This window comes from Nonomuraea sp. NPDC003727, from assembly GCF_053586935.1.
Window position 1 is genome coordinate 392,580 of the sequence record NZ_JBSFNE010000008.1, and the last position, 54,386, is coordinate 446,965.

The following is a 54,386-nucleotide window of genomic DNA, read 5'->3' on the forward strand; positions in this document are numbered from 1 at the left end:
AGGGACGTTCGGCCCCGGCAAGGACGACAAGCTGCCCGGCCTCGTGGTGCTGCTCTCCACGACGACCGGCTTCTCGGGACCGGGCACGAACCTGGCCAACCTGTTCAACGTCACCGGCGTGGCCGGGCGGGACGAGGCCGGCAGCGCGGTGAAGCTGTGGGATTCCTGGCTGGTCGGCAAGCCGCTGTTCGGAAAGGACGTCCGTAGCGTGCTCACGGTCGCGGTCGTGGCCGACCTGAACCGCAACGGCGTGCTCGACGACGCACCCGACACGGTGAAGGATCTCACCGGCGACGGCCGCATCGACGCCGAGGACCTGCGCGAGCTCGGCGTGATGTCGAACATCGCCGAGGTGCCGTTCCGCATCACCGGCTCGGCGGCCTGAGAGGCCCGGTAGCGCATCCCGCCGGCACCCGTGCGCCCTTCCCGGACACACCGCCCGGGTTGCCGGCCGGCCTGAGCAGTGGCCATCACTGTCTGAAACGCCTTTGCCGGCAGGCTCGGCCTGCTGTGATCATGCCGGTCATGAGTTGCGTCTTCTGCCGCATCGTCGCCGGCACCGAGCCGTCGCAGACCATCCACCAGGACGAGCACGCCATCGCCTTCCTCGACATCGCCCAGGCCACCAGGGGGCACACCCTGGTCGTCCCAAGAGCGCACCACCGAGACCTGGGGGAGATCCCAGCGGAGACGGCGGCACACGTCATGCGGACCGCGGTCGAGGTGTCCCGACGGATCGTCGGCGCCCTCGGGGCTCCTGGCGTGAATCTCTGGCACGCCAGCGGCGAGACGGCCTGGCAGGGCGTCTTCCACTTCCACCTCCACGTGGTGCCCCGCTTCGAGCCCACCGATCTCACGCCGCCCTGGACGGAGGTCGAGCACCCGGTCGAGTCCCTCAAGGGACTGGCCGAGGAGATCAGAGCCTGGCGCTGAAGGCGAGCGCCAGGACGGGCTCCGAACACTCCGGGCAGCCGGGGGACCCGATAACGCTGACCGGCCGGGAAACTCAGATCATGCGTCGTAGCGCGGTCTCCACGGCATCGATCAGCGGATCACCCTTGGTCCGTGGGTGCCGTGCGAGACCCAGTTCGACGTCCGGCAGGGCGGGCAGGGCGTCCGCGTCGTGGCAGGCCATGGCCGGTTCGAGGTTCGCGGGCATGAGCGCCGCGACGCCGAGCCCGGCCCGTAGCGCGGCGAGCACACCGACCAGGCTGTTGCTTTCGAACGCCACCCGCCAGGGCCGGTCGGCGCGTTCCAGCGTTTCCAGCACCGACGTACGCCAGGAGCACGTGTTCGAGAACAGCACCACCGGCAGCGGATCGTCAGCCACGTCCACCCCCTGGCCGATCGCCCAGACCAGCGGGCGGCGCACCGTCCAGCGCGGCGGCCCGGGAAGGTCCGGCACCTCGTCGAGCACGAGTTGGACGCGGCCGGTGTCGTAGGCCTCCCGCATCGCGGCATTGGAACAGCTGAGCACCTCCAGCGTCGCGCCGGGGTGCAGCCGGGCCAGGTCGGCGAGGGCCTGCGGAAGCTGGGACGCGGCGAGGTCCTCGAGCAACCCGACGCCGCAGCGGCCGGTCAGCGCGCGCCCGGTTTCGGTGAGCGCCTGTGCGGAGAGCGAGAGGATGCGTTCGGCGTACGGCAGGAGCTCCTCACCGGCCCGGGTGGGCGAGACGCCCGATGGCGACCGGTAGAGCAGCGGACGGCCGACGGTGCTCTCGAGCTTGCGCAACTGCTGGCTGAGCGCGGGCTGGGTGTGTCCGAGCGCGGTCGCGGCGCGGCTGATGCTGCCCGCCCGCACGGCGGTGACGAACGACCGCAGCAACGTGATCTCAAGATCTCGGGCCATAAGCATTGATTATGCCAGCCCCAACGAATTAGTCACTTCCTATGGCATAACGGATGACCTAGCGTCGCGCAGGTGACCAGATACCGACAGGTACTCGCCGTGCCAGGGATGGCGTCGCTGCTGGGCGTTTCGCTGCTCGCCCGTGCCGCGATCACGGCTGACGTGATGGCGCTGACCATGTATGTCGTGCTGGGCCTGGGCATGAGCTACGCGGCAGCGGGTGGCGTCGCGGCGGCTCTGACCGCCGGGGTGGCGCTGGGCGGGCCGCTGCTCGGCCGCATGATCGACTGGCGCGGCCTGCGTACCGTGCTGCTGGCCACCGTCGCGCTGCAGGCCGTGTTCTGGCTGAGCGTGCCGCTCCTGCCGTACGGGATCCTGCTGGGCGCCGCCTTCGCGGCGGGTCTGCTGATGGTGCCGGCCCAGCCGGTGACCAGGCAGGCGATCGCCGCGATGACGACGGCGGGACAGCGCCGGGCCGCGTTCGCGCTGGAATCGGTACAGGGCGAGCTGTCCTACATTGTGGGCCCGGCGGTGGTGATCCTGTGTGCGGCGACCATGTCCCCCGGTGTGGTGGCGTGGGGGGTCGGCGCCGCGATCGTGGCCGGCGGAGCCGGGATCGCCCTGCTCAACCCGCCGCTGCGGGCCGAGGACGAGGCGGATGCCGGCGCGGCCGGACGGCCCCCACGCCGGGAGTGGCTGGGCGCCGGCATGATCGCCGTACTGACGATGGCGTTCGGCACCACGACGCTGCTCAGCGGCGTCGACCTCGCCATCGTCGCCACGCTCGAAGAGGCAGGCCAGGTGTCCTGGGCCGCCGTGGTCATAGCCGTGTTCGGCGTGGCCTCCGTCGCCGGCGGGCTGATCTACGGCGCGCTGTCCCGGCCGCTGCCCACGTGGCTGCTGCTCGGCCTGCTCGGGCTCGTGACGATTCCCGCCGGGCTCGCCCACGACTGGCCCTGGTTGTGCGTGGCCGTTGTCGGCGCCGGGCTGCTCACCGCGCCGACCCTTTCCACGGTGGCCGACGCGGTGAGCCGGCTGGCCCCGGCCAGCGTGCGGGGCGAGGCGACAGGTCTGCAATCCTCGGCGGCGAGCGCGGGTTTCGCGCTCGGATCCCCGCTCGTGGGGGTGGCGATCGACGTCTCCGTGCCGGCGGGCGGCTTCGCGGCGGCCGGGCTGGCCGGTCTCGCCGCCGCGCTGACCGGATACCTGCTGTCCCGCCGCGCGCCCGCCCGAACGCGGTCTCCGCTCAGCGATCCCGGCCTCGCCGGGGAACCGGACCTTGAGCCGTGCGCAGCCGGCGCCCGGCCTGGCGCATGAGGTACGAGCCCGCGCCTACGGCCGCGCCGCTCCGGTGACGAGTCCGTGCGGCCGCGGGCGCGCGCAACTCGCCCACGCCCCTGGAGCCTGGTCGCGGCCTAGCTCATGTTCGCGGGCCCGGTGACGACGAAGGACCGAGCGCAGCGGTGAAGGCCGCGAGCCACCTGTCGACGGGCCCGAGAGTGATCATGCCGCTGCCCGCGCCCGCCAGTTGACCGGCGGCAGGCAACAGCCGAGTGCGCGCCTGGGCGAGCACGACCTGATCGCCCACCTCCAGGGCGACCGCGCCCTGCAGGCAGCACAGCGCCTCGTACATCAGGTCCGCGGGCGGCTCGGGCAGCGCCCGCAGGGCTGCCCGGGCATCGGCGCGATGCCCGCCGCGCAGCAAGGCGAAGGGCTCGGCCCAGGGGCGGTAGGGGCCCCAGTCGGTTTCCAGGTCCCCCTGCTCGGCCGCCTCGAGCGCGGACCGGGTGCCGTCCACCAGACGCAGGCACAACAGCGCCAAGGGCAGCAGGCCCTGCTCCACCCCAGGCATCCCGGCGCCCTCCAGCCGCGTGGCGGCGACCCGGTAAGCGGCCTCCGCCTGCGCGGGCTGCCCGACAGCAGCCAACCTCAGCGCGCGATACCAGTCGGTAAAGCAACCCACCAGCGGCCGTTCGTAGCGCTCCGCCAGGCGGTCCGCTGCGGCGGCGTGTGCGTCCGCCGCCCGGAAGTCGCCGAGCGCACTGCGGGCCTGCAACCGGATCAGGTGCCCGAGCACCTCGAAGGTCACCAGACCGTGCCGGGTGGCCAGCGCGAGGAGCTCCGCGCCGACGGTGTCGCGCCGCGGCGCCAGGCCCGCCCGGGTGCACGACTGCATGTACACCCCGTTGAGAGCGAACGCGAGCAGCGCCGGGTCGTCCAGGCGGCGGGCGATCTCCTCCGCCTCGCGTGCGGCCTGCGGTCCGCGCTCTGAGCGGGTGCCGCGCATCTCCAGCGCGATCGTGGCCAGCAGGCGGCAGCGTGCCGTGTCATACGACGGATCGCCGGGCAAGGCGGCCAGCGTGCGCTCGGCGGTGGCCACGATCCGCTCCGCCTGCTGCGCGTCGTCGCTGCGGGTCCAGATGGCGGGCACGTCGAAGGCGCCGATCACCCGGGCGGTCAGCTCGGGGTCACCGAACTCCGCCGCCGCCATGACCGCCGCCAGCCGGTGCTCCCGCGCCGCCCGAAGACCGCCGCCTCCGGTCATGGCGAGGTTCCGGAGCAGGCCGACCGTCGATTCCAGCCGGGTCCGAGCCCCGGCCGCGACCGTACGGTGGTACGTCGCCGTGGCCTGCTCCCACAGCCGGGCCGCCGCAGGCACCGGGCCGGGCGCAGCGTCCAGGAGTGGATCCTGGGCCAGGATGTCCGCCTCCAGACGGCGCAGCCGCGGGCCCGGGTCCAACCCCAGCTGATCGGCCAGAATCGTACGGGCCCTGCGCAGCACGCTCAACGCGTCGCCCTGGCGGCCCATGCGGTACAGCGCCAGCGCCAGCAGCCGCCACGCATCCTCGCGCCAAGGGTGCTCGACGAGGTGCGCGTCCAGGTCAGGCACCGCCTCGGCGGCCAGTCCGAGGTCCAACCGGGCCTGCGCCTGCAGTTCCACCGCCTGCAGCCGCAATTCGGCCAGGCGGGAGCGCTCACCGCCGACCCATTCCTCCTGCGCGAACTCGGCGTAGGCAGGTCCTCGCCACCATCCCATCGCCTCCTTCACCTGCTCCAGCGCCTGGGCAGGCGGCGACGACGCCGCGGCGCCGACCGCCGCCGCGAACCGCCAGGCATCGACGCCGTCCGGCGCCGCGCGCAGCGCGTACCCGGGCCCCTCCGTGACGAGCAACCGGGCGGGGGCCCGCGGCGGCCGGTCCGGCTCCAGAGCGCGGCGCAGGTCTGCGACGAAGGTCTGCACGGCGCCGGCCGCACCTTTCGGGGGCTCGTCCCACAGGTCTTCCACCAGGCGGGCGAGGGGCACCACGCGGCGGCGGGCGATGATCAGCCGCGCGAGCACCGCGCGGTGCCGCGGGCCCTTCAACGCCACGGCGGCACCGCCGCCGTCCCAGGCCACCACCGGGCCGAGCACCCCGAACGTGACCCGCTCCATCCCCTCACCTCCCCAGCGCACTTCCGGCCCTCACGGTACGCGCTGACCGGATGCTGATTCGCGGGCGGCACGCTCGATGATGTCCGCCGACCGGCGGGCGCCCTTCGAGTGAACAAGAACGGCTCACCATGGCACCGACCATTCCCGACTTCGACTACCACCGCGTCCCCGTCGCCGACGGTGTCGCCCTCCACACGGCCGTCGGCGGCACCGGCAGCCCGATCGTGCTGCTGCACGGCTTCCCGCAAACCCACCTGATGTGGCGGCACGTCGCAGCCGACCTCGCGGCCGACCACACCGTCATCTGCCCCGACCTGCGCGGCTACGGCGCCAGCGACAAGCCCGCCGGGACGGCTGACGGCACCGCGTACGCCAAGCGCGCCATGGCCGCCGACATCGTCGCCCTGGCCCGCGCCCTCGGCCACGACCGCTTCGCGCTGGCCGGACACGACCGCGGCGCCCTGGTCGCCTTCCGCGCCGGCCTCGACCACCCCGCGGCGATCACTCACCTGGCCTGCCTGGACGTCCTGCCCACCCTGGACATGTGGCAGGTCATGCACGGCACCACCGCCGCCATCGGCTTCCACCTCTACCTCATGGCCCAGCCTCCGGGCCTTCCCGAACAAATGATCTCCGCGGCTCCTGACGCCTTCTTCGGCCACTTCCTCGACATCTGGCACCAGAACCCCCAGACCATCCCCACCGACATCCGCGCCGCCTACCTGGACGCCTGCCGGAACGCGGTGCCCTCGATCGTGGCCGACTACCGCGCCTCCGCCACCATCGACGTCGAGCACGACCAGGCCGACAAGGACGCCGGCAGCCGCCTGCGCATGCCGGTCACCGTCCTCCAGCAGGACTGGGGCGCCGTCCTGGGCTTCGACGCGGCCACGCTGTGGCGCGCCTGGGCGCCCGACCTCCATCACAGCACCGTCAGCTGCGGCCACTTCATGGCCGAGGAAACCCCCGCAGACATCAGCAGAGCTCTGCGGGACCTGCTCACCCGCTGACCCCGCGGCCTGCCGCAGCCCGGTCGCGGTGCTCACAGGTCAGGAGAGACACGAGCCCGGCCGAGACAGCGCGTCAGCCCCGAGGTCGAGCGGGGCCTCGGCCGCGAGCCCGGCAGCTATGCCGCGTGGGCACGCGCAACGCCGCGACCTTCCGGTGCGCCGGCTCGGCGGACGCCGGGTCGCTCCTGCGCCGGCCGCTCCGGCCAGGGCCGGGCGGACTGCGGCGGGGCGGGCTTCTGCCGCCTTCAGGAGCTGGGGGCGTCGTCGCCGTAGAGGAGCGAGGTCCAGGCTTTGGTGAGGGTGTCCACCAGGACCTGTTCGTCGTCGAACGGCGGGACGCCGCTCGCCGCGAGGTAGTAGAGCCGTTCGCCCAGCCAGGTCAGCGACGCCGCGACCGCGCGGACGTCCACGTCGCCGAGCCGTTCGAGAGCCCGCGGGTCGGCTTGGATGCGGGCCGCGGCGGCGTCGGTGAACAGGTCCATCTGCGCCAGCCACAGCGCGCGCAGGTCAGCGTCGGAGCCCCAGCTTTCCACGATCGCCATGAGGACACCCGCATTGTCGCGCCACAGCCTGGCGCCGTCACTCACGCCTGATCGCAGCGCGGCCACCGGCTCCTGCTCGTGGCCGATCCACGGCTGCGCGGCCTGCTGCCCCTGGGCGACGGCCTCCCGTACGAGCTCGCCGAGCACGGCCTGCTTGCTCGGGAAGTAGAAGTAGAAGCTCGCTCGGGAGACCTCGGCCGCGGTGAGGATGTCGGCCACGCTCAGGGTGTCGAAGCGGTGCCGTTCCAGCAGGTCACGGGTGGCGGTCAGGATCCGCGCGCGCAGGTCGGCGGAGGCGGGCGCGGCGTCGGATCGACGGGGTGAACGCGGGCGTGACATGCGCCTCATCCTACGCACGGAGTGTCCGGACACACTGTATGGACGTATTGTCCATACAGTGTGTATGGTCTTGCCATGACACACGTCGCGATTCACCTCGTCGTCACCGACGCGGACCACGCCGCCGCCTGGTACACCGAGGCGCTGGGCGCCAGGGAGACCAGTCGGCTCACGCTCCCCGACGGCACCACGCTGACCGTCGAACTCCGCCTCGGCGACACCACCCTGGCCGTGGCGGGCGAGATGCCCGGCAGGGGCATGCGCGCCCCCATCGGGCTCGGCGCCACCTCCGCAGCCCTGCACGTCCCGGTCGCCGACGTCGACGCGGCGTGGGAGCGGGCGATGGCAGCGGGCGCGGAGGTCTTCGAGCCGGTGCACGACGCCTTCTGGGGCGACAGGACCGGCCAGCTGTTGGACCCCTACGGCCACCGATGGGCACTGAACCAGCACGTCAGGGACGTACCGGCCGACGAGATCGCCCGCAGGGCGGCGGAGCTGCTCACCGGCGCGTGACACTGGGGTTGGCGCCTGGCCGACCACCTTCGCCGGACCGGATCCCAGCCGGTCCGGGCCGCCGCGGTCTGCCGGCGGGCTAGGAGAGGCGTGTCGCCGCGTCGAGGACGAAGGCGGCGGCTACCGCTGCCCGATCGCCGCCGCCGCGTAGCTGTTCGAGAGCCGCGACCGCCCGGTCACGGCCTACGTCACCGGCAAGCAGCTCGACCGCGATCCGGTACCGCACCCCCCGATCGCCTTCAACGGCGAGCCGCGCCAGCAGCGCCTCCGCCGATGCGCCCAGCGCGGCCCGCGCGCGAACCCGGAGATCGTTATCCTGAAGCGCATCATTGAACACCCCGGCGAACATCCCCGGTGCCCGCAGCTGAGCGAGCGCTTCGAGGGCGACCATCCGGACGGGCGTCCGAGCCGATTCGGGCAGATCGTCATGGTCGCGATCATCGAACTCGCCCGGATCCTGCACGAGAGGCACCACGACCGCCGCGTCGCCGGAGTCCCCGTGCGTCACGAACCACCGCAGGGCCTCGGCTCGCATACCGGGATCGGCCGCCGACAGATCCGCGAGCATCTCCGCCCTCACCCGTCCATGATCCCTCCAACAGTGCAGGCACTCCGACCGCCGCCAGGCTTCTCGGCGTCGGTCAGCGTCCGTCACCCCTTCAGACCGGTGTGGGCCAGGCCCGCATGATGAAGGTGGCGAGCACGCCTGTGGCACGCCCTGCAGCACCGCCAGGAAGAGCTCCATGTTGAGCCCGACGTTCTTGAAGACCTGGACCACGATCACCGGTGGCGCCGAGGGGCAGGCATGGCTTGCCGGTCTTCTCCTGTACGGCTGACGCGATCTTGACGGCCTCCTCCCAGGCCCGTCCCTTCGCCGCACGCTCTGTCCGGCCTGTTCGTGCAGGTCGGCGTTGAAGAAGACACCGAACGGCTGGTCGGGGTGCAGGTGAGGAGCCCGGGTCGGTGCGGCTCAGTCCGGGAGCGGCCGTCGCGTGGCCGCCGGCCCGAAGAGGCGATCGAGGTGGTAGTCGATGATCGCGACGGCGGCCTCGTGGCTGCGCTGCCGGCCCAGGACGCTGGCGGTCAGGCCATTGGCGAGAGCCAGAAGGGTGGCGACCTCGGTGCGCGGGTCGCGATCGGAGGCGACGTCCCCGGCCTGCTGCGCGGCGGTCAACCGTACGGTGAGGAAGTCTTCCAGTGCGTTGGGCAAGGTGAGCCCGACCGCGGCGAGCGCCGGGTCAGTGAGGGCGGCGGTGTAGTAGGCGGTCCAGGCCATAGAGTCCAGCTTGCTCTGCTCGTCGAAGGGCAGGATCGCGCCAAGGACGGCGGCGAAAACGCCGCGTGGTGTCAGCTCGCCCGCGGCGGCGCCGGCCCGCTGCTTGACCCGGCGGTCCATGCGGGCACCCAGCTCGGTGAGGCCGGACTCGAGCAGGGCCAGCTTGTTCGTGAAGTAGTACTGGACGACGCGCAGCGAGACCCCGGCCTCGGCGGCGATCTCACGCATCGACACCGCCTGCAGGCCGCGGGTGCTGGCGATGCGCAGCAGCGCCTCGGTCAACTGGCGCCGCCGCTCATCATGATCCACCTGTCGGGGCATGCCCGTTTCCTACCTGTTGTCCGTGCTGTGCTTCGGCGTTGCGGTCCCGGGCCGCGCCTGGCCGGGAAAGGCGAGGATCCGCTCGGCGACCAGGTCCGGAGCTTCGACGGGCAGCGAATGTCCGGTGCCGGGCACGATCTCCACGCGCCAGGACGGCGCGATGTCGGCCAGCCGCGCGGCCAGCGCCTGCGCGTCGAGCAGCGCGCTGCGGGCGCCCAGCAGCACCTGCACGGGCACGGACACCTCGCGTATCTGCTCGTCGGTGTAGGCGGGCGGGATGGGCACACGCCGGCGGAAGGACCAGCCGGCCCGCATCAGCTCCACCAGCCCATCCTCGCGCAGCACCCCGTTGTCCGCTACGCCGGCCATGCGGTGTCGCAGCGTCCGGGGAAGCATGGAGGCGATGGCGCCGGCAAGGGCCCACCGGATGAACCGCCTGGGCAACGGCGCGAAGCCGCCCGGGTCCACCAGCGTCAGCGCCGCGACCCGGCCGCCCCCGCCGAGTTGCTGTTCCACTGCGGCCCAGCCGCCGGCAGAGAAACCCGCCACGTGTGCGCGCTCGGCTCCGACTGCGGCCAGTACGTCGGTGATCCAGCCACCGACCTCGGCACCGGTCGCGAGCGGCTGCGTCTGAACCGAGCGGCCGGGCTCGCCGAGCGGGTCGACGGCAAGGACCGGGCGCGTGCGCGCCAGCGGCTCGATGTAGCGGTACCAGGCCAGCGCGTTCCCGCCGGCACCGGCCAGGAGGACCACGGGATCCCCCTCGGCGGGCCCGGCCCGGTGGATCCGCACGATGCCGGCGCGGGTCTCCACGTCGATGGCGTCCACCGGCACCGGCCACAGCTCGCCGAGCACTCGGTCATAGACGGCGTAGTACCTGTCACGGGCAGAGTCGCTGGTGAAGGCTGACGGCCGGTCGGGTGTGCGCATGGCTGACCTCATCCCCTTCGAATGGATACAGTCGTATCCTAACGGTGCCACCCCATCCCGCGGCAATCACGAAATCCACCGAACCCGTCCCGACCTGTGGCGCATTTTTCGCGCTGGTCAGGCCGTCAACTCAGCGATGTCCACGTGAACCGGCCCTTCAACCCGGTCCAGTCCGTACAGCTCAGCCTCGAGACCTCACATGAGACGGAATAGAGGAAGCGCCAGAGACCCGCCGGTGCAGGGGGCCCGGCCGGATCTGATGACTTCGCAGGCGACCGTAGGCCGAACAGCGGCAACGACTTACTCCGGATCGCGAGGGGTCAGGACGCTCGATGAACCGGTCGATGCGATCCGGACGACCCACCGCTCGGGCCGGTGTCGACGCAGGATGTCAGGACGAAGCGCCCGTCGTCGGCGAGTATGCGGCAGAGGCGGGCTACGGAAGGGTTTCGGCCTTTGTTCTTGCCGCTGGGATGACGAGCTTGCGGGCGATCTCGGGCCCTGGGACGCCGCAGGCGCGCAGAGTGCAGGCGTAGGCGATCACGTCGTCGTCGAACACCTCGAGGCGGCCGCAGGCCATCAGCGCCACCACCACCGACCCCGCCGGGGCAGTATCGCGTGCGTCTCAGAGTTCCATCATGAACCGTCGGCAGATGTGGACACGAGCGAACTGCTCACGCATCGACTGCTCCTCCTGCAGCTTTGCGTGCAGAAAGAGCGCGATAGGCCGAAGACCTGGTCGGCGGTTGCCGATGGCGCGATCAGGCTCCTCTGCGTCGGTGTAGTAGTTGGCGTAGACGTGCAGGTAATGCTCGCTCTCGGAGAAGCCGTTGGCGCGATACCAACGCAATGTGCCGGGATCGTCCCTGGTCCAGGCATCGAGCGTCGATACGTTGAGCGCGGCGACCCGGCGGAGAGCTTCCCCCAGGAGCGCGCGGCCGATACCTCGGTACTGGTGGTCGGGATGAACTGCGACGGTGTCGATGGTGGCCAGTTCGCCGTCGACAGTGACGTCCAGCATCCCGAGCACGACGTCACTTCCTGCGACTGCGATCAACTCGAAGCCCGGAGCGGGGATGTGGGGCTTGCTCTTTTCAACGGCGTCGAAGTAGGCGGTGCCCAGAAAGGCGAGCACTCGGCAGCGGAGCCAAGAAGCCTCATCCGCTGGTCGATATTCGCGTATGACATAGCTCAAGACGGTGATCCCTAATGAGTGTGGAGATGTCCGATCGGTCAAGGTCGCGGCATTGAGAGATCACGGCGATGATTGTGCATGACGAGGCTGGTGGCGGCAATCAGGTTTGATTGCTCGCTGCTCCAGGCGCACCAGAGACACATGCTCGCCGTCGGAGGTGCCGCACTGGGGGCCGACGCGGGGCTGTCGTTCATGGTCGAACCGCTCGGAGGTCTCGTACGCCGCCAACGCGGTTCTTATGGTGGATGTGCTGGTGCTGCTGCTCTGGGCCTGGCGGCAAACGCTCGAGGCCTTTCCCCGGCAGGGCGGTCCCTGGCCTCGGGTGGTCAAGGGCCAGGCGAATGGGTTCCTTGGCCGATCACCTGGTAGCGGTGCGGGGGTTGAGTTGACGGAACCGAAGAACGCCTGGATCGGCGGCTTTTGCCCTAGCCTGAGATCATGGACGTGGAGTGGGGGCCGCTCACCACGCGCGACGCCCCGGCCTGGGCTGAGTTCGCCACCGCGGTCGAAGCGGTGGACAGGACGGGCAGCCCGGTCACCGTGGAGCAGATGGCAGAGCGTCTGGCCAACCCGCTGCTTGACCTGCCGGAGGGTACGCTCGCCGCCAGGCAGGGCGGCCGGATCGTCGCGCTTGGGCTGGTCCCGGTCAGGCAGGCGGCGGATCCCGTCCACGTGATGGATCTATGGGGCGGCGGCGTGCATCCCGGCCATCGCAGGCGCGGATACGGCCGGCGGATCATCGACTGGTCGCTCAGAACGGCACCCGTCCTGCACGAAAGATGCCATCCCGGGAAACCACTCCACCTTCACCTGCACGTCGATGACGGCAACCATGACCTGGCCAAACTCGCTGGCGAGGCAGGATTCGAAGCCGCCCGCGTCTTCCAAGGCAAGCGGCGCGATCTAGCCGTGCCGATCCCACCGCCCCGGGTTCCCGATGCGGTCACGATTGTCACCTGGACACCGGGGCTGGACGAGCAGGCGCGCGAGGTGCGCAACGCCGCCTTCCATGACCACTGGGGCAGCACGCCGCATACACCTGAGAGCTGGAAGCGCCTCATCACCGGCACAGCAGCTTTCCGCCCTGAATCCTCGTTCCTGGCGACGGCGGACGGCAAGGCGGTGGGCTGCTTGCTGACCCATTGCCGCGAGGTCGACATCGTGGCCACCGGCGTACGGGAGGCTTGGGTCCAGATCATCGCGACTATCGGGGAGTGGCGCGGCAGGGGCATAGCGAGCGCACTGATCGCACATGCCCTCGCCTCGTTCAAGGCGCAGGGGTACGCGACGGCGGGGCTGAGCGTCGACGCCGCCAACGAAACCGGCGCGGTCGCGATCTATGAGCGCGCCGGTTTCACCACCTTCAAGGCTGTCACCACCTATGTTCACGCTTTCTGATTGGCCGTCCCACGGCTTCCCCGAAGCGTCGGTCAACCGACAACAAGACCTGCTCTGGAGCGCCGAGGCGCGGCGGCTGGACGGTACCTACAACGCGCTCCCCCACCAGGCGCTGCGCGACTGTCTGGTAGCCCCGATCCCCCTGACGCCGCCACGCGGCACCTGGCCGCGGGCAAGGCGGCGGCCGAGGCGAGCGGTCAGGCCCACCAGCGCGTGTGTGTGAACCTGCGGACCCTCACCGAGGTCGGCCTACGGCTACCACCGGGTGCCGCCCCCGCACCGGCTGTGGATCTGGGAAACCGACCTGGAACAGGTAGGCAAGGACCTATCCATCAAATCCTGAGCCGTATCGGCAGCCTTGCCGTGGGGCGCATCGACGGGTCGCGGCCATCGCCACCCGGCTCCCGCTGTAGCTCGTGGGTGCCCTTTCCCTCGGCCGTCTCAGGACCAGGTGACCGGCAGCGATTGCACGCCGAAGATGAGCATCTCGTTGCGTACCGGCACCTGCTCGGCCGGCACCGCCAGGCGCAGATCCGGCAGACGGGAGATCAGTTCGCCCAGCCCTATCCGCATCTCGATCCGGGCCAGCTGCTGACCCAGGCACTGGTGAACCCCATGCCCGAAGGCCAGGTGCGGAGTACGGGAGCGGCGCAGGTCGAGCGCGTCGGGAGCGGGCCAGTGCCGCGGATCCCGGTTGACCGCGGGCGTGGCGATCACGACGGTCGCGCCGGCCGGGATGTCCACACCACCCAGCGTCACCGGCTCCGTGGTGACCCGGCTGACCCCAAGCTGGATGATCGACAGGAACCGCAGCAGTTCCTCCACCGCGTTGTCGATCAGGCCTGGATCGGCACGCAGCGCCGCGAGCTGGTCGGGATGCTCCAGCAGCGCGAACATCCCCAGACCCAGCATGTTCGCCGTGGTCTCATGGCCCGCGTTGAGCAGGACGAGTGCGACATCTACCAGCTGCGCGTCCGTCAGGGGCGGATCGGTGTCGTGGATGAGCCCTGACAGCAGGTCGTCGGCGGGGTTCGAGCGCTTGCCGGACACCAGCCGCCGCATGAACGCAGACAGCCCGGCGCGCGCCATGACCGCCTCCTGCGGGGTCGAGTTCGCGCTCAGCCCGACCGCCGTACGTTCCTGGAACTCCGCGCGGTCGGCGTAGTCCACGCCCAGCAACTCGCAGATGAGCAGCGACGGCAGCGGCAACGCGAACGCCGGCACCAGATCGGCCTTGGTGCCCGCCGCCTTCATCGCCTCGATGTGCTCGACCGCGATCTCCGTCACTCGCGACTCCAGTTCCCGGATCCGCCGCACCGTGAACTGACCCGTCAGCAGCCGCCGCAACCTGGTGTGCTCCGGCGGGTCCATGAAGACGAAGAGCCCGTCCTCCCGCTCCGCCGTCCCGGCCGTCTTGTGTGGCTGCGGCGACGTCGCGTCCCGATGGCGCACCTTGTCGGCGCTGAAACGCGCGTCCGACAACACCGTACGGGCCTCCTCGAACCCCGTCACCAGCCACGCCCGCGCGCCATTGAGCAGATCCAGCGGCCGGACCGCGCCCTCTCCCCGCAGCCCCGGCGGCGGATCGAACGGGTTACGCCCCCGCTCCACCATGTCCATCGGCAGGATCCGCCGCATCGTCGTGGTGCTCACGCCTGGAGACTTCCCGGTCAAGCTGTTGTCGGCCATCAGCACGTCCTGTTCTAGAAGGGCCTTAGAGTACACAGCTGCATCTAATGGTGGACACCGTAAGTCAGCGCGATAAGATACGCAAGTGGATCCTAAGTGGGGCGGATCGCGGGGCGATCGACGCGCAGGCGGCGGCGCATCCTGTCGACACGGCCTCGAACCCCACGACGCCGCATGGGACGTGCTGGTCGAGCAGGGATGTCACGGCTCCGCCTACGAAGCGGTCGCCGCCCGCGCCGGCACGAGTCGTCCCATGCTCTACCGGCGCTGGCCGCAGTGCGACGACCTGCTGCCACCTGCTGCCGGACGGCGCCGCCGACCGCCTTCATGACGCCTACCAGCCGGCCCTGGACGCCGCCACCCTGCGCCGCGCACGCGAATGGGCGGTACGCCGCGCCCTCGGCGGCATCCATATCGGAGAAGCCGGCGTCCGCGGCCTCCCAGGCGGCAAGGCCACGTGGGGCCCACCCGCCCACGCGGCACTGCGACGCCTCATCGCAACGGCCCATCGCTGCTCAACCGCCTCGGCCGAGCCGGGCGGGCTGTGCTCAGCAGCCCCGCCCGCAACCAGGTCGACTGTGCCTCCATCAGACCGCTCCAGCTGCCCGTCTGCCGGGCGAGTCGATCTCCTCGCCGGGTGGTGCGGAGTCGTCGCGAAGTTCTTGCTGTTCATGACACGAGCGAGCTTTGGTGGGGGGACTTCCCGAAGCTGCTCCTGCTCGCGGCGCAAGTAGTCGAAGAAGTAGCCCCCTCTCGCGGGTATTCGACCAGGATGCTCTCCCGATCAGCGAGTTCTTCGGCGCCAGCGGCATCGTCCCGGTCGGCCAGTCCGGCTCTCGAGGGGCCGCCCGCGCTCAAGCGGACGGCCCGTCCCTTGCGTCATCTGGGCCAGATCGGGGTGATCCACGTCGTCGGAAATAGGGAACCGCGCGGGGATGGCTTTCAGAGAGCAGAGGCGATTGCGTCGGCCAGGCCCTCCCAGGCGTGGCCCCGGGAGCCGTCGGGCCCGTACGAGCCGGCGACCGCCGTAGACGTGTGGGCGTAGCTGGTGTCACCGTCGCGGACCTGCACCACCTCCTCAGCGGGCCCGGGTTCACCGTGGTGTCAGTGGATGGCGGGGGTCAGTGCCGTGCGCTGGTCTGTCAGCTCCGGCTCGACGGTGCTGCGCTCGTCCGGTGGCGCGCGCGCCGGTGCACCTGGCCGGCCCTTCGGGGCTGCTGTGCACCCGTGTCCTGCCCGCGCCGGCCCCACTGGTCGCCGAGTGTGTACGGCTGCGCGTCGCGACCGGGCTGACCGAACCGCTCATCGAGGAGCTACGGCTTCGACGGTCAGGCGAGGATCTCTGCGGTGGCGGTCAGGACCGCGCAGCCGAGGATGTGGCTGGCGACGGTGATGCCGAGGCAGTCAGGGGTGGACGCGGGCTGTTTGCGTTGTCGGCGGATGCGGCCGGCGTCCGACTGGCGAGCTGATCTCGTTCTCCAGGAGAAGCGGTGGACTATTCGTCGTCGGGGCCTGCTGGCTCGGTACCCGCCGCGATCTGCAGTGGTGCGGCGGCCCCGCCGGTGATCTCGTGAGCGTGATTGAGCGTGTAGTCAAGCTGCCTGGCCAGGCGCGGGAGGCTCGCCGGAGGTAGATATGCATCAGCGCCGGCGTTGAGCAGGCGTCGGACCGGACCGTGGTAATTGACTCCGAGCTCGTGATCCTCGATTTCGGTGACGATGACGCGAGCTTCCGGGAACATCGATCGGAGCGCTCCGATCAACTGCGGGCTGCCTGGCGGTACCAGCAGCACGTCGGTTGTCTTGGGAGCTGCGTGCATGTCGAGCACGACGTAGTCCGCGCCGAGTTGGGTCGACAGCGCCACCCGAGCCGCGGCCGACAGCTCCATCGCGGTGGCCACGACCGTCACACTGTCGTAGTCGATCGGTGCTTGATCATCGGCCTCGTCTGGCGCATCGCGATCGACGATGGCGCCTTGCACCACGTCGATGGTGCTGGAGATCGTCGCGATCGACGCGCCGTCACGCGTGACCACCAGTTCCTCACCAGGCTCGAGGGCGTCGATGAGTGCCACGACGTCCTCGGGAAGGCGGATCACGTCGATTCGCTGCGCGGACCGCGCGGCGCGCTTGCGGATCACCATGCCTGGAACGAGCTCACGACGGCGGCGAGGGCCGGCTGCGCGTCGTGCGCAACCCCTGTCGACCGGTCCTTCGGTCCCATCCGTGATGACACGGCTATCCCCGGGTGCTGTGGTGTTTCCCGGCTCGGCAGAGGCGGGGACTCGCTCGACGAACTTGCGGGCCGGACATTAGAGCGTGACCTAACCGCGGGATCACGCAGCACCAGTCGACCCGACCCGGTGCCGGTGCCGGTGCCGGTGGCGGACGAAAGGGGCAACGTCGTCACGGCGTTCAACTCCTTCGCGCGAGTCAGGCCGATTGTCGATGGCGAGCCTATGGTGCCGCTGATCACCTTGGCGACATCGTTGTGCGCCATGCCGTGTTTGCGGTGATTTCACGCGCGCGTAGGTGCTGATCGGCTCCGGTCAGCCTCGTTCGTCCTCGGCTCTGCCTCCGGGCGCTCCATCTTGACCTGCTCCTCAGGAGCGCGAGCTGAGCTGATGCGTGACCAGTGGAGAATGGTCAGCCTGCGACAGCCTTCTGCGTCGCGGGTCCATCCCGAGAACGACTCATACCCTCGCAGTGGACGATGTCCAGGCGCTGGAGGCTCTCGGGATGCACTGGGTCAGCGGCCGCGAGCGTGGCCACGGCGGCCCTGCGCGTTTCCCACGCCAAGCACGGCCACATCCGCGCGCCCGCTGCCTACGTCACCGGCGACGGCTTCACCCTGAGGACCTGCTTCCACGAACAAGAAGAGCACCATCGGCCGCGGCGGCGCCGCGATGAACGGTTCGATCGACGCGCTCAGCGAGCGGGTCCACCGCGTGCCGAGCGATGGCGGCCAGAATCCACCCATCGGCCAGCAACGGCTCCAGAAAGTCCCGGCCGTCGCGCGGTCGAGAACATGCCGGCAGATCAGCCACCCGCGGCTCAGTTGCCGGTTCGCGTTGGTGGCACGCCTCATGTGGCCCTATCTTGGTCGCGCGGCTGTCTTGCTTCCGTTGTACTCGGCGGCCTGCGCCTGCTCGTGTGTGAGTGGCGCCCCCCGCCGAACAACCCGCTGATGGTCATGATGACTGCCCGAGCTTGCCAAAAGAAGCAGAGCACGAGAATGCTGAAGTCGTCTGCCGGCAAGCGCTTCCGTAGGTATAGGGTTCGTGCAACACGCCGACGGCTGTTGAAGTATGGATTACCGCTATGCCTGCACGGTATAGCGTTGGAGAAGCCAGCTGAGCTCGTCTTAGCATACCGATTTGGGGACCGATCAATGGCTAGACAGATCGTACAGACTTTCATTGATGATCTTGACGGGACTGCTGCTGAGCGGACCACCAAGTTTGCTCTCGACGGCGAGAACTACGAGATCGACCTGTCGGGAGCGAACCGCGAGAAGCTGGAGAAAGCTCTCGCTCCCTACATCGTCAAGGCGCGGAAGGTCGTGCAGCCTCGCAGCGTCCGAGCCGGTCGCGGTGGCTCACGCGGCAGCACTGCCATGAGCCGGGAGAAAAGCGCCGAAATTCGCCAGTGGGCCAAGACGCACGGCCTTCAGGTCAGCGAGCGTGGCCGTATCTCCTCGTCCGTGGTCGAGCAGTACGAGGCCGCCCACTAGGACGAACGCGAAAGCCCCCTCCTTCTTCGGAGGGGGCTTTCGCGTTATGGAGAGCAGACGGCGCCGACGAGCGCAGCGCCAATGAGGGAATCGACCACGCCTGCGCCAGCCGCGCGAATAGCTGCGGCGTGACTGTCGTTGAAAGCTTGAAGATGCCACTCCCCTATTGATTTCGACGGATAGCAGGAGCATAAGAACGACTTTGACGCATGGCCACGTCCCCGCGCCCAGCTCCAACTCCGCCGCGTCGGGCGGCAGCCAGGATCGCAGCAAAATCACTTCACGAAGGGTGTCCCGGTTTCGGAGCGCCTCACCGAAACGCCCGACAGCCTCGCCGAGTGGATCGACCGCTATGTCGATCCCGCCGTGCGCGAAGTGCGCTCCAGCACGGTAAACCGGCAAGACCTGCGGCGCTTTGTCACCTGGCCGGCCATCGGCCTCGGCCACACTCGGTGCCCCTTTTCTATGAGAGCGTCGGCCTCGTCAACATCGCCGGATGATTGGACGCGACTACGGCAACAACGCCCCAGCCCCGGCTTCCGCATGGCCACCGGCACCGCCCGGGAGATGCTGAAAGCCAGCGACCCGCGCTTCGTCATTGACAAGACTTACAGCCGACTCGTCGTCGACTGGCCGTAGAGGGGAGCAGCGTGACGACCCCAGCGATCGCCGCCCGCATCCCGCTGGTCCGCAAACCCAAGCCTCCAGGGGCTTCCTCTGGCTACGCGCATCGCCGAGCCGGAACCTGACCCTGGTGTAGATCTTGTGGGCGGGCTCGTTGCCCGCCGGATCGGCGACGGCTCGCTGGCGTGCCGTTCCCAGCGGAGCGAGATGGGCGAGCAGGGCGCGGACGGCGTTGAGGAGCCGGCTGAGGTGGCTTCATGTCCAGCGGCGATCATTCAGCCACGGGGTGCCGACCAGTTCCTCTGTGAGCATGTCCGGGTCGTCGCGCGGGGCGGCGATCAGGGCGCCGGTCAGGTCGGGGCCGGGTTGCTCGTCGCGGAGCCGTACGACCTGGCCGAGGACCTGGTAGGTGTCGCGCGGGTCTGCACCACTTCCTCGGGCGGAGTGGTGGGATGCGCGCTGTCGGGCTACTCGGGCTTGTACGCCCTTGACACCGGTGAGATCCTTCTGAGGCCGGTCTGGAGAGGTAACGACCCACTCTGAGAGGGATGCGATGACCAACGACCCAGCACTGCAGGCCCTGGCCAGGCTCATCGGTACGTGGAAGATCACAGGAGGGCACGAGGGAAGCGTGACCTACCGCTGGCTGAACGACTTCTTCCTTCAGCAGGATGTCCACCTGGGCGGCGCACACGGCATCGAGATCATCGGCCGGGAACGGACGCTGATGGCCGAGCCCAGCGCCGACATCAAGTCTCGCTACTACGGCGATGACGGCAGCACCCTCGACTACACCTATGAGCTAGAGGGCGACACCCTCACCATCTGGGCCGGGGATCGGGGCTCCCCTGCCTACTACCAGGGCGTCTTCAGCCCCGACGGCCGCAGCCTCACCGGAGCCTGGGTCTACCCGGACGGGGGCGGCTACGACTCCAACGCCGAACGCGTCGAATAGGGGCTTGAGCAACACCGGAATAATGAAAGGTACCGCGCGCCGACGATCGCCCATCAGGTACGGGCCCGGAGCCGAACGGCCAATGGCGTGGCGGGTGGCCTCTTCCTGCGCTTGCAGCGCGAGGATCTTGAGTCCAGGCTGGGGTGGGGCGATGGAGCCGGTCCTTTCAGCGTCGGTGACGCGCCGGGTGGCGGGCTCGGCGCATGGGCCGGTGATGCGGTTGTAGCTGGACGGGGCTGACAAGCCATCGCTCAGGGCGGTTCGAGCCCCCACGCGGGCAGGAGGCTGCCAGATGATGCACAAGAGCCAGGCCACGGAGAGATCGCGGATCGGCCTCCGGAGCGGGGTGCGCGGGTCCTGGTGACAGCGCCGGCCAAGCAGCCTGCGAGCACTCGCTCCGCGCCGATTGGTCTCGCATGGCTGACGTTGAATGCGCTCACGTCGCGCTGCCCGCCGCCGGGAGCGCGCCCGCATGGAGGCGCGTCGCCCCGGCCCCCATCCAGTTCTGCTGTCCATCCACGGTGGCCCGGAATCCCAGGAACGCCCCATCTACGCCCGCTCCGGCCTCTACCAGCATCTCCTCCACAATCGCCATCCTGGCCCCCAATTTCGCCGGATCCACCCACTACGGCACCGCCCACCAGAAGCTCATCTACTGCGACTGGGGCGGCATCGACCTCGACGACCTGGACCACGCCGTCCAACACCTCTACACCCTCGACTGGGCCGACCCGAACCGCCTTGCCGTCATGGGTGCTTCCTACGGTGGCTTCGCTGCTCTGTCCTGCCTGGCCCGCCTTCCCTACCCGTGGGCCGCGAGTGTTTCCATGTGCGGTCCCAGCAACCTCCTCACCTTGGCGAAGGCGTCACCTCCTACCTGGAAGACGTTCGTCGCCACCGTCCTCGGCGACCCCGACACCCGCGCCGAGCACCTCCTGGAGCGCAGCCCCGTCACCCACGCCGACGGGATCACGGCACCTTTGTTCGTCATCCAGGGAGCCCATTACCGTTCTCCTCACAGCGAACCAAGGCACTCCAAGATCCTGACGGATCCCGCGCGCAGGAGATCGCAGCGTTCGACAATCCTTTTGCCGGATAGGTCCTTATCGTCGAGATCATGGCAGCCCGCCGCAGCCCCAAGAAGGACAAGACGGCCCGGCGTCGACGCCCCGCACGCACCCCACTCCACAGCCGCTCGTCCTTGGGCCGGCGCGTACGCATGAGCGTGGAGACAGTGACGACCCTGATGATGAACGCCCCGCCGCAGACGCTGCCGCTTGTGGGCGTGGCCGCGATCTCGCTATGGAACCTCGCCGAGGACGGCAAAGGCGCAGCGCACTGCGTGGACGGCTGCCTGACGCTCCACTACGCCCTGGCCGAGTTCGGCATCGAGTCCCACGTCGAAGCGGTCGTGCTCGCCACCAGGGCAACGGCAAGCACACCCTGTACGGCGGCGACGGCCCCAGCTACAACGCCGACGGCACCTTTCACCGCTGGGCCCCCTCGAAAGCCCCGAGTTCCCGTGAACGCAAGAGTCGGGACCGGGCCGTCTGGGGCCGTGAGGTTATACACCCCCTGGATCTACCGGACTTCAACCATCGAGGAGTGCCATCTGCTCCGGCGTAAACCGCTCACCGGCCACCCCGTCGGCGAGGTCCTCCAGTTCGGCGAGGAACTCTGCCGGAATCGTGAGGTCGACGGCCTTGCTGTTCTCTTCCAGGTGTTCGAGTCGGGTCATGCCGGGGATCGGGACGATGTCGGAGCCGCGGGCGAGCAACCAGCCCAGGGCGAGCTGTGCCGGCGTACACGGCACCTTGTCCGCCACCTCGCGGATGAGCTTCAGCAGGGTGAGGTTCCTGGCCAGATTCGACTCGTGGAAGCGCGGGCTGTTCCGGCGGACATCGGATGCGCGCAGGTCGGACGGCTTACCCAGCAGTCCGGTGAGCATGCCGCGGCCGAGTGGGCGATAGGCGACGATTCCGACCCTCAGTTCCCGGCAGGTCGCCAGCAGCTCTCGTTCTGCGAAGCGGGTGAACAAGGAGTACTCGATCTGGACCGCCGCGACGGGGTGGACGGCGTGCGCGGCGCGCAGAGTCGCGCTACTCACCTCAGAAAGACCGACATAACGGATGTCGCCGCACCGTACGAGATCCGCCAGCGCCGACATCGTCTCCTCGATGGGAACAGCGGGGTCTCTGCGATGCAGGTAGTACAGGTCGATGTGGTCGACACCGAGCCGCCGCAACGACAGCCGGCAAGCCTGCCTGGCCCATTCCGCGGTGGAGTCCACCTGGATCGGGCCGTCGGGCCGAAGCCGCAGTCCGAACTTCGTCGCCAGTACGACCTCGTCCCGGCGGCGAGCGATGACTCGCCCCACGAGTTCCTCGTTCCCACCGACCTCGGGCCCGTAGACGTCCGCGGTGTCCAGCATCGTCACTCCGAGGTCCAGCGCCCGGGACACGACCCTGCGTGCCCTGCGATCACCCGTGAGGCCGCCTGCCACGAGTTCTGCGCATCCGAGACCCAGGGCGGGCGAGATCAAGCCATCGCCCCATCGGACTGTCCGCATCGGATCACCGCCCCCGCACTCTGTGCGCGAACACGGCGGCCATGTTGTGATCGATCTGCCAGGCCTGGTTCGCGTCGCGGGCCACGATGCAGTACATGACCGCGCCCTGGCCGTCGAACGGCGTAGTGAGGATCACTCCCTCACGTCGGCCTTGGTCGTAGGCGAGGCCGGACTCCTCCAGTCTCCGGCGAGCGTCCTCGAACGTCGACACCGACCAACCTGGCGGCCAGACACGGTCGAGGATCATTCGTTCCGAGGGAAACGACGGACCGACGACCGTCCCGCCGATCCCGCTCATGACATGGGTGCCTCCCGACAGCCGTCCGTTCCACTCGGTGAAGAACACCTCTTCGTCAGGGGTGACGATCGCATCCGGGTTGAGGTAGCCGCGGTGGCCGATGGCCCTGGCCGCCTGCGCCAGCTTCGATGCTCCGTCGTCGAACGCGGCCTCGATCTCGGGCGTCATGTACGGCGCGGGCAGTACGAAGGCCGCGATCTGCGGCGCCAGCAGGACCTCACCGCCTCCACACCGCGTCACCCCGCTGTCGTCGATCTTGAACTCAGCGAAGTAGGTGGAACTGTCCGGGATGAACTGCTCGACCACCGGACGGGCGCGGCCGTCGCTGCTGAGCCAGGACCAGTGTTCGGCGAAGTAGGACTCAAGGTCGCCGCGACCGCCGACCGGCACGACCCGCGACGCGCCGACCGGCCGGACACCGTCGACGGCGCTGAGGATTTCGTTGCCGCGCCCTCCCGCCATCCAATCGTGCTTGAGGATGACCGTGTCGTAGCGGCGCAGCAGTTCCTCCGTGACATCCAGCGCCACACTGCGCGACGGGAGAACCGCGCCGGGCGGGATCGGAACGCCGACACCTGCGGCGATGGCGCGGAATGTCGCCTTGCTGATGACGAGAGGCCCTCCGGACTGTTCTATGAATCCGTACCCGGGCAACGCCGAACGCAGGCCGAGTCTGGCGACGAGACGTGCGACGGAGACGTCCGGCCAGACGGCGAAGACCTCGTCGATTTCGTGCATCTCAAGGGCTTTCCCGAGGATGTCCTGCAGGTCTTCGGAGTCCAGCCGCTCAGCCGTCAAAACGCCTTCGTCGTCGCGAGCACCTTCCGGCCGCGGAGCCACGACAACCGTCCAAGACTCCGGATCCACATCGGTCAGCCCGCCCACATAGGCGAGGAACTCCGGGTCGGGCTCCACCGGCAGCACCATGACGTCGCCCTCCTGGGCGAACCAGGCCAGGCGCTGGATCCACCACCCCGTCGGGCCGTTGTCGGTGCGGATCTCCTCGATGAGCCCGTTACCGATGATCAGGCGTGTCATGTCAGCGCTCTCCTTCGGGTATCGCCTGGTCGTCGACGAGTCGGCCGATGCCGCGAATGGTGGGATCGCGTAGCACCTCAAGGATCTCCAGCTTGGTACCGAACCTCTCCTTCACCAGTGCGATCATGCGCACCAGTTGGAGCGAGTCACCGCCCAGACGCACGAAGTGCTGGTCCACCCGCAGGTCGGTGCGCCGCAGCACCTTCGTCCAGATCTCCGCCACGGCCCGTTCCCCCTCGGTGGCGGGGGCGTCACCGAGGGCGGAGGCGGGTGCCTGCGGCTGCTTCCGGAGCCGCAGCAGGTCCGGCTCGCCGTCCGAACCGATGGGAAGGACGTCGAGGACCTCTACTCGCGAAGGCAGGCTCCACTTCGGCATCTGGCGCTGGAGGTAGCGCATGAGCTCGGCTGCGTCCGCCGCGGACGCGACGACAGCCGTCACGTACGCCACCAAGGCCCGCGGATCGGACGCGTCGTCGGCCACGAGCGCCTGAGCCACGGTGGGGTGTGCGCGGAGCTGGGCTTCGATCTCACCCGGCTCCACCCGGTGACCTTGCACGATGAGCCGGCGGTCGGTTCGTCCGGCGAGGACCAGGGCCCCGTCGGGACGTCGCCATGCGAGGTCGCCGGTTCGAAACGTTCGCGTCTCGCCGTCGGCGGGGCCGAACACCTCGGAGGTCGCCTCGTCCCGCCTCCAGTAGCCATGCGCCACACCGCTGCCTGTGAGGGCGATCTCGCCGAACACCTCGGTGGGCTCCCCGTCGGCGTCGAGCAACTCCGATCGCACGCCGGGTACGGGACTGCCGATCGCGATCGCGGCGTGATTCGCATCGGCGTCGTTCACACGGTGCTGCAGAGCGACCGCGCACTCCGCCGTGCCGTAACTGTTGATGATCGCGGCTCCGGGAATCACCGCGCGAATGCGCCGCACGTCGTCCGGCTCGACCTGTTCGCCGCCGAGGACGAGCAGGCGGACGCCGGCCAGGGACGGATCCCGTTCCTCCAGTCCGTCGAGAAGAAGCCGGATCTGGGTCGGAGTCGAGTGGAGCACGCTGACGGCCTGGCGGCGCAGCGCCGACCGAAGCGCGTGAACGGGTTGCGCCGGATCGACCATCCGAAGTGACGCGCCGGCCAGAAGGGTGGCGAACAGGTTCACGACAAAGGTGGTTGAACCTGGAGAGGCGAGACACGCGACGACATCGTCCGAGCGCAGTCCTGTGGTGGCGGCATAGGTGGCCGCATGCGAGACGGCACCGCTACGACTCTGGACGACTCCGGTCGGCCGGCCGTTCCTCCCCGAAGTGTACAGCAGGCAGGCGGCCTGCTCCGCATCGGCGGGCACCGAGGCGAGGGACGGCTCGACCGGCGCCGAGATGTCGAACTCGATCAGCTCTTTGCCTTTCGAGATCCGCTCGGCCACCGTTTTCAGCCTGCGGGGGTACATGATCGCGGCGATGTCCGCGTCCGCCACGATTTTCGTCAGTCGGCCACCGGGTTCCTCGGCGTTCAGCGGAACGAAGGTCCGCCCCGACCGCAGAACCGCCAGCACGCCCACCACCGCGTGCACATCGTGATCCATCAGTACGCCGACACGGGCGTCGCTGAAACGCGGTGCTCGAAGGTCCTGCGCGCAGCCCTCGACGACCGCGGCGAGCCGGCCGTACGTGAGCGCGTTCATCGCGTCCGCGGCGGCTCCACGCCCGGGATCGATTCGAGCGACACGCCCCAGGGAGGTGACCGGGTCGCCGGAGGAGGGCGACGGTACCGCCGCGGCGGGCGACTCAACCGGCAGCGGCAGGCGCGACACGCGGCCGGTCCACCCGTTGCCCTGAGTCAGCACCACGTGGACGTGCCGCACAAAACGTTCGATCGCGGCTTCCGAGAACAGCTCGCCGTCATAGGCGGCAGTGACGCGCCCATCCTGCACGGATAACGCGAGCGGCTGATGCTTTCCCGATTCCGGCGCCGAGTTGTCGAACACCAAGGCCACGAGACAATCAGCGGAATCGACACCGCCGAGCTGTTCGGCGACATTGGCGGCGACTTCCGAGAAAGTCGATTCGGAAATACCCGCGACGATCGGATGAACACCGTTCCGATTGTCGCGAACGAGGAGCCTGACGTCGGCACATCCCGTGTGCCTCGCCACAACAACGGCTGCCGCGGCCACCAGTTCGGCGAGCGAACGCGGCCCCCACCCGGGAATCGGGTCTGGGGACGCGAATCGCGCCGCAACGGACCCCGATCCTACGCGCTGTGATAAGTCGATGGCGAATTGAGACCTCTTACGCAGCCTGATCAGCCTCCAGTCCGGCAAGTCGTACCGATGCCGGTGGCCCGGCACCGCGACCGCACCCCTTCCGCAGCGGCGTCGGCAACGAAAACGCGCTCCGAAATCAAGATACGCGGTCGTTCCGTTATGTCAATCGAAAGGCCGGAAAGTGCCCGCATATCCTGGCGGTGACGTCCCCGCGACGGCCGCGTCTAACACAGGCTCAGCACAATGGCTTAAGCAAATCGCTTTCGCGGGATCGACATCCGATGTCCCCGTCCGGCAAGCTGGACGGGCAGCGGCTTTAGACGCCCTCCACGGCGTCGAGCAGCGAGGCGCGAGCCGCGTCAGAAGGGAACGGGAAGTGTCCTTGAATCTGGCGATGTACGAATGGTTCGACAGGTCGGCCGATGCCCATCCACAACTGCTCGCACTGAGTGTCGGCGACGTCGACCTCACGTATTCGGCCCTTGCTCAAGCGTCGGGCGCAGCGCGGGCGGCAATCGTGGGTGACAGTGCCGGACGAAGGGGAGGACGGCCTCGGCGGATCGGAATTCTCGCGTCCCGCAGCGCCGCCACATACATCGCCTACCTGGCCGTGCTGCGCGCGGGAGCCACGGTCGTCCCGCTGAACGTCGAGCATCCGGTCGCCCGCAGTGCCCAGATCATTCGACTCGCGGAACTGGACGCGCTGGCATTCGCGGAATCCGAGGCCGAACTCGCCGCCGCGCTGCGCGCGGAAACCGGCGTGGCACTCGTCTCGATGACCGGCAACGGATCCGACTTCACCGACGGCTCAAGGACAGCCTCCGCTCCCCCGGCCGCTCCGCACCCCGACGACTTCGCCTACATCGTTTTCACGTCCGGATCGACAGGCACGCCGAAGGGGGTGCCCATCAGGCATCGCAACATCGCCTCCTGGCTGCCGTACATCGTCGAGCATTTCACCGACGGTCCGGGAGCGCGCGTCGCGCAGACCTCCGAACTGTCCTGGGACCTGTCGGTGTTCAACATGTTTCTCGCATGGGGTTCGGGCGGAGCGGTCGTCGTGCCGTCCAGGACGGACATGCTCACCCCGCCGCGGCACATTGCCGAGCACGGGATCACCCACTGGCATTCGACTCCGTCGTCCATAACGATGTCCCGCCTGCTGGGTGAGCTTTCCCCAGGCGTGATGCCAACGCTTCGATGGAGCATGTTCTGCGGAGAGCCCTTGACCGTGGACCACATCCGCGCATGGCAGGAGGCGGCGCCCAACAGCAGAATCGCCAATGTGTACGGCCAGACGGAGATCACCGTCTCGTCCGCGGTCTACGACCTGCCGGCGTCGCCTTCGGAATGGCCCGGCGAGCCGACGACGAGCCTGCCGATCGGGCGCCCCCACCCGTCGATCGAGTGGGCCGTCGTCGGGGAAAACGGCCAGGCGGCGGACGAGGGAGAGCTCCTGCTGCGGGGACCGCAACGATTCGACGGATACCTGGATCCCAAACAGCCCCGAGGGCCGTTCGTCCTTTGGAGCGGTGACGGCCTGGGTCCTTTCGGCGAGGCCGAAGAGCTGACGCCGGCCCACTGGTATCGCACCGGCGACCGCATAGCGCTCCGGGACGGTCAGCTGTTCTACCTGGGACGCCTGGACAACCAGGTGAAGGTACGGGGACACCGTGTCGAGCTGGGCGACATCGAGACGTCCTTGCGCGGTCATCCCGGGCTGGATGAGGTCGTGGTCGTGCCCTATGAGGCCCAGGCGGGAATCTTCGACCTCGCCGGCGTCTATTCCGGAGCGCATGTATCCGAAGACGAGTTGAGCGAGTTTCTGGCCGACAGGCTGCCGTCCTACATGGTGCCTCGACTTTTCCTGCGGCTGGAAAGGCTGCCTCTGAACCTCAACGGAAAGGTCGATCGACGGCGGCTCACAGAACAGGTCACCGCACTGATCGACCCTTGATCGGCGGGCCGTGCATCATTTGTGCGTCCTGCCGTATGCGGGCAATACCGTGATGCGCGCCGGCCATTCGGCTCGGGCGAGCAGGCGCAGTACGGCCCGCTTCAGCCGTTCCACCTCGTGCGGCTCCGGTTCCCTCACATAGAGGTCGAGCTCGTACCATGTCTCACCTCCGTCCGCGCGATACGGCCGCGTGGCGGACCACGCGACTCCTGGCACAGTGTCGGCGATCCGCCTGACCGACGACAACGCGACCTTGTGGCCGTGGGCCACCACACCTTCCGAACGGCGACCGCAGAAGTAGAGGTATCCATCCCCATCGATGCTGAAGAGGTCACCGGTGACGAGCTGCCGGTGATCGACCGGCGCGCGATCCGACCGGCCTTCGACGATGCCCAGCCTTCGGCGCATCACGGTGTCGGAGGTGACCAGCAGCTCACCGACACCGTTTTCGTCAGGCGCCCGTAACGTCACCCGCACTCCATCCAGCGGCCGGCCGACGGAGGAGAGGCGCTCGGCCGGCTCGCGGTGGGCGGCCAGCGTGCTCACCCTCGGGCCCGCCTCGGTCAGTCCATAGGTGAGGTACAGCTCAAGGTCTGACGCCTGCCGCAGGAGCCGCCGGGCGTTCTCCGGCTCCAGCGCGTCGCCGCCGACGGTGAGCATCCGCAGCGAGCCAGTCCGCCACCCATCCGGGGTCAGCAGGGTTCGCACCAGGTAGGGAGTGAGCGACGAACTGGTGATCCGGTGATCGGCCAGCACCGTGGCGTATGCCGCTGGGCTCAGGAGTGGAGGCGACAGCACGAGCCGGCTTCCGGTGAGCAGGCCGGCCAGAGCCTGGGCGACCAAGGCGTACGAGAAGTTGAGCGGCAGGTTCACCAACACGGTGTCGGAGGATCTCAGCCCGACCGATTCGGCGTGCCGGCGCGCGTTGAGCAGAAGCGAGGACACGCGATGCAGACATGCGCTGTGGGTTCCCGACGTTCCCGAGGTCAGGAGCACGACGTCGTCCCGCTCGTACCGTTCGGGTTCGACGTGCGGCAGCCTGACGCAGTCGACCACGCCCACGCCCTGCCGTTCGCCGGGGACGGGCGCGACGGCGCCTCGCGGCACGATCAGCAGGCGGGCGCCCAACGCGGCGGCGAGTTCGCGCACCCGTGGGGTCGGCGTGCTCAACGGGAGCAGCGCGGGGATGCCGCCCGCGAAGAGCACGCCGAAGAAGCACGCCAGCAGGGCCGTGCCGTTCGGCATGCGGATCAGGACCAGTTCTCCGGCTCGAATGCCGCGACCGGTCAGCTCGTGGGCGATCCGCCCCGCCGAGACCGGCGTCCGCGCGTCGGCGTCCAGGTCGACGACGCCGTCCAGGTACGTCTCGACCTCGGGTAACGGAGGAAGGTCAGGAGCGGTCGTCATGTCTTATCTTCGGTCGAGACGCCGCAGGACGCTTACCCGCACGTCATGATCGGCACTGGCTTCGATCTCGTGCTCGCACACGACGACATGTCCGCAGCCGCTTGCCAGCCAGGAGTACGCGATCATCGCCGTCGTACGGCGCACGGCGTCCGGCGGCGACGTCAGCACCAGGCTCGGCCCGCGAAACCCGAAGACGATGCACGTCAACCCGGCCAGCGTTCCGGCGGTCGCGCCCGCGACCCGCGCGGGCGACAGTCTTCCGCTGCTCACGTTGCCCGCGAGTTGCCGCAGCGTGTGTCTCGTGGCCGTCTCGCTGACCGCCAGTACGCCGACGTCCGAGCGTTCTCCTAGTCCGTCCGCTCCGCCGAGAGTGACCAGCGACTCCCGTACCGCCTTGGCGATCAGCCCTGCGACGGGGTCGGTGTACCCGATGGCGGGCCCCAGCCTTTCACTGTCGTTCCCGGAGCCGCGTATCCGTGCGCTCGCTACGACGTCCAGCCGGGAATCGTCACCCCACATCGCCGGGCACCGCCTGAAAGACGAGAGCGGTGTTGAAGCCGCCGAACGCGAGGGTCACGCTGACGCCCAGGCCGGAACCGAGCTCACGCGGACCGCCGACGGGAACGGGGAGGGGAAAGTCTTGCGGCAGGTCGTCAAGCCCGTATACGGCCGGGGCGACACGCCTGCGCAGAGCCATGACGACGGCGATGGCCTCGATCGCGCCGGTTGCCCCGAGAGTGTGGCCGAACGCTCCCTTCGTGGCGAACACCACCGGCTTCCGCACTCCTCGGAACAGCCGGGACAGCGCGATGGCCTCGACGAAATCGTTGGCCTGTGTGCCCGAACCATGGGCGTTGACCACGGCGACCTCGTCGGGGACGGCCCCGGCCGCGGTGAGCGCCCGTTGGAGGGCCAACAGGACGCCGTCGCCGGAGGGGTCCGGTCCCGCCATGCTCGCGGCGTCGTTCGATGCGCCGCTCCCGCGCACGATCGCGTAGACGGGCGCCCCCCGCCGCCGGGCGGAACCGAGTGGTTCCAGTACGCAGAACGCGGCCCCCTCCCCCAGGAGTGTGCCGTCGTGGCGCCGGTCGAAGGAGCGCAGCAGCGTTGGCGACATGGTGCCGAGCGCGGTGTGCGCCAGGCGCTTCGCAGGGGTGAGGATGTCGGCGCCCCCGCACACACACGCCTGCGCCTCGCCTTCCTCGATCAGCCGCGCCCCCACGGCGATGGCATCGGATCCGGACGAGCACGCGGAGGACAACGAGAGCGGCGGACGGGATACCCCGGACTTCAGCGACGCCTCGGCCACCCACGCGTGCAGCCCGTCGACATCGGGATCATCGAGGTGCGGGCCGAAGCTCGTGCCGACGATGATCAAGGGATCCGCACGCGTGCCGAGGCCGGCGTGGCCCATCGCCCTGGTGAGGGTCGCCGAGGTGAGGTCCACCTGCCTGCGGAGCGGGTCCCAGGTCTGGGGCGGGGAGTCGAGCGGGGCCGCCAACAGGTTGCGCAGCGGATGGTCCGACTCGACCTCGCGCAACCCGCTCCGCCCCTGCAGCAGCCTCAGCCACACGTCGTCGAGGCCGGTGCCGAGAGCTGTGGCCCAGGCCATCCCGGTGACCGCCACCGCCTCTTTCACCACAGCTGTCGCCCCAGTTCGTCGACCTTGACGCGGATCAGCGAGGCGCGGAAGGCCGCGACCGATCGGCCCTCCACAGTGGCCCGGCCCGAAAAGTGGAAGGTGTTCTCGATCAGACGGTCGGAGTTGACGTCGAAGACGATCCGGTCGCCCGGCACGACGATCTTCGTGAACCTGCACTGGATCGAACCGATCAGGCTCAGCTCGTCGTCTTCGAGCATCGAGGTACTCATCTGGTAGAGGATGATGCCGGATTGCGCGAACGCCTGGATGAGATGGCTTCCCGGATAGATCGCCCGTTCTGGGAAGTGTCCGGAGATGACGTCCATCGTTCCGGAGACGAGTGTCAGGCTGCGAAGACGCCTGCCCGGTTGATAGTCCAGGACCCTATCGATGTAGATCATGGGGTGCCGGTGTCGCAACCACTGCTTGATCTCGGTGAATCCCAGCGTGCTGGGGGTCTCCTCAGTCATCCGAGCCTCCCGCGAGACAGGCCTGGAGCCCGTATCGGACCTCGTCCGGCAACGGTACGGCCAGACCGTCGGTACGACGGGCCACGCACATCACGAGACGACCGCGCGCCAGCAGGTCCTCCTCGGGCCCGGTGCGACCGTCGCGGCACAGGGTCCCGGCCAGCCGGAACGCGGCTCCGCCGACATGCTCCACCGTGGTTGCGATACGCAACGTGTCGGCGTATCGGGCGGGTCTCACGTACTTCATCTGCAGCTCGGCGACGACCAGCTCGAATCCCTTCAAGCCGAGCCACCCGAGTCCGAAACCGAGTCGGTCGAGATTCTCAAGGACCGCGGTCTCCAGGAGCGATGCGTACCGTGCGAAGTGCAGGACACCCGACGCGTCGGTGTCCACGTGTTCCACCGATCGGAAGATCTCACGAAACTCCTTCACTCGGACGCCCGCACAAACGTGCGTGAGCCGGCGACGATCCTGTCCACCATCTCGTCGATCTCCGCCGGGGACGTGATCAGCGGGGGTGCGATGCGCATGGCCGGGAAGAGATAGCGCTGACCGCCTGTTCGCCGGCCCGCTCCCGCCATGAACTCGACGTACACACCGGCTCGGATCACATGTTCGCGCAGGCCGGCCATTCTCGCCGAGGCGGGTTCGGTGAGCTCGACGCCGTGCAGCACCCCGACACCGCGCGCCTCCCGGTACACAGCCGGAAACGCCTCGACGAGCTCTTTCCGAAGCAGTATGCCGAGTTGCTTGCCGAGAATCGCGGAGTGGTTCAGCAGATCGTTCCCGACAATGACCTCCAGGCCCGCCCGGATCACCGCGCAGGCGATCGGCCGCAGATCCGAGGTCGCCACCGCCCCGGAGCCGCGAACGGTGAGCGAACGCCGCGCGATGACCATCGACGCCGGCACCGTCCCCATGCCGAGACTCTTCCCGATGACCGTCACATCCGTCGGAATCGGACCGTGCTCGTCCGTCATGGCGAGAAACGCACCCGTCTTGCCGAAGGTGAGGACCTCGTCGGCCACCAGGAGTGCGCCGCTGTCGCGCACCAGGTCGGCCAATCGGCGCAAATATCCGCGAGGAGGGAGCAGAATCCCCGCGTCGCCCTGGACAGGTTCGACCACGACGGCCAGCAGCCTGTGACCGTTCTCCGCGACATACGCTTCCAGGGCGTCCGCGTCACCGAACGGCAGGTGGTCGACGGCTATCCCGTACGGTCGCGCCGTGTCCGCGCCCGGCAGACCCACCCGGAAATGGCGCCGGTTGAGCAGCTGGACCAGACCGCCCGTCCAGCCGTGCCAGGCCCCCTCGAAGGCGAGGACGAGATCACGCTCGCCCCGGTCCGCCGATAACCGCATCGTGTGACGGTCGATTCGTGACTCCCATACGAGGCGCATCGCGAGTTCCATGCCCTCGGAGCCGGAGTTGCGACCGCTGACGTGGTAGTCGCCCGGCGGGAAATGATCGGACAGCAGTCCGTCGTCGCCAAACAGCTCGATCAGAAGCCGCGCCCGTTCCAGGGAGCCGATTTCGTCGGTGGCCTGCTCCAGCAGGGCGCCTCGGGCCAGCGCCCGGACCATCGCCGCGTGACCCATGCCCAGGCAGGCGCTAGCGTAACCACCGCTCGCGTCGAGGACTTCCCACGTCCTGCCCGCGCCGGGGCCGCCCAACTCGGTCATCCGCTGCCGCGATCCGCTGCCGCCCACGGCGGCGAACGGCAGGCGACCGGATGCGTAATGGTCGAGGTGAAGCTCCCGGCCGCGCTGCAGAATCTGCAGCATCTCGGGCGTCGTGATGTCCGTCACGATTCAGCAGGCCCCTGGATGCGGCGCACGAGATCGGCGACGGTGTGCAGGCTCTTGAAATTCTCCGATGAGAAGTCCTTGTCCTCGATCTTCACACCAAAAATCATCTCGCATTGCACTCGGAGCTCGACGAAAGCCAGGGAGTCCAAGCCGTGCACGGCTCGGAGACTGTCTTCCACGCCTATCTCATCCGGCCCTGCTTCCACAAACAGATCGTTATGCAGAACTCGTCGAAGCCGATCCTCGATCTCCATGGAACCCCTCCGTGTCCAGCGGACGGCCGGCAGGCCGCCGAGACATCAACTCAGCCCCCGGCCGGTCGGCCGACCACCTACTTGCCTCGCGCCTTGAACGGCGCACCAGAAAACAGCGGGAAAGGGTTGATCAGCTTGGGCTGCCATCGGGGAGTCCCGATATCGGCGCCTTCCACTTTCAACACCCCGAGTCGCTCCAGCCGCCGGACGGCGGTCGTCCGCGGATCGGTGTCGGCCGAGGCGACCCAGTCACGCCACGTCGCCCACTTTTCGTGGTCGTATGCGTGTCCTGAATAGTCGCCCGTATGCAGGATGGCATCTCGGATGAGCTCGCCTTGTTCGGTGCCGGCCAGAGCGGGATAGAGAAAGTACGAGGTGTCCCAGGACAGCCTGAGGCTCCCTCCCGCCGAAGCGTGCAGCAGATTGGAGTGGAAGGCGATCACATCGCCGGGCTCCGTCTCGATGTCATAGGAGGGGATGGACCACTCTCGGGAATCCACCGACACTCCCTGCCGGTGCGGGTCCTGACTCATATGCTCCCAGAAGGCGGTCCACGGCACCCCCAGATGAGATCCGGGCATCACCTGAAGCCGGCCGGAATCGGGAGTGCACGCGTCCAGGTAGACCATGAACTTGACACCCTGCACTTCGGCAGCCATGTCGGAATGCCACCTGGTGTTCGCGCAGTAGCACGTCGCCTCACTGTTCGTGGGCACGGTGGGCCCGCCCATGAGGTGGTGTGACGCCTGCCAGAATCTGGGATCGTCGGCCACCAGGCTGGAGGCGAACGGAGTGTCGGCGTTCATCGTGGGAACGACGTAAGCGGGCACCGCGGCCGCGTCGACGTCCTCGTCCCAGACGGTGGCCCCGTACGCCTCCGTCAGGGCAGTGACGGATTCGGCGCGAAGCCGCGCCGTCTCGGTCTCGGTCAGCAGTCCGCGAAGGACGACGAATCCAAATGCCTTGAAATGCGACACACTTCGATAATCAATCACGAATTTCCACCATCACCACGCGAGGGAATCACGGCACCGGCCCCACGAAGGTCGCATCAGCCGACAACCGCCTAGGCAAGGCCGCCACGAGCACGCCTTCCGCGGCCTTCGGCACGGCACCGGAACCGCCTGTTGTTCTGAGGCCGGGTGTGCGCCATACCGACCTGGCCGCCTGCAGCGGGAGCGGGCCGGAAAGGACACGCGATGTCAGGCTTGAAGCAGTAACGAAACACAATCTGATTTTAAACAACACGCGAGGCCCCTGGCATATTCGAAACAATCTTGCCCCGACAGCTCCAACACCAGAGGCTTCGCCACATCCGTACCCGGCCACGCCGGCGGTCAGCTAAAAGCCTTGGCCGTCAGCGTGCCCAGTCCGAGCCGAAAACAGTCCACGGAGCTCCGCGTCCGCCTTCGACTTAGGCGTAGTGATAGAAATAGCGACCGGTAGGGTTTTTGCGCATCACACGGCCGATACCGACGGCCCTGGCGGCGAAGCGAATCACTCGCATGATTTGCATCCCTTCAACGAAGTTCGTGACCGAGTATTACCATCACTAACAGACTGTTTAAAAGTATTCCAGCCGAACCGGCGTGTCAAGCATGCGCGTTGATTCATCAAGAACCGTCGCGTGAGTCCGTACGGCGCCACCCCTCTTAATCCCCCGCCCGGCGGCATGCGACCGCAGACGGCCGGGGGCGCGGTCACGGCGCAGGAGAAATGCGTTTACGAAGGTGACACGCTGTGCGAGCAAACCAAGTGGCGATCGTGGCTCATGTGTCGTACGAGTACACGCGGCGCACGCCGGGGCGACGACCGGAGTATCACAGAACCACGCCCCCGGCCCTTGAGGCACAGTGCGATCGGACCGTCTCCCCGCGCCCGCACTTGACATGTCCTCGACGGCGAAACATCGGAATTGCCCGAGCGACGATCACACTCGGTCACAGGCTCCTTACAAGTACAACCGCACGGGGAAATAGCGGCCTCCAGACCGTGCGGTCATCAGAGGGCCTCATTGTCGCTGGCCGGATGAGCGGATATAGCCACGCGATCCGGTCGTGCTCAGGCTGCCGGTATCAGTCATGCGGGCGGCGCGGAGGCTCAGGTGGCGATTCCGATGAATCAACACGCGAGCTTGACACACCGGTTCGGCTGCCATACTTTCGAACGGTCCGTTAGTGACGACTACCTTCGGTCATTGGCTACGCCGAAGGGGTGCGATTCGCTTCACTTCCAGGGCCTCCGGAATCGGCCGCATCGAGCACAGGGATCCCGCCGGACGCCTTTCCAGTCACTGCGGCCAGGTCGGAAGACACTTCGACGAGCGAGGCGAGGCCGATACAGCAATGGGCCTGCTGTTCAACAACAGTAATCTCTGGAAAGAAATCCTGAAGATAGAGAAGAGGCGCCGAGGACGGTCGGTTTATCGCACGCTGTCCGGCGAAATCATCGTCTGCCATCCAGAGCTGGCCCGTACGACGCTGGCCGGAACGGATGAATCCCTCGCACGCACTCCCCCGTTCTGGCGAAACGGTTCGGGCCCGCTGCCGGACGAGGCGCGGAAGGCGCTGAACCGGTGGGTGGTGCAGCGGCTCTACGAACAGGACCCCGTGAAGTCCGCCGGGATCGCCGTGGAGCGCATCCTCTCCGGTGACGGAGATCTGCACCGCATATGCGTCCGGAGCCTGGTGGACGCGCTCAAGGTTCCCATGGGCTGTGGAGCGAGCGAACAGCTTGAGGGCGCCGTGCGGACGTTTTTTGAGAGCGTGTTCGTCCCGACCATTCTGGGAACCATCACAAAACGGCAGAACGAGAGGCTGTTCGAGAGCAGCTCGGTGGAAGCCGGAATGTGTCTGGCGGACTCCTGGCCGGAACTCTTTCCCGCGAACCTCGGCTTCGAGGGGGAGCCGGACTTTCCGGCCAGGATCGGCGACCTGTACCTACGCCGGACCGCGGCGTTCGTCGCCTCGACGTCCATCGCCTTGGCCTGGATTCTGACCGTTCTGTTTTCCGACAGCCAGTTGGCTCTGCGCGGACCGGTACCGCGTCGGGAACTCGGTGACATGGACCCCCGGTGGATCGCTCTGGAGTGTCTCCGGCTGTGGCCGCCTTCGTGGCGACTCCGGCGAACGGTGGTAAGCGATCAGAGCGTGGGGCCCGTCTCGGCATTGACCGGCGACGAGATCCACGTATTCGTCTACGCGGTTCAGCGCCACCCGGATGTGTGGGCTCATCCGGACGAGTTCAGGCCGAATCGCTGGCAGGAGGCGTCTCCGCGAGGGCTGCTGTCTTTCGGGAGCGGCCCAGGGTCGTGCGTGGGTGCACGATTCGCCACCGAATGGCTCACTGCGGCTGTGTCCATGCTACGGACGGAGCGTCTCAAGGTCAGCAGGATCGGTCGCCATCCGCACGCCACAACGAGTTTCTCGCCGCCGGTTTCGCATGTGAGTCGAATCTAGAGAGGCTGGGAATGGGCCTTGAACTCCGCTTTCTGACCACGGTGCCCCGAGTGGCGGATCCCGCGTTGTCCGCGCGTTCGGCCATTGACGTGACGCGATGGGCGGACGAGTTCGACCTCGACGGAGTTCTGCTGTTCACCGGAGCAGGCGCCGTCCTCGACCCATGGGTCGGCGCGACTGCGATCGTCTCGGCCTCCCGTCGCCTCGTGCCCATGGTCGCCGTCAATCCGCTGTACACCCACCCATTCGCCGCCGCCCGGTCGCTCCTGTCCATCGCGGAGCTCTACCGGCGCAGGGTGGATCTGAATTTGATCACCGGGGCGGCGGTGAGCGAACTGGCCGCCGTCTGCGACGACCTTGACCATCGGGATCGCTATGCGCGCCTTCAGGAATACGCCGAAGTGTTGATGCTTCTCCTGGACGGCGGGCCGGTCACCTGGAACGGCCGGTTCTACCGGACGAGTGATCTGCGACTGACGCCGTCGCTGCCCGCCGACCTCCGACCGAGGATGTACCTTGCCGGACGCTCCGACGACGCCGGCCGTACCGCCAAGTCACTCGGAGCGATCCCGATGGGAATGTATCCGTCGACCCCCGAGAAGGTCCCGCACGGCCTGGGCGCGGTGAATGTGGGTGTCGTCGTGCGCCCCACGGCCGCCGAGGCGGCGACCGTGGCACGGCTGCGCTTCCCGGACGACCCCGTAGGTCGCGAGATGCTCCGGCTGAGCATGGGGAACACCGATTCGGTGTGGAAACAAGACCTGGCGGTCGAGAACGAGAACGAGGACGGAAGCGGCTCCTGCTTCACGCTGACCCCTTTCCGTTCCTTCCAGGCGGACTGCCCGTATCTAGTCGGCGACTACGACGCCGTCGCCTCGAACCTCGGCATGGTGATCGCGAAAGGCGTGCACACCGTCCTCTTCGACACGCCCATGACGCGGGCCGACTTCGAGCACATGGGAGTCCTCGTTCAACGGCTGCGAGCATGGGCGGGGACCCAGCCATGAGCCACCGCTTTCCCGTGGACCGCACTTGCCCGTTCGCGTTGCCGGAGGCCTACTCCGACATGAGAGCCGAGGCGCCGGTCGTGTCCGTGGACCTGCCGGGCGGGCCGATCTGGCTGATCACACGGAACGAGGAAGGGCATACGCTGCTCAAGGATCACCGCGTCAGTACGAGCCCGACGACGCCTGGCCATCCTTACGCGAAGTTCTCCGCCGATCCGCCGCTTCCGGAGGTGATCGAGGCTCAGTCCCGCGATTCGGCAGGCGAATTCGTCGACCTCGACCCGCCCGAGCACACCCGATTCCGCCAGGCATTGGTCCAGGAGTTCAGCCTGAGGAAAGTCAACGAGCTGCGACCGAGCATCCAGCGGACCGTGGACCGGCTCATCGACGCCGTCGAGGCTCAGGGCACGCAGGCTGATCTCGTCAAGGCTGTGGCGCTCCCGCTTCCGGCTCTGACGCTCTGTCAGATGCTCGGCGTGCCGTCGCGCAACCACGACTTTCTTCTCTCCCGTATCCGGGCGACCGACAATTTCCCGCTGGTGGATCCGCTGGCCAAGGTGACCGCGATCGTGGAGATGCGGGACTGCATCGCTTCGCTCGTTCAGGAGGCTTCACAGTCCCCGGGAGACGACATCGTCGGCCGGCTCCTCGAAACAGGGGCCTTCACCCGGGAAGAAGTCGCCGGGGTCGCGTTCTTTCTGCTGACCGCCGGCCACCTCACCACATCGAACATGATCTCGCTCGGCGTGCTGACGCTGCTGCGCCACCCCGGCCTGCTCGACGAACTGAAGGGCAACCCCGAATTGTGGAGGCCGGCGGTCGAAGAACTGCTGCGCTTCCACAGCATCACCGACTGGTTCACCTTCGATCGCGTCGCGACGGAGGACATCTCCCTCGGTGGCCAGACCATTCGTGCCGGGGACGGAATCTTCGTGCTCGGCGCGTCGGTCAACCACGACGAGCGCGTCTTTTACCACCCTGGCGAGTTCGACATTCATCGCGACACGGGAAGGCATCTGGCCTTCGGTCACGGCATACATACCTGCCTGGGCGCGAACCTCGCTCGCGCGGAGATCGAGATCAGCCTGCGCACGCTCTTCACCCGCCTGCCCGGACTACGGATCACCGTCGAAGACGACGAGCTGGCTCTCAGGACGGATGGCGCCCCCTTCGGCGTGTACGAACTACCGGTGGCATGGTGACGGCCTCCCCGTACGACCCGGTCTGATACTCGCCGGGCCGATTCCCGGCATCAGACCGCGCACCTAGGAGGAGGGGGCGGGGCCTCGCCATCGCCCGAGGGGTCGCCACCGTCCGTGGAAGCCTGTCCGGTGAAGTGACGCAGTTCTGAGCTGAGCGAGGCCAGCGCGGCGGTCAGGCCGAGCAGCCCGCCCAGCGCGACGAGCGCCCCGGCGCCGCCCAGCGCTGCGGCCAGAGCCCCGCCGAGGACCGGCCCCAGGGGCTTGAGCGCCGTCCCGCCCAGGCTCAGGACTGCGCCCATCCGGCCGAGCATCGACTGCGGCACCATACGCGCGACGACCACGCCCATCACCACGTTCAGCGAGGGGGTCGCCAAGGTGATGAACACCAACGGGATCATCGGCCACCATGCCCCCCAGGGCAGTGCCGTGGCCGCCAGCGAGACGCCGAAGACCGTCACAACGGCCAGCAGTAGTTTGCCGGGAGGCAGGAGCCTGCTGATCCGGCCCGACAGCAGCGCACCGATCAGTCCGCCGATTCCGAGACCGGTCAGGACCACTCCGGTGAGGCGCGCATCACCACCGCGCTCACCGACGAGCACGATCAGCGGAATGAGAAACGCTCCGCCCAGCAGATTGAGAACCATCACCGCCGCGGTGACCTCGCGCAGGCCATGCTGGTGCCACAGCCATGCGAAGACCTCGGCCGCTTCCCGGCGCATGCCGCGCCGGCTTGGTCGCTGCTCCTGGCCGTCATCATCCCCTTCCGGGTTCTGCGGCTCGTCCGTCGGACGGCGCGGCACCTTCGCAAACACGTAGAACAGCGTGGCGGCGAGAAAGCTGATGGTGTCGGCGACGAATGGCACCGCCCGCCCCAGCCCGTACAGCACGCCGCCGAGCGGAGGGCCGAGGAGCCCCGCCGCGTGGGTACGGGCCTCCTCCTGCGCGTAGGCACTGTGCAGTTGGCTGGGCGGGACGATGCCGCGGATCGCGGTGTCTTGAACGGGACCGATGAACGCGGCGCACAGCCCGTCCAGCACCGCCAGCGTGACGAACTGCCAGATCTCCACGCGGCCGATGAGGATGAGCACCGTCAGCAGCGCGGAGACAACCGCCTGGAGGCCTTGGGCCATGATGAGCGTGCGGCGGCGGTCCCACCGGTCCACCCAGACGCCGGCCGGCATCTGAACCGCGACGAAGGCGAGGGTCCGAGCTCCGGCGACGACGCCTGCCAGCCCAGGCGAGCCGGTGAGCGCCAGCACCAACAGCGGCATGGCGAGCCTGGTGAGCTCCGACCCCAATTGGGAGACCGCACTACCAATCCACAGCAGCTGAAAACGTACGTTTTTGCGCAGCGGAACGATGTCTGTCACGAAGCGTCTTCCTTGGATGCGAGCACGGTCACCCTGCTTGAGGCGCCATTTACGGAGGCGGTGGGTTCACCGGTTTCGGTTTCGGACAGGGACGGTCGGGACCCGGAGAAAGATACCCACCGGAGATGGTGCTGTCCACCGAATCGAACGGTCGACGGCAAACGCGCCTTCTTTTGGGTTCCTGTGACGACCGGCGAACTCGGAGGGGGAAGGTTTCGCGCTCTCGCGAAGGAGATCGTCGCTGACGCCGTTCCTGTCCTGATCACCGATGAGAGCGCGACCAGCGAGGAGAGGCGCTCCACAGGGGCCGATCAGAGATCTCGGACCGCCGCCGGTCGAGGCGGCTCCTCGCAGCGAAAGCTACCAGCGCCTTTCGACGGGCCAGCCGGCCAGGGTCGCGCCAAGGTTGGCGCCCAGCCACTCCGCGGTCTTGCCCATCGCGTCAAGGAACTCTTCGGCACGCCTCCGCCCAATCTTGTTCGACCAGTAGAGAGACGAGACGAACTCCCCGGCCTCCAAGCGACAGACGCACTCAAGCTCGAACTCCAGGACGGTACCCATCACTGGAATGTTGACACTCTTCACTCCGGGAAAAGACAGGCCCACCACTTCATCCGGGTCCTGCTCCAGCCCAAAAACCACTTGTACCACAGGCGGCCGATTGACCGGTCTCAGGGAGGGGGTCGACGCCACCACCGCGTCGAAAGGAAGGTCGCGCCACACCAGGCCCTTGAAGATGGAAGCGCTGACGGAGTGCAACAGCCCCTCGGTCGTCATGTCCTCACGCACGGACACTTCCACAGGCACCATGTTAACAAAACAGCCGAATTCGTTTCTCGTCGATTCGTCGCGAGTGCTCATCGCCACGCCGACGATAAAATCCGTCTCGCCAGAGAATCTACATAGAAGCCCCGCGAAGAGTGCAAAGAATGCACCGAAGTCCGTGATGCCGAGGGAGCGCGCGTACTCCAGGAACGAGCCAACTCTGTGCACCGGCACCGATAAGGAAATACTTCCCTCGATAGAGCCTTCGGCATCCGACGGCGGAAGGCTGATCACCTTCGCCGACTCCAGTTCGGCGACACGCTCGCGAAGCGCAGAGGAATACTCCTCGGAAGCCAGCCACAGCTGCTCGCGCCGAATACGCTCAACCGGCAGCCGGCGAACCGGCACATCGCCATTCAGTCCCTTCGAACATTCCTCATAGAGTCGGCTCAGCTCGCTGGACAATATCCTCGGAGACTCTCCGTCGGCGACAATGTGATGCATCAGCACCACCAAAACCAATCGGTCGACGTCAATACGTAAGGCCTTCGCGCGCATCAAGGGCGGATGCTCGAGGTCGAACGACAAGCTTTCCTGCTCAGATATCCATCGCTCCACATCCGCAGACGAAACCGGAACACCTGCTCTGTCCTCGACGTCGAGTACGCTCTCATTCGTGGCGGGAATCGTGAACTGCACGATCGCGTCTTCATCCTGAGACAGTCCGGTACGGAGAACCTCGTGTCGACGAACCAGGCCGCGGAACGCGGCGTCCAGTACCCCAAGGTCCAAGGCGCCCTCCAACAGGAAGGCGTAGGCATTGACATAGACGGACCCGTCCGACTGAAATAGGCAGCTGAGCCAGATGCCACGCTGCTCGCTCAAAGCGGGCCGATAAACCCGTTCCGTTGCGCTCGCCGGCATGACTGCGCTTCCGCGAGGCCGTCCGGGTTCGATATCGATGCCCAACGATGCTCCTTCGTCGCACACTCCGGCCTCACCGGCTCCTCGGCAATCAGGCGAACCGAAGTCCGCTCTTCTACTGCCTATCGCAGTCGCGGAGGCAATGCAAGCCATCTGCACTATCGCCTGCCGCATCAAAGCACGGAACCGACCTCTGCGCATCGGTCGCACCCGGAAACGGAGGCGCCAACCTCGAATTCTCAGGGACTCTGTTATGCGAGCGCCGCCCCAGTGCCCGGTCGCATGACGGACTGCGGCGTTTCCCGGGTTGTACAGGTCGACTTCCTCGGCCACGCGATCGGCCCTGCCGGCGTACATTCGTGAGCAGATGCAGGTCGTCGCCGCCGACTCGCCTGCCTCTTCCCGGCTGTCTTCGTCGGCACGGTTAAGGTTTCGGAGAACCAGCCGACTTTCAGGCGTCATCAAAGTCTTCCACCACACCCCCCGGAAAGCAGCGCCATTCACATTCTCAAACGACACCGGCCGATACTCACCACCTCGCCCGGGATTGTGCGCCCGTACCCGTCGACTCCGAAGCAATGCGTCATATCGCAATAGTCGTCAACACCGGCAAGACCGGGGATGTATGAGGACGAACAGCCAGAAACCGAACTCCTCCCCGAACGGCTCATGGGAACCTCGCGTCGGGGGTCAGGTCATTTGGCGCCGCACGCCGTCACGATTCCGTCCCTGAAAACAACGACAATCGAGAAGGAGTTTGACATGGATCCGGTCCTGAAGGCCAAGCGGGAATATGCGGCCACCACCCGCCGGGAGCTACGGCGAATGCGGGAGAGCACACAGGGGCTGTCTGCCGACGCGGCAGGCGACTCGCCTGGATCACAGGCGTCCCGGCAGGCCCTGGAAACGGCGTTGAACGACCGCGTCGCCGCTCTCGTCGATCACCCCGACAGGCCGATATTCTTCGGGAGGCACAGCACTAGATGCAGCTGCGGGCTTTGGCGTGGCGCTGCGCCGGCGGCTCGGCCACGATTCTGGGGGATCTGGCGGACGCCACCGTGGGCAACACGATCCTGGGAAGGCGTCCTGTCGTGCCTCAACCTGAACGGTGAGGTCGTCGAACTCACACTGGGCGTTCGGGTTCCAGGCGAGGTCTCGCCTTTGCCGCACGACTTCTACCGTCCATCGCACCGTCGCTCGCCATTCCGCATTCGCTGCGCGCCGGAAGCGACTCGCTCCGCGTAGTACGCGTCGCCTCACTTGCGGAGCGGCTGTCCGCCGTCGTTGCCGAGGTTCTCGGCCGAGACGGATCGATCGGTGTGATCTGCTCGGAAGCCTCGGCGCCTTCGATGTCGGCCGCCCTGGACGCCATCGGCCATCGGGTGCTGTCGCCAGACAACTCAGCGGTCGAAGGCGCCGAACGGGTGAGCGTACTCGCGGACAACATCGCCAAGGGCCTTGAGTTCGATCATGTGATTCTGCTGGAACCCGCCGAGATCGCGGCAGCAAAGCCCGCAGGGCTGCCCAGACTGTATGTGGCGTTGACTCGTGCCGTGATCTCGCCGACAGTTCTCCACGTCGCAACCTTCCGGAGCAGCTTCGCTGATCTTCCGGCGCCGACCGTCGCTCTGTCTACGCGATTCGGTGATCGTGGAGACCGTCCATCCGACGAGCGGCTCTCAGCGGAGCCGAGGCGACTCGGCCCTTCTCATCTCGGCCATTCGTACGCCATGGATACCTGACGGTAGCCGACACCATCCCGCCTGATGGCGTTACGGAGCCGCCCTCCATGGACGCGAAATCGCGCTGCCGGCGGTAGTGCGATTTCGCGGGCCGGCGTGCAGGGAGGTTCGCCCTCTGAGCGTGGCGAGGGATGACTCGCCCGGCATTACCCGGTCTTGACGAGCGACAGGACTCTGCGCGCCCGACGACAACGAGGAGGCAGTCCAGCATGCCGTTCAGGCCGTCGCCCACCTGCGCAGCCTCGCCCTGAAGGCATGAGCCCGGTGAACTTCGGTCCGGCGCGCCGATACACCGATCAGCCTGTCAGCGTGCGAAACAGATGCGTGTGTCCGGGCAGGGTGTTCGCCTGGTGAACCGCATGGGACAGCCGCGATCGATAGTCGTTCCACCTGGGATCCAACAGAATACCAATCATGGTTCCGCTGTGGCAGGCCACGAGCCCCAGGCCGCCGATACTCCGGGAGATGTCACTTAGCGCCGCAAAGTTGCGGTTCGGCATCCGGGACTGATTTAGAGCTGCGCTCAACGTGCTGATCCTACCGACTTCGGCCACATCAGCAGATTCGACCGCGCGGCCGAGCTCGTCGAGCAGGCGCTGGTAGTGGCGCCGCTCCCCCGCATCATAACCGGGCGCGCGACTGTTGAACATCACCGTGTCCACCACCCCGCCCTGATCCACTGCCACCACCTGCAGGGCGGGAAGGCGGCCCAAGGTCCGCAGATGCTCACCACGACGATGATCAAAAGCCACGATTCCTGGGTGGATCACCCCGTCGGTGGGTTCGATGGCGGCCATCATCGCACCAAGTCGCGATAGCGGGATCCGACGTACGAGGGCCGCCATCACGGCGCGTGCCGTCGCCGCCATGTCAGCGGACGAACTGGCGAGTCCCTTTCCCATAGGGATGCTGCTGTGCAGAAAGAGCGAGCCGTCTGCCGAATGCCCCAGCTCGATCAAAAGCGCTTCGGCCAGCGCCGCGGCCTTCGTGCTGACCGCCGGATGCACTGTCAACCCGGCGCCAGGCGGTCGCAGTTCAAACCATGCACTCGACCAGCGAGCCATCGGCAGAGTGACGAGAAACCGCCCCTCACCACGGGCTTCGCCCGGCCCGGGTAAGGCTCCTTGCAGCAACTCACCAAAGGTGCCGTGCGCGGTGCCCATTCCCACTCGGCCGGCGGCAGGGTGAGGGCGGTCGATGAGGTGTCTGAGCGGCGTCATGACCGAATGCGTGAAGAACCGTGGTGCCGGTCGATCACATCGACAATCAGATCGGGATTGTGGCGGGCTATGTCGATCCCGCCGTCCGGGCCGGACGACGCCGGGGTGACGCCAGTGGGCGCTGAGGGAAGCGTCGGGTCGAGCGTGAGCTCGATGACCGGGCAGGCCAGACCGAAGTCTCCACCGAAGCCTTCGAATGCCTGCTCGGCCTCCGCCCAGTCGTGCCGCCACGCACGTGCGACGAAGGCCAGCCGGGCGGTGGTCACACCGTCGAACTCCACGTAGGCGCGACGGCGGCGAAGCCTGTCTGCGACTTCGTCGTCGGACAAGACGGTCGCGAGGGGATCCGCGTCCTCCAGGGCCACGATCACACCGCCCACCTCGATCCCACTGCGTTCCAGCGCCTGAGCGGTGAGTATGGTGGCGGCGGCTCCGGCCCCTTGACCCCACAGATAGAGCCCGGATCTGCCGCGCAATTCGTCGGCCAGATGCTCTGCCAGGCGAGGCAGCGAGATCAGCCTCTCGTGCGGACGGGCGAGGTCGTGCCCGGGTAACTCGACCGCCAACACCTGCAGACGATCCCCAGCTGCTTCGGCGAGCCGCTGGAAGTTGATCGCGTTGCCACCCGCGTCCGGCAGACAGAGCAATTCCGGCCGGCCCGTCCCTGCCCCGCTCAGTTCGTGGACATGGCGGACGGGAACGGCGTTGCCGGCCGCGCTCAGAATCTCCGCTTGATCGGCCAGCACGGAGTGGTTCAGCAAATCCGCCATCGCCAGCCGGTGTTCCAGCCGCAACAGGAGATGAATCGCCGACAGAGACGTGCCACCCAGCTCGAAGAAGTCGTCATACCGGCCCACCCTTCCGGCGGCCATGCCCAGTACCTCGGCCCACAAGGTGGCGAGTCGCTGTTCGGCCGGGGACGTCGGAGGTTCGAAGGCGCGGCGGTCGGCAGCCAGCGCGCCGGCGAGTCGCTGCAGCTCCGTCCGATCTGTCTTGCCGTTGTCGTTCAGCGGTAGCTCGGGCACCCGGAAATGATGGGCCGGAACCATGTACGCGGGGAGCCGGGCGGACAACAGGTCGTGCAGATCGATTTCAGTGAGGTCATCGGCGGACACGTAGAAGGCGACCAGGCGCCTGCCGTTGCCCTCGCCGACGGGGACGACGGCCGCGGCCGAGATTCCCGGGACGCTCTGCAACGCGGCCTGAATCTCCCCGATCTCTACTCGTAGCCCTCGAATCTTGATCTGGTCGTCTCGGCGGCCGAGGAACTCCAGTCGCCCCTCCGGCAGCCATCGGCCCATGTCTCCGGAGCGATACAGCGCCTCACCGGGAAAGTAGGGATCGGGGAGGAACACCTCGGCGGTGCGTTCGGGGTCGTTGACGTATCCGCGGCCGACGCATACGCCGGCGAAGACGATCTCTCCACGGGCTCCTTGGGGCATGAGCCGTTGCCGGTCGTCAACGACATAGACGCGCATGTTTCGCAGCGGCCGGCCGACGTTGACAATGGCCAGATCCCGGCGAGGGGGGCCATCCAGAATCTCATGCATCGTGTCGTCGCTGACTTCGGTCGCTCCGTAGGCGTTGATCAGGCGTACGCCTGGCACGACCGCGAACCAGCGATGCACCAGGTCGCTTTTGAGCGCCTCGCCCGTCACCGAGACCGACTTCAGACGAGGTAGCTCGACCGCCCCCGCCTCAAGGTGCGTGAGCAGCACCTCAAGATACGACGGCACGATCTGGATCGTGCTCACCCGATGCCGGATCAGCAGCTGCGCGAAGTCCTCGACCGTGAGCTGCTGTTCGGTATCGACGATCACGGTTGCCCCTCCGACCAGTAGCGGAGCGCACACCTGCCAGAGTGAAATGTCGAAGCACGGCGAAGCGGTTTGCGCCACGACGTCCTCGGGCCCCAGATCGTGGTCGTCGACCTTGGCCCAGAGGTGGTTGATCATGCCGTCATGGGCACAGACTGCGCCCTTTGGGCGACCGGTCGAGCCTGAGGTGAAGTAGACATATGCATTCTGGTGGAGTGCCGGTGTCGGCAATTCGACGCCATCGGCTTCACGGCTCAGGAGATCGTCGATCGGCAGCACGACACCCGACCAGGCCGATTCGGACACGGCACTCATCAATGAGCCGCCGTCGGCGTCGGCCAATGCCACCGTGCATTCGGCGCGGGCGAGTTGATCCTCGACGCGAGAAGGGGGAAAGTCCGGCCGGACGGGCAGGTACACGGCGCCGGCTTTCAGCACCCCGAGCAGAGCCACCACCCAGGCAGGATGGCGTCCACTCACCACAGCCACCGCCTGCTCGGCTGTGACGCCTTGACTACGCAGGTGAAGGGCCACTCTTTCGGAGGCCGCATCAAGCTCGGCGTAGGTCAGGGCATCTGTGCCGTGATGGACGGCGAACCGGGCGGGATGGGCTGCCACACGGGCCCGGAAGGCCGAAACGAAGCCGTCTGGGCCGTTGTCTATCCGCGGCCCGCACAGATCTTCCAGTTGGTAGCGCCGCTCCTCGTCGCTCAGCATCTCCGCCAGGTCTGCCGTGGCGTCCGGTTCGGAGAGCGCCATTGTGAGCGCGAAGACCAAGTAGCCCAGAACGCGTTCGGCGGCGATTCGCGATACGCGAGCTGTGTGGGTGATGCGAAGGTGCCCGTCGGCGACGTTGAACCGAATCAGCAGATCGGCCGCGTCGGAGGTCGCGGCACCGTAGAGGTCCACCGCGCTGTCTGGACGGCCGTGCAAAGGAGTATGGCGTAAGGCGTCGCCGAGAGCGCTCCAGCCGGTGTCGGCGACCCGCCCCTGAACGCACACCGCAGTGCCGTCCGGGGTAAAGCACGCTGTCACCACGTCCGGCTCGCCGACACACCGAGAAAGGACAGCCAGCCACGCGGACAACATCAACCGTTCAAGGGCCGCGGGATCTTGGGCAACACGCTGGAGCTGTTCGTGTAGCGGCGCCGGTAGCGTCCGCTCCCGGCTACCCTGACCTGGCTCCGCTTCCGGTAGAGCCCAGGGCGGCAGCGGCGTGGTGGGTGAAACGACGCCGGAAACGAGTTCCGTGTCTGCGTGGCTCATGCACTTCCCCGATCGACGGTTCCGCTGCTCAAGATCTTTTGCCTCCGAAAGAAACAGGATACGAGCATGGTCTGGGCGAGAGCCGAAACGACCGGCCACAGTCTTGTTTGCCGCCAGAGCAGATGTTCACGTCGCCTAATCAGCGGCGGGCGACGCCGGCTCGAATCAAACATTGGCCAGAATTCGGAGGACGCTCGCAGCGTGGATTGACCGGGCCGGCCAGTCTTGTCCTCGCCCTCCCCTCCCGATATGAGGAGTAGGGCAGACGCCGTCAATCGCCTTACTGGGAGTCGCGGTCCTGTTTAGAAGACGGTTTACCCCCGCTAGTCCGGGGCCTGGAGCAACTTATTGGCGATACCCCGAATGCTTCTACCGTCAAACACGAACTCGTACTTGATTTCGACACCCTCTGCCTGGAGGGAGCGCACAAGGCGGACGACGAGCAGGGAGTGGCCCCCGAGGAGGAAAAAGTCGTCATCGGGACCCACGGTGTCGCGCTCAAGCACCTGGGCGAACGTTTGCCCAATGAGCTTCTCCAAGTACTCGCGACCATGCTGCACTCTCACACCACCTGCCCATCGACAGAGTCCTCAACGCCCTCAACGCGGTGCCGGGGCGGGATCCGGATCTCGAAGCCGCCGCAGGAAGCATCCGCACATCAAGGCGCCCGCTCGAGCACACTACTGATAGTTCAACCTCGCTAGTCAGGATAGTTGGTACTAGTCGTTACAGTAAGAGGATTTTTGCGCTTTTTCGGGCACTTGTGGGATACTGGCCTCTCGCCGCCCGGTCAGGTGAGTCGCATCACGACTCAGGCGGCCCGCCTTGTTCGCTATCAGTTGGATAAGCACTGGATACGAGTCGGTCCCAGTCCCTGCAGCAACCCGAGACGGTCGTGGAGACTGCCATGCAGAGTTGGCGAGGTCGGTGCGATGGTCAAGCCTTCTCCGGAACGCTCGACCGCGATCGGCAAGAACGCGCGGGCCGCCGATGCTCGTATCCGGCGGATCCTTCGCGGAGCGCTTCTGCGTTCTCTGCGGCACGCTTCCGGATGAATCCTCGCGCCGACGAGTCGGCCGCAGTATCCGCGTTCAGGACGTCGACACCACCTATGCCCGCAGGCGCATCGTGACGGCCGACGGCCTAAACCACTAACACATGGCTTGGATCGATCACGCTAGACGAAACTGTGGCCTCGCAGAAAGACAAGCAAACATAGTGGCCATGCTCCAACACGAGCCCGCCGTCAACGCCGCCAGTATGGACCTGCTGCCGCATATCGTCCCGTTGGGGCCTGCCCTCTGGGGCGCTTCATTCAAGCTGATGAAGATGCTGCCCGCCCATTTCATCGTCGAAGCAGGGGTCGCCGACGGGCAGATCGGCCCGAATACCCTGATCGTTGAATCCACCAGCGGCACCTTCGGCCTGGCCCTGGCGATAAAGGCCGCGCTCATCGGGCGTCGGCTCACTTTGGTCACCGACCCCGCCATGGACGAACGGCTCTGCCGCCGCGTGATGGATCTGGGGGCGACCGTGGAGATGTGCTCGACGCCGTCGGCGCTCGGCGAGTTCCAGACGGTGCGCCTGGCCCGGCTGCAAGCGATCAGAGAACGGAACCCCGACACCTTCTGGCCCCGGCAGTACGACAACCCGCTCAATGCCGCCTCGTACGCTTCGCTGGCCGATCATCTGATCGGGCTGCTGGGCGAGGTGGACGCCCTAATCGGGCCAGTGGGCTCCGGTGGTTCGATGAGCGGCACCGCGCTTCACCTACGACGACGCAATCCTGGATTGGCTGCTGTCGCCGTAGACACACCCGGCAGCATTCTGTTCGGTCAGCCCGACCGGGTTCGAGAACTACGCGGACTGGGCAACAGCGTCCTGCCGGGCAACCTCGACCATTCGCTGTTCGACGAGGTGCACTGGTGCCCCGCCGCCGACGCCTACCTCCACACGCGCCTGCTGCATCGCGAGCATGCTCTCTTTCAAGGGCCGACCTCTGGAGCGGCCATGGCGGTAGCCCGTTGGTGGACTGCCCGCAACCCCGGTATGCGTACGGTCGTCTTGCTGCCTGACCAGGGCGACCGCTATTTGGACAGCGTTTACCACGACGCCTGGCTAGATGCCGACCCCGTTCGCATGCACGTCACATCCGAGCCGATCGAGGTGAAGCGGCCGGGCAGCGAGCCTCACTGGACCTGGATGCGGTGGGCGCGCAGGAGGTTGGCCGAAGTCAAGGACGGGCCGGTGACCCCGTGACGCGGCCGGGACAGCACTCCACCGACACCGGGCGTATCAAGGGCGGGTTGTCGGCCAAAGCACATCGCCTCTACTACGGACCGCGCGACGACGCCGGTGACCGGGAAACGCTCCATCTGATAAGTCGCGTCGACCGAGCCCATCTGGTCATGCTGGCGGCGCAGGGGATTGTTCCGCGAGACAAAGCGGCCGTGATTCTCCGGACTGTCGACAAGGTCCAGGCGGATGGCTTTTCCTCCATCCTGGCACGCCCTCGACCGAGAGGCCTTTACCTCGCCTACGAGCAGGCACTCAGCGAGCTGTGCGGATCAGAAGGCGGCGGGCTGCTTCACACCGCCCGTTCCCGCAACGATCTCAACGCGACGACCACACTGCTCGGTCTGCGCACGCAGGTCCTAGAGGTCTTGGCTGAAGGTTGCCGCCTGCTCACCGCATTGCTCTGTTCGGCCGCTCGGCACCTGGACACCGCAATGGTGATCCACACCCACTATCAGCCTGCCATGCCTATAACCTACGGCTACTATCTGACGGGCGTGGCTCTGGCGTTGCAGCGTGACATGAATCGCTTGCTTCACTGCCTGCGGTCGATGCGCCGGTGTCCTCTAGGGGCGCATGCGGTGGCCGGCACCGATCTCCCTTTGGACACCGCATACACGGCCATCCTGCTGGGCTTCGACACGGGTCCGCTGCACGCGATAGACGCGATCGCCTCACGGGATCTGGCGGTGGAAGCCCTGGGAAGCGCCGCCAACCTGGCGGTGACGGTGACTCGCCTGGCTTCCGACCTGCAGTTGTGGAGCACCGCAGAACTCGCCGATCTGGAATTCCCCGACTGGCTGGTGGGCAGTTCCTCAGCGATGCCGCAGAAGCGCAATGCCTTCCTGCTGGAGTATCTGAAGGCGCGGCCCGCCCGGGTGGTCGGGGCTTGGGTCGCTGCGGTCACCGCGATCAAATCCGCCCCTTTCACCAACTCGATCGAGGTGGGGACAGAAGCGATGGCCCCCATCGCTCCGGCGCTGGAAACGGTGCGGAAGGTGCTTGCCATGGCCGCGTTGACCGTGGCGGGAGCGCGGCCACGGCCGCCTGAGACCGGAACCGGAAAGGGCCGGGATTTCGTCGACGCCACATTTCTGGCCAACGAGCTGGTGAGGCACGGGATCCCCTTCCGAGAGGCGCACGAGCGCATTGGGGCTGCCGTACTGGACGCGTGGAACGGGGACGGTGAATGGCCCCCGCAAGGAATGGAGACATGGGATCTGCTGGCCGTCGCCGACAGAACCCGCTATGGCGGCGGGCCGGGCAGTCGCTCGGAGGCGTTGGCATCGGCCTGGGAGTCGCGCCACAACCTTCGACGAGAGATCACGCTCATGCGTACGAAGGAACAGCAGGCGAGCATGCTGCTACAACAAGCGGTATCGGCGGTCTGCGATGACTGACACGGTCGTGTTTGTCGAAAGCAACACCACAGGAACCGGAGCTCTGTTCGCCGAACGAGCCCGCGCGCTGGGGCTGACGCCACACGTTCTCTGTGCGGATCCGCTGCGCTATCCGTTCCTGACCGAGTCAGGCATTCCTCACCTTGTTTGCGACACCGAATCGCTGCCTGACGTGCTGGCCGGCATTCGGAGCCTGGGAGATCGGCAGCGCATCGTCGGCGTGACCTCCAGCTCCGAGTACTACATCGCCGCAGCCGCGCGTGTCGCCGCAGCGCTGGGTCTGCCGGGTGAAGACCCGGAAATCCTGACCTCTGCCCGGAACAAGGCCTATCAACGCCAGTGCTTTGCGGCGCACGACGTGGGCACTCCCGGATTTCATCTCGTCCACTCCCCCGAGGAGGCCGCCGCGGCTGCCGTGAATCTCGGCATGCCGGTGGTGGTAAAGCCGATCAGTCGATCCGGTTCGATCGGCGTCCAACGCTGCGACACCGCGCAGGAGGTCTCCAGGCACACCGCGGAGCTTCTGTCCGTTCTCGTCGACGAACGCGGCCGACGGCTGCCCGGCGCGGTCCTGGTCGAATCCTATGTCGATGGTTCCGAGTTCTCGGTGGAGTTGATGGCGGGAGAGGTGTGTGCCGTGGTGGCAAAACACGTCGATCAAACCCGCGGGTTCTTGGAGATCGGTCACGACCTGCCCGCCTGTATCGACCCCGACACCGAGAAAACGCTGACGGTCGAAGCTCGGAAAGCGGTCGCCGCCCTAGGGCTGAGATGGGGCGCATCCCATGTGGAAATGCGCATCGTAGACAGCAGAGCGTATGTCATCGAGGTAAATCCACGGCTGGCCGGCGGCATGATACCGGAGGCTCTGCTCGCCGCCACGGGGCGGGATCTGATCGGCGAACACATCTGCCGGACGGCGGGACGACCGGTCGGGCGCCATGCGAGCAGGCAGGGCTTTGCCGCCATTCGCTTCGTGGTCGCCGACGAGGACGGCGAAGTGCGCACGGCATCCCCCGTATCCGAGGCTCTGGATTCACCAGGTGTGGTCGCCGCCGCCGTATCCGCCTTCCCCGGACAGGTGATCGTCCGTCAGGGCTCATTCTTGGATCGACTGGGTTACGTGATCACTACCGGAGACAGCGCAGAGCGCGCCGGCGAGCTGGCCGACCAGGCTGTCACGATGTTGAAAGTTGAGATTGTGCCGCCGCGTGCACAGGAGGCGTGACTATGGCCGGATCAAAGCACACCTCAAGGCTCGCGGTGGCAGCACGGACCGACGTGGAGGCCGTCGGCCATCCGGATGTGTTACTCGCGGATACCGGAGCGCTGCTGATACGAGGTGCGGGGATCACGGACGCGGCGGCCCTGGTGGACTTGGCCGCTCGGATCGGCCTGACCGCCGTTGCGCAGGTCGAGCCATTCGCGGCACGGCGTGATCTGGGTTCCGGCGTCTGGTCGCAACCTGCCTGGCCGCGCACATCGCCGATGTGCATGCATCACGAGCTCGGCTGGATGCTGCGGCCACCGCCGTACCTGTTGATCGCCTGTCGACGGCCGCCGGCGTCCGGCGGGTGCACTGGCGTGGCCGACGGCCGCCTCGTCCTGTCCGAGCTACCCGAGCGGCTTGTCGATCGAGTGCGGCGACACGGCTGGACGTTGATACGCCGATATGCCGAAGGCCCTCTTGGGATGTCCTGGCAGCAGGCCTTCGGCGGTCTTGACGTGGCCGGAATCGAAGCCTACGCCGCAGCGGAGGAGATAGACCTTGACTGGGCATCGGACACATTGATCACTCGCCGCAGCCGCCCGGCCCTCCGCCTCACCGGCCGCGACCGAGTAGCGGCCTGGTCTAATCTGCTCGCCTTTTGCAGTGAGTGGACCCTGGATTCCGCACTACGGGAGTACCTGGTTTCATCCATGGGCCAGCTCGGGCTCCCGTTCCAGACCACGCTCGGTGACGGATCGCCGTTCACGGCAGCCGACGTGGAAACGGTCGACAGCGCTTACGACCGCGTCACGGCGTATGTGAGCTGGCATGCCGGAGACGTGCTGTTGTTGGACAACATCCGAACCGCGCACAGCATGACACCTTTCACCGGCGACAGGGAAATGCTGGTCATGCATGCCGTCGCGAGTGAGCGTGCTTAAGAGCGTGTCCTATGTGGTGAGCCGGATGAACCGCTTGTAGCAGCACAGAGCAGCAGCCAGACCGAGAAAGGCCAGGTAGTTGCCGGAGTAGCGTTCGTAGCGGATGGTGAGCCGACGATAGCCGGTCAACCAGGACATAGTGCGTTCGATCACCCAGCGATGCCGGCCTAGGAGCTGTTTCTTAGATCTCCTGACGGTGAGCGCTGGTCTTGTCACTCTTGGCATATGGGTCGTGGTGATCTGACGAACGCCGAGTGGGCAC

The 54,386-nt window shown here is 67.3% G+C and carries 49 protein-coding genes (1 of these 49 only partly in view); 21 read left to right on the top strand and 28 right to left on the bottom strand.

Annotated elements, in window-relative coordinates:
• A protein-coding gene (locus ACWDLG_RS22620) for a hypothetical protein (RefSeq protein WP_449922732.1) crosses the window boundary here: on the top strand, positions 1–385 show its 3' portion. 254 nt of this gene lie to the left of the window's left edge; the window shows 385 of its 639 coding nt (coding positions 255–639); its start codon lies off the left edge, out of view; it ends in the stop codon at positions 383–385.
• Positions 386–525: 140 nt separating this feature from the next.
• Complete coding sequence (locus tag ACWDLG_RS22625) at positions 526–933, top strand: HIT family protein (protein ID WP_449922734.1); 408 nt, start codon at positions 526–528, stop codon at positions 931–933.
• Between the two features lie 73 nt (positions 934–1,006).
• On the opposite strand, the gene ACWDLG_RS22630 is transcribed toward ACWDLG_RS22625, so the two are convergent.
• The gene (locus ACWDLG_RS22630) at positions 1,007–1,849 is read right to left on the bottom strand and encodes a LysR family transcriptional regulator (protein ID WP_449922735.1); all 843 of its coding nucleotides are present in this window, start codon (positions 1,847–1,849) and stop codon (positions 1,007–1,009) included.
• A 72-nt stretch (positions 1,850–1,921) separates the two neighbouring features.
• Between ACWDLG_RS22630 and ACWDLG_RS22635 the strand changes: the two genes are divergently transcribed.
• A complete protein-coding gene (locus ACWDLG_RS22635; RefSeq protein ID WP_449922737.1) occupies positions 1,922–3,166 on the top strand; it encodes an MFS transporter in 1,245 nt (414 codons plus the stop codon).
• A gap of 103 nt (positions 3,167–3,269) precedes the next feature.
• Here ACWDLG_RS22635 and ACWDLG_RS22640 read toward each other — a convergent pair whose 3' ends face one another.
• Positions 3,270–5,282, bottom strand: a complete 2,013-nt coding sequence (locus ACWDLG_RS22640) for a BTAD domain-containing putative transcriptional regulator (protein WP_449922739.1) — start codon at positions 5,280–5,282, stop codon at positions 3,270–3,272.
• 128 nt (positions 5,283–5,410) lie between these two features.
• On the opposite strand from ACWDLG_RS22640, the gene ACWDLG_RS22645 reads away from it, so the two are divergent.
• Positions 5,411–6,292 carry an alpha/beta fold hydrolase gene (locus tag ACWDLG_RS22645; protein ID WP_449922741.1) on the top strand — a complete coding sequence of 294 codons (882 nt, stop codon included), beginning with the start codon at positions 5,411–5,413 and terminating at the stop codon, positions 6,290–6,292.
• Between the two features lie 245 nt (positions 6,293–6,537).
• On the opposite strand, the gene ACWDLG_RS22650 is transcribed toward ACWDLG_RS22645, so the two are convergent.
• The gene (locus ACWDLG_RS22650; protein ID WP_449922742.1) at positions 6,538–7,173 is read right to left on the bottom strand and encodes a TetR/AcrR family transcriptional regulator; all 636 of its coding nucleotides are present in this window, start codon (positions 7,171–7,173) and stop codon (positions 6,538–6,540) included.
• A 75-nt stretch (positions 7,174–7,248) separates the two neighbouring features.
• On the opposite strand from ACWDLG_RS22650, the gene ACWDLG_RS22655 reads away from it, so the two are divergent.
• Positions 7,249–7,686 carry a VOC family protein gene (locus tag ACWDLG_RS22655; protein WP_449922744.1) on the top strand — a complete coding sequence of 146 codons (438 nt, stop codon included), beginning with the start codon at positions 7,249–7,251 and terminating at the stop codon, positions 7,684–7,686.
• A gap of 79 nt (positions 7,687–7,765) precedes the next feature.
• On the opposite strand, the gene ACWDLG_RS22660 is transcribed toward ACWDLG_RS22655, so the two are convergent.
• From ACWDLG_RS22660 to ACWDLG_RS22680, 5 genes are all read right to left on the bottom strand, one after another.
• Positions 7,766–8,266, bottom strand: a complete 501-nt coding sequence (locus ACWDLG_RS22660) for a hypothetical protein (protein WP_449922746.1) — start codon at positions 8,264–8,266, stop codon at positions 7,766–7,768.
• A gap of 390 nt (positions 8,267–8,656) precedes the next feature.
• Positions 8,657–9,283: a TetR/AcrR family transcriptional regulator gene (locus ACWDLG_RS22665; protein WP_449922748.1), complete on the bottom strand. Its 627-nt coding sequence runs from the start codon at positions 9,281–9,283 to the stop codon at positions 8,657–8,659.
• Positions 9,284–9,292: 9 nt separating this feature from the next.
• Positions 9,293–10,213 carry an alpha/beta fold hydrolase gene (locus ACWDLG_RS22670; protein ID WP_449922749.1) on the bottom strand — a complete coding sequence of 307 codons (921 nt, stop codon included), beginning with the start codon at positions 10,211–10,213 and terminating at the stop codon, positions 9,293–9,295.
• Positions 10,214–10,649: 436 nt separating this feature from the next.
• Positions 10,650–10,808 (bottom strand): hypothetical protein, encoded by a 159-nt coding sequence (locus ACWDLG_RS22675; protein WP_449922751.1) that lies wholly within the window; start codon positions 10,806–10,808, stop codon positions 10,650–10,652.
• Positions 10,809–10,838: 30 nt separating this feature from the next.
• A complete protein-coding gene (locus tag ACWDLG_RS22680; RefSeq protein ID WP_449922753.1) occupies positions 10,839–11,408 on the bottom strand; it encodes a GNAT family N-acetyltransferase in 570 nt (189 codons plus the stop codon).
• A gap of 438 nt (positions 11,409–11,846) precedes the next feature.
• On the opposite strand from ACWDLG_RS22680, the gene ACWDLG_RS22685 reads away from it, so the two are divergent.
• Positions 11,847–12,806, top strand: a complete 960-nt coding sequence (locus ACWDLG_RS22685; protein WP_449922755.1) for a GNAT family N-acetyltransferase — start codon at positions 11,847–11,849, stop codon at positions 12,804–12,806.
• A 441-nt stretch (positions 12,807–13,247) separates the two neighbouring features.
• Here ACWDLG_RS22685 and ACWDLG_RS22690 read toward each other — a convergent pair whose 3' ends face one another.
• Positions 13,248–14,444 (bottom strand): cytochrome P450, encoded by a 1,197-nt coding sequence (locus ACWDLG_RS22690; protein ID WP_449922757.1) that lies wholly within the window; start codon positions 14,442–14,444, stop codon positions 13,248–13,250.
• A gap of 136 nt (positions 14,445–14,580) precedes the next feature.
• Between ACWDLG_RS22690 and ACWDLG_RS22695 the strand changes: the two genes are divergently transcribed.
• Both ACWDLG_RS22695 and ACWDLG_RS22700 read left to right on the top strand, forming a co-directional pair.
• On the top strand, positions 14,581–14,826 hold the full coding sequence (locus tag ACWDLG_RS22695) for a helix-turn-helix domain-containing protein (RefSeq protein WP_449922759.1): 246 nt from the start codon (positions 14,581–14,583) through the stop codon (positions 14,824–14,826).
• A gap of 844 nt (positions 14,827–15,670) precedes the next feature.
• Entirely contained in the window at positions 15,671–15,964 is a 294-nt protein-coding gene (locus tag ACWDLG_RS22700) for a hypothetical protein (RefSeq protein ID WP_449922761.1), read from the top strand.
• A 26-nt stretch (positions 15,965–15,990) separates the two neighbouring features.
• Here the strand turns inward: ACWDLG_RS22700 and ACWDLG_RS22705 are convergent, their stop codons facing one another.
• Together ACWDLG_RS22705 and ACWDLG_RS22710 are read right to left on the bottom strand one after the other, a co-directional pair.
• The gene (locus tag ACWDLG_RS22705; RefSeq protein WP_449922762.1) at positions 15,991–16,638 is read right to left on the bottom strand and encodes a hypothetical protein; all 648 of its coding nucleotides are present in this window, start codon (positions 16,636–16,638) and stop codon (positions 15,991–15,993) included.
• Between the two features lie 605 nt (positions 16,639–17,243).
• Positions 17,244–17,582 (bottom strand): hypothetical protein, encoded by a 339-nt coding sequence (locus ACWDLG_RS22710; RefSeq protein WP_449922764.1) that lies wholly within the window; start codon positions 17,580–17,582, stop codon positions 17,244–17,246.
• A gap of 303 nt (positions 17,583–17,885) precedes the next feature.
• Here ACWDLG_RS22710 and ACWDLG_RS22715 point away from each other — a divergent pair, with 303 nt between their 5' ends.
• The 4 genes from ACWDLG_RS22715 (at position 17,886) to ACWDLG_RS22730 (ending at position 21,029) form a co-directional block, all read left to right on the top strand.
• The gene (locus tag ACWDLG_RS22715; protein ID WP_354913469.1) at positions 17,886–18,227 is read left to right on the top strand and encodes a histone-like nucleoid-structuring protein Lsr2; all 342 of its coding nucleotides are present in this window, start codon (positions 17,886–17,888) and stop codon (positions 18,225–18,227) included.
• A 765-nt stretch (positions 18,228–18,992) separates the two neighbouring features.
• Positions 18,993–19,394: a hypothetical protein gene (locus ACWDLG_RS22720; protein WP_449922766.1), complete on the top strand. Its 402-nt coding sequence runs from the start codon at positions 18,993–18,995 to the stop codon at positions 19,392–19,394.
• 10 nt (positions 19,395–19,404) lie between these two features.
• Positions 19,405–19,806, top strand: a complete 402-nt coding sequence (locus ACWDLG_RS22725) for a hypothetical protein (protein ID WP_354913471.1) — start codon at positions 19,405–19,407, stop codon at positions 19,804–19,806.
• Between the two features lie 416 nt (positions 19,807–20,222).
• Positions 20,223–21,029, top strand: a complete 807-nt coding sequence (locus ACWDLG_RS22730; protein WP_449922768.1) for an alpha/beta hydrolase family protein — start codon at positions 20,223–20,225, stop codon at positions 21,027–21,029.
• A gap of 368 nt (positions 21,030–21,397) precedes the next feature.
• Here the strand turns inward: ACWDLG_RS22730 and ACWDLG_RS22735 are convergent, their stop codons facing one another.
• From ACWDLG_RS22735 to ACWDLG_RS22745, 3 genes are read right to left on the bottom strand one after another with little or no spacing between them, the layout of a single operon-like run.
• Positions 21,398–22,375: an aldo/keto reductase gene (locus ACWDLG_RS22735; RefSeq protein WP_449922770.1), complete on the bottom strand. Its 978-nt coding sequence runs from the start codon at positions 22,373–22,375 to the stop codon at positions 21,398–21,400.
• A gap of 4 nt (positions 22,376–22,379) precedes the next feature.
• Positions 22,380–23,711 carry a preATP grasp domain-containing protein gene (locus ACWDLG_RS22740; RefSeq protein ID WP_449922772.1) on the bottom strand — a complete coding sequence of 444 codons (1,332 nt, stop codon included), beginning with the start codon at positions 23,709–23,711 and terminating at the stop codon, positions 22,380–22,382.
• A 1-nt stretch (position 23,712) separates the two neighbouring features.
• Positions 23,713–25,878: an AMP-binding protein gene (locus tag ACWDLG_RS22745; RefSeq protein WP_449922774.1), complete on the bottom strand. Its 2,166-nt coding sequence runs from the start codon at positions 25,876–25,878 to the stop codon at positions 23,713–23,715.
• Positions 25,879–26,362: 484 nt separating this feature from the next.
• Here ACWDLG_RS22745 and ACWDLG_RS22750 point away from each other — a divergent pair, with 484 nt between their 5' ends.
• Complete coding sequence (locus tag ACWDLG_RS22750; RefSeq protein WP_449922776.1) at positions 26,363–27,925, top strand: AMP-binding protein; 1,563 nt, start codon at positions 26,363–26,365, stop codon at positions 27,923–27,925.
• A 15-nt stretch (positions 27,926–27,940) separates the two neighbouring features.
• Here ACWDLG_RS22750 and ACWDLG_RS22755 read toward each other — a convergent pair whose 3' ends face one another.
• From ACWDLG_RS22755 to ACWDLG_RS22790, 8 genes are all read right to left on the bottom strand, one after another.
• On the bottom strand, positions 27,941–29,332 hold the full coding sequence (locus ACWDLG_RS22755; protein WP_449922778.1) for a class I adenylate-forming enzyme family protein: 1,392 nt from the start codon (positions 29,330–29,332) through the stop codon (positions 27,941–27,943).
• A 3-nt stretch (positions 29,333–29,335) separates the two neighbouring features.
• A complete protein-coding gene (locus ACWDLG_RS22760; protein WP_449922780.1) occupies positions 29,336–29,851 on the bottom strand; it encodes a hypothetical protein in 516 nt (171 codons plus the stop codon).
• Positions 29,841–30,959, bottom strand: a complete 1,119-nt coding sequence (locus ACWDLG_RS22765; RefSeq protein ID WP_449922781.1) for a beta-ketoacyl synthase N-terminal-like domain-containing protein — start codon at positions 30,957–30,959, stop codon at positions 29,841–29,843. The genes ACWDLG_RS22760 and ACWDLG_RS22765 overlap by 11 nt, the downstream gene beginning before the upstream one ends.
• 8 nt (positions 30,960–30,967) lie before the next feature.
• Positions 30,968–31,444, bottom strand: a complete 477-nt coding sequence (locus ACWDLG_RS22770; RefSeq protein WP_449922783.1) for a 3-hydroxyacyl-ACP dehydratase FabZ family protein — start codon at positions 31,442–31,444, stop codon at positions 30,968–30,970.
• Complete coding sequence (locus tag ACWDLG_RS22775) at positions 31,437–31,838, bottom strand: acyl-CoA thioesterase (protein WP_449922784.1); 402 nt, start codon at positions 31,836–31,838, stop codon at positions 31,437–31,439. The genes ACWDLG_RS22770 and ACWDLG_RS22775 overlap by 8 nt, the downstream gene beginning before the upstream one ends.
• Positions 31,839–31,873: 35 nt before the next feature.
• A complete protein-coding gene (locus ACWDLG_RS22780; protein ID WP_449922786.1) occupies positions 31,874–33,253 on the bottom strand; it encodes an aminotransferase class III-fold pyridoxal phosphate-dependent enzyme in 1,380 nt (459 codons plus the stop codon).
• The gene (locus ACWDLG_RS22785; RefSeq protein ID WP_449922788.1) at positions 33,250–33,507 is read right to left on the bottom strand and encodes an acyl carrier protein; all 258 of its coding nucleotides are present in this window, start codon (positions 33,505–33,507) and stop codon (positions 33,250–33,252) included. The genes ACWDLG_RS22780 and ACWDLG_RS22785 overlap by 4 nt, the downstream gene beginning before the upstream one ends.
• A 77-nt stretch (positions 33,508–33,584) precedes the next feature.
• The gene (locus ACWDLG_RS22790; protein WP_449922790.1) at positions 33,585–34,502 is read right to left on the bottom strand and encodes a phytanoyl-CoA dioxygenase family protein; all 918 of its coding nucleotides are present in this window, start codon (positions 34,500–34,502) and stop codon (positions 33,585–33,587) included.
• Between the two features lie 1,350 nt (positions 34,503–35,852).
• Between ACWDLG_RS22790 and ACWDLG_RS22795 the strand changes: the two genes are divergently transcribed.
• The 3 genes from ACWDLG_RS22795 to ACWDLG_RS22805 are packed head-to-tail and all read left to right on the top strand — an operon-like array spanning position 35,853 to position 39,174.
• Positions 35,853–36,965 (top strand): cytochrome P450, encoded by a 1,113-nt coding sequence (locus ACWDLG_RS22795; RefSeq protein WP_449922792.1) that lies wholly within the window; start codon positions 35,853–35,855, stop codon positions 36,963–36,965.
• A gap of 11 nt (positions 36,966–36,976) precedes the next feature.
• A complete protein-coding gene (locus ACWDLG_RS22800) occupies positions 36,977–37,972 on the top strand; it encodes an LLM class flavin-dependent oxidoreductase (RefSeq protein ID WP_449922794.1) in 996 nt (331 codons plus the stop codon).
• Positions 37,969–39,174 carry a cytochrome P450 gene (locus ACWDLG_RS22805; protein ID WP_449922796.1) on the top strand — a complete coding sequence of 402 codons (1,206 nt, stop codon included), beginning with the start codon at positions 37,969–37,971 and terminating at the stop codon, positions 39,172–39,174. Before ACWDLG_RS22800 ends, ACWDLG_RS22805 begins: the two co-directional genes overlap by 4 nt.
• A gap of 50 nt (positions 39,175–39,224) precedes the next feature.
• Here ACWDLG_RS22805 and ACWDLG_RS22810 read toward each other — a convergent pair whose 3' ends face one another.
• Both ACWDLG_RS22810 and ACWDLG_RS22815 read right to left on the bottom strand, forming a co-directional pair.
• On the bottom strand, positions 39,225–40,544 hold the full coding sequence (locus tag ACWDLG_RS22810; protein WP_449922799.1) for an MFS transporter: 1,320 nt from the start codon (positions 40,542–40,544) through the stop codon (positions 39,225–39,227).
• Between the two features lie 360 nt (positions 40,545–40,904).
• On the bottom strand, positions 40,905–42,278 hold the full coding sequence (locus ACWDLG_RS22815) for a condensation domain-containing protein (protein ID WP_449922801.1): 1,374 nt from the start codon (positions 42,276–42,278) through the stop codon (positions 40,905–40,907).
• Positions 42,279–43,552: 1,274 nt separating this feature from the next.
• On the opposite strand from ACWDLG_RS22815, the gene ACWDLG_RS22820 reads away from it, so the two are divergent.
• Positions 43,553–43,975, top strand: a complete 423-nt coding sequence (locus ACWDLG_RS22820; protein WP_449922803.1) for a hypothetical protein — start codon at positions 43,553–43,555, stop codon at positions 43,973–43,975.
• A gap of 296 nt (positions 43,976–44,271) precedes the next feature.
• Here ACWDLG_RS22820 and ACWDLG_RS22825 read toward each other — a convergent pair whose 3' ends face one another.
• The 3 genes from ACWDLG_RS22825 to ACWDLG_RS22835 all read right to left on the bottom strand — a co-directional run bounded on the left by ACWDLG_RS22825 (position 44,272) and on the right by ACWDLG_RS22835 (position 48,844).
• A complete protein-coding gene (locus tag ACWDLG_RS22825) occupies positions 44,272–45,138 on the bottom strand; it encodes a GHMP family kinase ATP-binding protein (RefSeq protein WP_449922805.1) in 867 nt (288 codons plus the stop codon).
• Between the two features lie 53 nt (positions 45,139–45,191).
• Positions 45,192–48,278 carry a non-ribosomal peptide synthetase family protein gene (locus tag ACWDLG_RS22830; protein ID WP_449922807.1) on the bottom strand — a complete coding sequence of 1,029 codons (3,087 nt, stop codon included), beginning with the start codon at positions 48,276–48,278 and terminating at the stop codon, positions 45,192–45,194.
• Between the two features lie 323 nt (positions 48,279–48,601).
• Positions 48,602–48,844, bottom strand: a complete 243-nt coding sequence (locus ACWDLG_RS22835; protein WP_449922809.1) for a phosphopantetheine-binding protein — start codon at positions 48,842–48,844, stop codon at positions 48,602–48,604.
• A 658-nt stretch (positions 48,845–49,502) separates the two neighbouring features.
• On the opposite strand from ACWDLG_RS22835, the gene ACWDLG_RS22840 reads away from it, so the two are divergent.
• The 4 genes from ACWDLG_RS22840 to ACWDLG_RS22855 are packed head-to-tail and all read left to right on the top strand — an operon-like array spanning position 49,503 to position 54,124.
• Positions 49,503–50,537 (top strand): cysteine synthase family protein, encoded by a 1,035-nt coding sequence (locus ACWDLG_RS22840; protein ID WP_449922811.1) that lies wholly within the window; start codon positions 49,503–49,505, stop codon positions 50,535–50,537.
• Positions 50,534–51,973: an argininosuccinate lyase gene (locus ACWDLG_RS22845; RefSeq protein ID WP_449922813.1), complete on the top strand. Its 1,440-nt coding sequence runs from the start codon at positions 50,534–50,536 to the stop codon at positions 51,971–51,973. Before ACWDLG_RS22840 ends, ACWDLG_RS22845 begins: the two co-directional genes overlap by 4 nt.
• Positions 51,966–53,201, top strand: coding sequence for an ATP-grasp domain-containing protein (locus ACWDLG_RS22850; RefSeq protein ID WP_449922814.1), 1,236 nt, complete (start codon positions 51,966–51,968; stop codon positions 53,199–53,201). Before ACWDLG_RS22845 ends, ACWDLG_RS22850 begins: the two co-directional genes overlap by 8 nt.
• 2 nt (positions 53,202–53,203) lie before the next feature.
• Entirely contained in the window at positions 53,204–54,124 is a 921-nt protein-coding gene (locus tag ACWDLG_RS22855) for a TauD/TfdA family dioxygenase (protein ID WP_449922816.1), read from the top strand.
• A gap of 9 nt (positions 54,125–54,133) precedes the next feature.
• On the opposite strand, the gene ACWDLG_RS22860 is transcribed toward ACWDLG_RS22855, so the two are convergent.
• A partial coding sequence (locus ACWDLG_RS22860; protein WP_449922817.1) for a transposase occupies positions 54,134–54,386 on the bottom strand: 253 nt, incomplete at its 5' end.

Coding starts and splice junctions, on each gene's coding strand:
- ACWDLG_RS22650 (WP_449922742.1), bottom strand. CDS start 7,173: ATGTCACGCCCGCGTTCACCCCGTCGATCCGACGCCGCGCCCGCCTCC.
- ACWDLG_RS22855 (WP_449922816.1), top strand. CDS start 53,204: ATGGCCGGATCAAAGCACACCTCAAGGCTCGCGGTGGCAGCACGGACC.
- ACWDLG_RS22715 (WP_354913469.1), top strand. CDS start 17,886: ATGGCTAGACAGATCGTACAGACTTTCATTGATGATCTTGACGGGACT.
- ACWDLG_RS22640 (WP_449922739.1), bottom strand. CDS start 5,282: ATGGAGCGGGTCACGTTCGGGGTGCTCGGCCCGGTGGTGGCCTGGGAC.
- ACWDLG_RS22730 (WP_449922768.1), top strand. CDS start 20,223: ATGGCTGACGTTGAATGCGCTCACGTCGCGCTGCCCGCCGCCGGGAGC.
- ACWDLG_RS22710 (WP_449922764.1), bottom strand. CDS start 17,582: ATGAGGCGTGCCACCAACGCGAACCGGCAACTGAGCCGCGGGTGGCTG.
- ACWDLG_RS22630 (WP_449922735.1), bottom strand. CDS start 1,849: ATGGCCCGAGATCTTGAGATCACGTTGCTGCGGTCGTTCGTCACCGCC.
- ACWDLG_RS22795 (WP_449922792.1), top strand. CDS start 35,853: ATGGGCCTGCTGTTCAACAACAGTAATCTCTGGAAAGAAATCCTGAAG.
- ACWDLG_RS22840 (WP_449922811.1), top strand. CDS start 49,503: ATGCTCCAACACGAGCCCGCCGTCAACGCCGCCAGTATGGACCTGCTG.
- ACWDLG_RS22750 (WP_449922776.1), top strand. CDS start 26,363: ATGTACGAATGGTTCGACAGGTCGGCCGATGCCCATCCACAACTGCTC.
- ACWDLG_RS22800 (WP_449922794.1), top strand. CDS start 36,977: ATGGGCCTTGAACTCCGCTTTCTGACCACGGTGCCCCGAGTGGCGGAT.
- ACWDLG_RS22755 (WP_449922778.1), bottom strand. CDS start 29,332: ATGACGACCGCTCCTGACCTTCCTCCGTTACCCGAGGTCGAGACGTAC.
- ACWDLG_RS22685 (WP_449922755.1), top strand. CDS start 11,847: ATGGACGTGGAGTGGGGGCCGCTCACCACGCGCGACGCCCCGGCCTGG.
- ACWDLG_RS22735 (WP_449922770.1), bottom strand. CDS start 22,375: ATGCGGACAGTCCGATGGGGCGATGGCTTGATCTCGCCCGCCCTGGGT.
- ACWDLG_RS22705 (WP_449922762.1), bottom strand. CDS start 16,638: ATGGTGATCCGCAAGCGCGCCGCGCGGTCCGCGCAGCGAATCGACGTG.
- ACWDLG_RS22770 (WP_449922783.1), bottom strand. CDS start 31,444: ATGACTGAGGAGACCCCCAGCACGCTGGGATTCACCGAGATCAAGCAG.
- ACWDLG_RS22655 (WP_449922744.1), top strand. CDS start 7,249: ATGACACACGTCGCGATTCACCTCGTCGTCACCGACGCGGACCACGCC.
- ACWDLG_RS22645 (WP_449922741.1), top strand. CDS start 5,411: ATGGCACCGACCATTCCCGACTTCGACTACCACCGCGTCCCCGTCGCC.
- ACWDLG_RS22670 (WP_449922749.1), bottom strand. CDS start 10,213: ATGCGCACACCCGACCGGCCGTCAGCCTTCACCAGCGACTCTGCCCGT.
- ACWDLG_RS22625 (WP_449922734.1), top strand. CDS start 526: ATGAGTTGCGTCTTCTGCCGCATCGTCGCCGGCACCGAGCCGTCGCAG.
- ACWDLG_RS22830 (WP_449922807.1), bottom strand. CDS start 48,278: ATGAGCCACGCAGACACGGAACTCGTTTCCGGCGTCGTTTCACCCACC.
- ACWDLG_RS22805 (WP_449922796.1), top strand. CDS start 37,969: ATGAGCCACCGCTTTCCCGTGGACCGCACTTGCCCGTTCGCGTTGCCG.
- ACWDLG_RS22785 (WP_449922788.1), bottom strand. CDS start 33,507: ATGGAGATCGAGGATCGGCTTCGACGAGTTCTGCATAACGATCTGTTT.
- ACWDLG_RS22740 (WP_449922772.1), bottom strand. CDS start 23,711: ATGACACGCCTGATCATCGGTAACGGGCTCATCGAGGAGATCCGCACC.
- ACWDLG_RS22850 (WP_449922814.1), top strand. CDS start 51,966: ATGACTGACACGGTCGTGTTTGTCGAAAGCAACACCACAGGAACCGGA.
- ACWDLG_RS22725 (WP_354913471.1), top strand. CDS start 19,405: ATGACCAACGACCCAGCACTGCAGGCCCTGGCCAGGCTCATCGGTACG.
- ACWDLG_RS22690 (WP_449922757.1), bottom strand. CDS start 14,444: ATGCGGCGGATCCTGCCGATGGACATGGTGGAGCGGGGGCGTAACCCG.
- ACWDLG_RS22665 (WP_449922748.1), bottom strand. CDS start 9,283: ATGCCCCGACAGGTGGATCATGATGAGCGGCGGCGCCAGTTGACCGAG.
- ACWDLG_RS22825 (WP_449922805.1), bottom strand. CDS start 45,138: ATGGGCACCGCGCACGGCACCTTTGGTGAGTTGCTGCAAGGAGCCTTA.
- ACWDLG_RS22760 (WP_449922780.1), bottom strand. CDS start 29,851: ATGTGGGGTGACGATTCCCGGCTGGACGTCGTAGCGAGCGCACGGATA.